General features: G+C 61.8%; 50 protein-coding genes and 2 riboswitches (1 of these 52 running past the window's edge). Of the genes, 17 read left to right on the top strand and 33 right to left on the bottom strand.

The window, feature by feature from the left end:
- On the top strand, positions 1-1989 hold the 3' portion of the coding sequence (locus B5E43_RS05805) for an efflux RND transporter permease subunit (RefSeq protein ID WP_087394546.1). Its footprint begins 1098 nt before the window's first position; 1989 of the gene's 3087 nt are visible here — the last part of the coding sequence; its start codon lies beyond the left edge, outside the window; the stop codon is at positions 1987-1989.
- A 61-nt stretch (positions 1990-2050) separates the two neighbouring features.
- Here B5E43_RS05805 and B5E43_RS05800 read toward each other — a convergent pair whose 3' ends face one another.
- On the bottom strand, positions 2051-4432 hold the full coding sequence (locus B5E43_RS05800) for a hypothetical protein (protein WP_087394544.1): 2382 nt from the start codon (positions 4430-4432) through the stop codon (positions 2051-2053).
- A 19-nt stretch (positions 4433-4451) separates the two neighbouring features.
- Positions 4452-6695, bottom strand: coding sequence for an MMPL family transporter (locus tag B5E43_RS05795; RefSeq protein ID WP_087394542.1), 2244 nt, complete (start codon positions 6693-6695; stop codon positions 4452-4454).
- A 229-nt stretch (positions 6696-6924) separates the two neighbouring features.
- Here B5E43_RS05795 and B5E43_RS05790 point away from each other — a divergent pair, with 229 nt between their 5' ends.
- Both B5E43_RS05790 and B5E43_RS05785 read left to right on the top strand, forming a co-directional pair.
- Positions 6925-7653 (top strand): response regulator transcription factor, encoded by a 729-nt coding sequence (locus B5E43_RS05790; RefSeq protein ID WP_087394540.1) that lies wholly within the window; start codon positions 6925-6927, stop codon positions 7651-7653.
- Complete coding sequence (locus B5E43_RS05785; protein WP_143382956.1) at positions 7643-8992, top strand: HAMP domain-containing sensor histidine kinase; 1350 nt, start codon at positions 7643-7645, stop codon at positions 8990-8992. The genes B5E43_RS05790 and B5E43_RS05785 overlap by 11 nt, the downstream gene beginning before the upstream one ends.
- Positions 8993-9055: 63 nt before the next feature.
- Here the strand turns inward: B5E43_RS05785 and B5E43_RS05780 are convergent, their stop codons facing one another.
- From B5E43_RS05780 to B5E43_RS05765, 4 genes are read right to left on the bottom strand one after another with little or no spacing between them, the layout of a single operon-like run.
- Positions 9056-9823, bottom strand: coding sequence for a peptidoglycan recognition family protein (locus B5E43_RS05780; protein ID WP_087394536.1), 768 nt, complete (start codon positions 9821-9823; stop codon positions 9056-9058).
- A 48-nt stretch (positions 9824-9871) separates the two neighbouring features.
- Positions 9872-10135, bottom strand: coding sequence for a hypothetical protein (locus B5E43_RS05775; RefSeq protein ID WP_087394534.1), 264 nt, complete (start codon positions 10133-10135; stop codon positions 9872-9874).
- Between the two features lie 27 nt (positions 10136-10162).
- Positions 10163-10426, bottom strand: coding sequence for a phage holin family protein (locus B5E43_RS05770; RefSeq protein ID WP_087394532.1), 264 nt, complete (start codon positions 10424-10426; stop codon positions 10163-10165).
- A gap of 35 nt (positions 10427-10461) precedes the next feature.
- A complete protein-coding gene (locus B5E43_RS05765; RefSeq protein WP_087394530.1) occupies positions 10462-10782 on the bottom strand; it encodes a hypothetical protein in 321 nt (106 codons plus the stop codon).
- 175 nt (positions 10783-10957) lie between these two features.
- Here B5E43_RS05765 and B5E43_RS05760 point away from each other — a divergent pair, with 175 nt between their 5' ends.
- Complete coding sequence (locus tag B5E43_RS05760) at positions 10958-15235, top strand: EAL domain-containing protein (protein ID WP_158098974.1); 4278 nt, start codon at positions 10958-10960, stop codon at positions 15233-15235.
- Positions 15236-15307: 72 nt separating this feature from the next.
- Here the strand turns inward: B5E43_RS05760 and pyk are convergent, their stop codons facing one another.
- Both pyk and B5E43_RS05750 read right to left on the bottom strand, forming a co-directional pair.
- Complete coding sequence (gene pyk / locus B5E43_RS05755; protein ID WP_242964728.1) at positions 15308-16738, bottom strand: pyruvate kinase; 1431 nt, start codon at positions 16736-16738, stop codon at positions 15308-15310.
- Positions 16739-16975: 237 nt separating this feature from the next.
- On the bottom strand, positions 16976-18157 hold the full coding sequence (locus B5E43_RS05750; RefSeq protein WP_087394523.1) for a pyridoxal phosphate-dependent aminotransferase: 1182 nt from the start codon (positions 18155-18157) through the stop codon (positions 16976-16978).
- 260 nt (positions 18158-18417) lie between these two features.
- Between B5E43_RS05750 and B5E43_RS05745 the strand changes: the two genes are divergently transcribed.
- Complete coding sequence (locus tag B5E43_RS05745) at positions 18418-19203, top strand: phosphoenolpyruvate-utilizing N-terminal domain-containing protein (protein WP_158098973.1); 786 nt, start codon at positions 18418-18420, stop codon at positions 19201-19203.
- Positions 19204-19222: 19 nt separating this feature from the next.
- On the opposite strand, the gene buk is transcribed toward B5E43_RS05745, so the two are convergent.
- The 7 genes from buk to B5E43_RS05710 all read right to left on the bottom strand — a co-directional run bounded on the left by buk (position 19223) and on the right by B5E43_RS05710 (position 25264).
- Positions 19223-20311 (bottom strand): butyrate kinase, encoded by a 1089-nt coding sequence (gene buk, locus B5E43_RS05740; RefSeq protein WP_087394519.1) that lies wholly within the window; start codon positions 20309-20311, stop codon positions 19223-19225.
- Positions 20312-20328: 17 nt separating this feature from the next.
- Positions 20329-21249 (bottom strand): bifunctional enoyl-CoA hydratase/phosphate acetyltransferase, encoded by a 921-nt coding sequence (locus B5E43_RS05735; RefSeq protein ID WP_087394517.1) that lies wholly within the window; start codon positions 21247-21249, stop codon positions 20329-20331.
- A 197-nt stretch (positions 21250-21446) separates the two neighbouring features.
- Complete coding sequence (locus tag B5E43_RS05730) at positions 21447-23174, bottom strand: phospho-sugar mutase (protein WP_087394514.1); 1728 nt, start codon at positions 23172-23174, stop codon at positions 21447-21449.
- A 130-nt stretch (positions 23175-23304) separates the two neighbouring features.
- Positions 23305-24213 (bottom strand): RluA family pseudouridine synthase, encoded by a 909-nt coding sequence (locus tag B5E43_RS05725; protein WP_087394512.1) that lies wholly within the window; start codon positions 24211-24213, stop codon positions 23305-23307.
- Positions 24210-24638: a hypothetical protein gene (locus tag B5E43_RS05720; RefSeq protein WP_087394510.1), complete on the bottom strand. Its 429-nt coding sequence runs from the start codon at positions 24636-24638 to the stop codon at positions 24210-24212. The genes B5E43_RS05725 and B5E43_RS05720 overlap by 4 nt, the downstream gene beginning before the upstream one ends.
- A 12-nt stretch (positions 24639-24650) precedes the next feature.
- The gene (locus B5E43_RS05715; protein WP_087394508.1) at positions 24651-25064 is read right to left on the bottom strand and encodes a hypothetical protein; all 414 of its coding nucleotides are present in this window, start codon (positions 25062-25064) and stop codon (positions 24651-24653) included.
- On the bottom strand, positions 25061-25264 hold the full coding sequence (locus B5E43_RS05710) for a helix-turn-helix transcriptional regulator (protein ID WP_087394506.1): 204 nt from the start codon (positions 25262-25264) through the stop codon (positions 25061-25063). Before B5E43_RS05710 ends, B5E43_RS05715 begins: the two co-directional genes overlap by 4 nt.
- A 185-nt stretch (positions 25265-25449) precedes the next feature.
- Here B5E43_RS05710 and hemW point away from each other — a divergent pair, with 185 nt between their 5' ends.
- The 4 genes from hemW to rlmH all read left to right on the top strand — a co-directional run bounded on the left by hemW (position 25450) and on the right by rlmH (position 29681).
- Positions 25450-26694, top strand: coding sequence for a radical SAM family heme chaperone HemW (hemW, locus tag B5E43_RS05705; RefSeq protein ID WP_087394504.1), 1245 nt, complete (start codon positions 25450-25452; stop codon positions 26692-26694).
- A gap of 277 nt (positions 26695-26971) precedes the next feature.
- Positions 26972-28267, top strand: coding sequence for a UDP-N-acetylglucosamine 1-carboxyvinyltransferase (locus tag B5E43_RS05700; protein ID WP_087394502.1), 1296 nt, complete (start codon positions 26972-26974; stop codon positions 28265-28267).
- A gap of 98 nt (positions 28268-28365) precedes the next feature.
- Positions 28366-29205, top strand: a complete 840-nt coding sequence (locus B5E43_RS05695) for an MBL fold metallo-hydrolase (RefSeq protein WP_087394501.1) — start codon at positions 28366-28368, stop codon at positions 29203-29205.
- On the top strand, positions 29199-29681 hold the full coding sequence (gene rlmH / locus B5E43_RS05690) for a 23S rRNA (pseudouridine(1915)-N(3))-methyltransferase RlmH (RefSeq protein WP_087394499.1): 483 nt from the start codon (positions 29199-29201) through the stop codon (positions 29679-29681). The genes B5E43_RS05695 and rlmH overlap by 7 nt, the downstream gene beginning before the upstream one ends.
- Before the next feature lie 49 nt (positions 29682-29730).
- Here rlmH and B5E43_RS05685 read toward each other — a convergent pair whose 3' ends face one another.
- The 4 genes from B5E43_RS05685 to recG all read right to left on the bottom strand — a co-directional run bounded on the left by B5E43_RS05685 (position 29731) and on the right by recG (position 34521).
- Positions 29731-30609 (bottom strand): 4Fe-4S cluster-binding domain-containing protein, encoded by an 879-nt coding sequence (locus B5E43_RS05685; protein WP_087394497.1) that lies wholly within the window; start codon positions 30607-30609, stop codon positions 29731-29733.
- Between the two features lie 23 nt (positions 30610-30632).
- Entirely contained in the window at positions 30633-31682 is a 1050-nt protein-coding gene (gene mutY / locus B5E43_RS05680; RefSeq protein WP_087394495.1) for an A/G-specific adenine glycosylase, read from the bottom strand.
- A gap of 304 nt (positions 31683-31986) precedes the next feature.
- A complete protein-coding gene (locus tag B5E43_RS05675; protein WP_087394492.1) occupies positions 31987-32376 on the bottom strand; it encodes a C-GCAxxG-C-C family protein in 390 nt (129 codons plus the stop codon).
- A gap of 48 nt (positions 32377-32424) precedes the next feature.
- Complete coding sequence (gene recG, locus B5E43_RS05670; protein WP_087394490.1) at positions 32425-34521, bottom strand: ATP-dependent DNA helicase RecG; 2097 nt, start codon at positions 34519-34521, stop codon at positions 32425-32427.
- Positions 34522-34628: 107 nt separating this feature from the next.
- Between recG and B5E43_RS05665 the strand changes: the two genes are divergently transcribed.
- The gene (locus tag B5E43_RS05665; RefSeq protein WP_087394488.1) at positions 34629-35603 is read left to right on the top strand and encodes a D-2-hydroxyacid dehydrogenase; all 975 of its coding nucleotides are present in this window, start codon (positions 34629-34631) and stop codon (positions 35601-35603) included.
- 71 nt (positions 35604-35674) lie between these two features.
- Positions 35675-36580: a hypothetical protein gene (locus B5E43_RS05660; protein ID WP_087394486.1), complete on the top strand. Its 906-nt coding sequence runs from the start codon at positions 35675-35677 to the stop codon at positions 36578-36580.
- A gap of 35 nt (positions 36581-36615) precedes the next feature.
- Here B5E43_RS05660 and B5E43_RS05655 read toward each other — a convergent pair whose 3' ends face one another.
- Complete coding sequence (locus B5E43_RS05655) at positions 36616-36792, bottom strand: helix-turn-helix transcriptional regulator (protein WP_343214273.1); 177 nt, start codon at positions 36790-36792, stop codon at positions 36616-36618.
- 124 nt (positions 36793-36916) lie between these two features.
- Between B5E43_RS05655 and B5E43_RS05650 the strand changes: the two genes are divergently transcribed.
- On the top strand, positions 36917-37165 hold the full coding sequence (locus B5E43_RS05650; protein WP_087394483.1) for a hypothetical protein: 249 nt from the start codon (positions 36917-36919) through the stop codon (positions 37163-37165).
- A gap of 50 nt (positions 37166-37215) precedes the next feature.
- On the opposite strand, the gene asnS is transcribed toward B5E43_RS05650, so the two are convergent.
- Positions 37216-38610, bottom strand: a complete 1395-nt coding sequence (gene asnS, locus B5E43_RS05645) for an asparagine--tRNA ligase (RefSeq protein WP_087394482.1) — start codon at positions 38608-38610, stop codon at positions 37216-37218.
- 139 nt (positions 38611-38749) lie between these two features.
- Positions 38750-39823 (bottom strand): hypothetical protein, encoded by a 1074-nt coding sequence (locus tag B5E43_RS05640; protein WP_143382955.1) that lies wholly within the window; start codon positions 39821-39823, stop codon positions 38750-38752.
- 234 nt (positions 39824-40057) lie between these two features.
- On the opposite strand from B5E43_RS05640, the gene ftsH reads away from it, so the two are divergent.
- From ftsH to B5E43_RS05625, 3 genes are all read left to right on the top strand, one after another.
- The gene (gene ftsH, locus B5E43_RS05635; RefSeq protein ID WP_087394478.1) at positions 40058-41899 is read left to right on the top strand and encodes an ATP-dependent zinc metalloprotease FtsH; all 1842 of its coding nucleotides are present in this window, start codon (positions 40058-40060) and stop codon (positions 41897-41899) included.
- A 28-nt stretch (positions 41900-41927) separates the two neighbouring features.
- Positions 41928-42037, top strand: a riboswitch (TPP riboswitch).
- A gap of 326 nt (positions 42038-42363) precedes the next feature.
- Positions 42364-42882, top strand: a complete 519-nt coding sequence (thiW, locus tag B5E43_RS05630) for an energy coupling factor transporter S component ThiW (protein ID WP_087394633.1) — start codon at positions 42364-42366, stop codon at positions 42880-42882.
- A 7-nt stretch (positions 42883-42889) separates the two neighbouring features.
- Positions 42890-44002, top strand: coding sequence for a 2-hydroxyacyl-CoA dehydratase family protein (locus B5E43_RS05625; RefSeq protein WP_087394476.1), 1113 nt, complete (start codon positions 42890-42892; stop codon positions 44000-44002).
- Positions 44003-44076: 74 nt separating this feature from the next.
- Here the strand turns inward: B5E43_RS05625 and rplT are convergent, their stop codons facing one another.
- From rplT to B5E43_RS05565, 11 genes are all read right to left on the bottom strand, one after another.
- Entirely contained in the window at positions 44077-44433 is a 357-nt protein-coding gene (gene rplT / locus B5E43_RS05620; protein WP_087394474.1) for a 50S ribosomal protein L20, read from the bottom strand.
- 20 nt (positions 44434-44453) lie between these two features.
- Positions 44454-44663, bottom strand: coding sequence for a 50S ribosomal protein L35 (gene rpmI, locus B5E43_RS05615; RefSeq protein ID WP_050625289.1), 210 nt, complete (start codon positions 44661-44663; stop codon positions 44454-44456).
- 19 nt (positions 44664-44682) lie between these two features.
- A complete protein-coding gene (gene infC / locus B5E43_RS05610) occupies positions 44683-45306 on the bottom strand; it encodes a translation initiation factor IF-3 (protein ID WP_343214272.1) in 624 nt (207 codons plus the stop codon).
- Between the two features lie 346 nt (positions 45307-45652).
- Positions 45653-46663: a tRNA (adenosine(37)-N6)-threonylcarbamoyltransferase complex transferase subunit TsaD gene (gene tsaD, locus B5E43_RS05600; RefSeq protein WP_087394470.1), complete on the bottom strand. Its 1011-nt coding sequence runs from the start codon at positions 46661-46663 to the stop codon at positions 45653-45655.
- Between the two features lie 43 nt (positions 46664-46706).
- Positions 46707-47162, bottom strand: coding sequence for a ribosomal protein S18-alanine N-acetyltransferase (gene rimI, locus B5E43_RS05595; RefSeq protein WP_087394468.1), 456 nt, complete (start codon positions 47160-47162; stop codon positions 46707-46709).
- A gap of 11 nt (positions 47163-47173) precedes the next feature.
- Positions 47174-48427, bottom strand: coding sequence for a radical SAM protein (locus B5E43_RS05590; protein WP_087394466.1), 1254 nt, complete (start codon positions 48425-48427; stop codon positions 47174-47176).
- A 238-nt stretch (positions 48428-48665) separates the two neighbouring features.
- Positions 48666-48914 (bottom strand): hypothetical protein, encoded by a 249-nt coding sequence (locus B5E43_RS05585; protein ID WP_087394465.1) that lies wholly within the window; start codon positions 48912-48914, stop codon positions 48666-48668.
- Between the two features lie 61 nt (positions 48915-48975).
- The gene (polA, locus tag B5E43_RS05580; protein ID WP_087394463.1) at positions 48976-51657 is read right to left on the bottom strand and encodes a DNA polymerase I; all 2682 of its coding nucleotides are present in this window, start codon (positions 51655-51657) and stop codon (positions 48976-48978) included.
- A gap of 164 nt (positions 51658-51821) precedes the next feature.
- Positions 51822-52814, bottom strand: coding sequence for a pyruvate kinase (locus B5E43_RS05575; RefSeq protein ID WP_087394460.1), 993 nt, complete (start codon positions 52812-52814; stop codon positions 51822-51824).
- Between the two features lie 129 nt (positions 52815-52943).
- Entirely contained in the window at positions 52944-54701 is a 1758-nt protein-coding gene (locus B5E43_RS05570; protein WP_087394458.1) for a Na+/H+ antiporter NhaC family protein, read from the bottom strand.
- A 117-nt stretch (positions 54702-54818) separates the two neighbouring features.
- Positions 54819-54988, bottom strand: a riboswitch (Lysine riboswitch).
- A 43-nt stretch (positions 54989-55031) separates the two neighbouring features.
- Positions 55032-55472: a PaaI family thioesterase gene (locus tag B5E43_RS05565; protein ID WP_087394456.1), complete on the bottom strand. Its 441-nt coding sequence runs from the start codon at positions 55470-55472 to the stop codon at positions 55032-55034.
- 134 nt (positions 55473-55606) lie between these two features.
- Here B5E43_RS05565 and B5E43_RS05560 point away from each other — a divergent pair, with 134 nt between their 5' ends.
- Together B5E43_RS05560 and B5E43_RS05555 are read left to right on the top strand one after the other, a co-directional pair.
- A complete protein-coding gene (locus B5E43_RS05560) occupies positions 55607-56221 on the top strand; it encodes a hypothetical protein (RefSeq protein ID WP_087394454.1) in 615 nt (204 codons plus the stop codon).
- An 88-nt stretch (positions 56222-56309) separates the two neighbouring features.
- The gene (locus B5E43_RS05555) at positions 56310-57248 is read left to right on the top strand and encodes an alpha/beta hydrolase (RefSeq protein WP_087394452.1); all 939 of its coding nucleotides are present in this window, start codon (positions 56310-56312) and stop codon (positions 57246-57248) included.
- Positions 57249-57380: the final 132 nt, after the last annotated feature.

Genomic DNA, 57380 nt, shown 5'->3' with positions numbered 1-57380 from the left:
TCCGTTTTCATCCTCATGCACGTGCTGGACCTGACATTGAACATGATGAGCCTGGGCGGCATCGCCATGGGCGTAGGCATGATCGTGGATAACTCCATCGTGGTGCTGGAAAACATCTTCCGCTTCTCCGCCGAGGGGAAGAACCGGATGGAGGCCTGCGTGGAGGGCACCAAGGAGGTCACCTCCTCGGTGGTGGCCTCCACCCTCACCACCCTGGCCGTCTTCGTCCCCCTGGGCCTGACCACCGGCCTGGCCGGCATGATGTTCCGGGACTTCTGTCTCACCATCGCCTCCCTCATCGGGGCCTCCCTCATCATTGCCCTGACCCTGGTGCCCCTGCTGTGCTACTTCATGATGGATGAGGAGAAGATCCGCCGCAAGGCCCTCAAACGCGCCCAGAAGCAGCCCGGTTCCCTGGCGCGGTCTGCAAGTGGACTGGTGCAGCGGATCTACCGGGGCTACATGGCTCTGCTCAATTACTTCATCCGCCACCTGAAGCTGGGCATGCTGGCCTCTCTGGCCCTGGTGGTCATTTTTGCCGCCACCCTGTTCTCCACCAAGATGGTCCTTATGCCCGACATGGACCAGGGGCAGGTGTCGGTGAGCATCTCCATGCCCATCGGCTCTGAGGTGGAGGAGACCTCCGCCATCGCCGACCGGGTGGCCCGCATCGTCCAAAGTGAGGTCCCCGAGCTGGAGGATATGTACTACATCGCCCAGGACGAGTCGGTGACCATGATGGTCAACCTGGTGGACAAGGGCGAGCGGGAGCGGAGCAGCTTTGACGTGGTCAACGACCTGCGCCCCGCCCTCCAGGACATCGCCGGCTGTGAGATCACCGTCAGCGCCTCCAGCTCCATGGGGATGGTGAGCGGAGACGACATCAGCGTGGAGATTACCGGCGACGACTACGACACCCTGGAGATGATCGCCAACGACCTGGTGGACCAGATCGCCGCCCTCCCCGACGCCGTGGATGTGGACACCTCCCTGTCCAAGAAGGTGGACCAGGTGAAGGTGGTCATGAACCGGGAGGCCGCCTCCCAGTACGGTCTCACCGCCGCCAGCGTGGGCGCCGCCGTTCGGGCGGAGCTCACCGGCACCACCGCCACCACCGTCACCATTGACAACAAGGAGATGGATGTCATCGTCCGGGGCGACGGAGCCGCCGCTACCAGCCTGGACGCCCTGAAGTCCATGTCCATCCCCTCCTCCTACGGCGGCAGCGTCCCCCTGTCCTCGGTGGCCGATGTGGTGGTGGAGAAGGCCCCCCAGAGCATCGCCCGCTCCAACCAGTCCCGCCAGGTCACCATCTCCGGCGACACCATCTCCGGCGATACCACCGCCATCACCCAGCAGATTACCACCATTTTGGACGGCTACGCCATGCCCGAGGGCTACACCGCCGAAATCTCCGGCAGCTACACCGACATGATGGACAGCTTCGGTGACCTGCTCCTGGCCCTGGCCGTGGCCCTGGGCCTGGTGTACTTCGTGCTGGCCGCCCAGTTTGAGTCCTTCGCCATGCCCGTCATCGTCATGCTCATCCTGCCCGTGGCCTTTACCGGCGCCCTCTTTGCCCTGCCTCTCACCGGGCGGGACCTGTCCATCATCTCTCTGGTTTCCATCATCATCCTGGCCGGTACGGTGGTCAACTCCTCCATCATCCTGGTGGAGTACATCAAGGTCCGCCGGCGCATGGGCGAGAGTCGGGAAGAGGCCATCCTCCACGCCTGCCCCCTCCGGGTGCGCCCCATCCTCATGACCACCCTTACCACCATCCTGGCCATGGTGCCCATGGCCCTGGCCATTGGAGACACCAACGAGATGATGTCCGACATGGGCGTCACCATGATCTCTGGTATGGTGATCTCCACCATCATCACCCTGGTCTTTACCCCCGTTTATTACTCCGTCATTGATAACCTCAGCCACTTCCGCTTCCGGAAAAAGAAGCAGCCCCAGTCTGAGCCCTCCCTCACGGATTAAGGCCGAACAGAGCAGAAAAAAGCGCCCTCCCATGGGAGGGCGCTTTTGTTATGATTTTTGATCAATGGAACCAGCCGGTGATGGTGTTCCAGATGTCCCGGAACATGTCGGCGATCCGGGTCCAGAGGGTGCCGTTGTCTCCCTGGTCGGCGGCGGGGAACTCCTGGGCCGGAGGGTCCTCCTCCTGGATCTCCTGGGTGCGCATCACATACTGGATGCTGGTGGTGTTCTCATTGCGGGAATCGGTAAGGGAGATGGGCTGGGCCGAGGCATCCATGAGCAGCAGATTGTCCCCCTCCCCGGTATGGCTGTCCCACTCATCCCGGATGAGGGCGTCAATGGTGTCCTTAGCGTTGCGGATGGTGCTGGTCTGCCCCAGCCCCTTGGCCGACTCGCGCAGGGCGGAGGATAGTCCCTCCAGAGCCTGCTTGGTCCCCGCATTCAGGTGGGGGCCGCTCTCCTTGGCCAGGTTTTCCGCGGCCTTGGCCGCGTCCACCAGGGCGGTGATGCTGGTGGAGGCAGAGGAGGCAAAGGTCTTGGCGTCCTCCAGGGCCTGCTGGGCCTGGGGCTCATAGGTGTTCATCAGGTCGGTGAGGGACTGCACCTGGTCTAGGGCGGTGTCCACATTCTCACTGACCCGGATGGCCAGGTCCCCTGCCCGGTCCAGGGAGGACAGGGTGGAGGAGAGGGCACCGCTGTGCTCGTCCAGGTCCTTCATCATGTCCTCCATCAGCTTGGACAGGTCCTCCAGGTCTCCGCTGAGCTTGCCGGAGCCCAGGCTGTTGCACAGGCTCTCCAGCTGCTTGAGGATGGGGGAGGCTCCGTCGTTGACGGCGCCCACCAGGCTCTTAAGCTGGCTGACGGTGAGGTCAAACTCCTTGAGCAGCTGGTTGATCTGCTTGGCCTGGCTCAGCTGTTCCTCAAATTCTGAGGTCTGGGCCTGGACCCACAGCTGGGCCAGAGCGGCGGCCTGGGCAGCGGCCTCCTCAGGGCCGGCTCCGGTGCTCTCCATCAGGTAACTGGTGATAAAGTCCTGGAAGGAGATCACATCCACATACTCCGAGGCCTCATAGGCCGCCCGGAGCTGATTGGCCTGGGACACCAGACGTTCAATCTCCTCCACCGTCTTGCCGTTGATGGTGATGTAGTTCTTGTTGCCCCCCTCCAGACCGGAGATCTGGCTGTCCAGGGAGGAAATTTGGGTGCGGAGGGATTTTAGGGTCTTCTCCAGGCTGCCCAGGCTGGAGCCCAGGGAGGAGAAGTCCTCCGCCAAGTATTTGGCGGTCCGTTTGGCCCGGGAGGGGTAGGACTCCAGCTCGTCCAGCAGTTCCCGCAGCTCCTTGGTGTCCTTTTGCAGCCTTTCCAGGATGTCCCGGGCGTTTTCCACCTCCGGCTTGAGGGAGGTGAGGTTGGCGCTCATCTCATTGAGCAGGGCGGTGGTGTCGGTGAGGGCCTGCTGGGCGGTGGTGAGGTGCTCCTCCATGGGCTGGAGGGACTCTGCCAGCGGTCCGGCGGCATCCAGGGCGATGTCCAGGCTGTCATAGACCTTCTGCTTTCCCGCCGAGACGGTGTCCCGGGCCTTGTCCAGCTCGTCCAGACCGTTGGCGGCGGTGTTGAAGCTGCCGCTCATCCCCTCCAGGGTGTTTAAAATCACATCCAGGCTGTCCTGAATGGCGTTGTAGGAGTCCTCCGTCTTTTCCTTGGCCTCTTTTAAGTCGGCGATCTTGTCCAGCTGGTCCAGCGTAGCGGGCATTGCCAGGAAGATCATGCCCGAGTAGGTAAAGGCGTTGCTGCCCACCGAGAGGGTGAAGTGCTGCTCCTCCCCTGGCAGGACCATGTACAGCACGCAGTACAGGTTGCCGATCATCTGTACCTGGGCGCCGGGAGCCTGGAGGGAGAGAATGTCGTCCCCGTTGAACATGGACACGGCGGTGAGAATCAGGTTGTTCCGGCTGTACTCCGAGGCGTTGGGGTTGGGCAGGGCGTTCAGGGTGATGTCCACCACCCCCTGCTGTCCCGCCAGCTCCTCCGCCTTGGCGGGCACCCCGTTGAGGGAGTAGGACAGGGACAGTGTCCAGGGAAACTCCTCCAAGGGCTTGGTGGTCTTCCCCTCAAAGTAGAAGCGGTTGGGGGCGTCCTCCCCCAGCTGGAAGGTCACCGAGTCCTCGCCCAGGGTGGCCTCCCGGTCGTCGGTGAGGTTGGTGACCTCCTGGTAGACCCCGTAGTCGGTGATGGAGGAGGCCCCGAAGGTTTGGTAGCTTTTGACCACGCTGCTGTCCATCACCCCGCCGTAGTAGTCCAGGGTGGCGTAGTAGGTCTCGTCGTGGGTGGGGGGGAGCTGGGCCTCATCGGCCAGAGCGGCGGGACACAGCCCCGTCAGCAGAGTGAGGGCCAAAGCGGCCGCCCCGCCCCGCCGCACAAGGGCAGAACAATGAAATTTCATGGCAATACACTCCTTTTTTTCAGGACATGGGGCCCACAGGGGTATCCTCCTCGTCCGAGGCCGGTTCCGTTCCCTCCTCCGGTTGGAGAGAGGGTTGGTCCCCGGCGGCAGTCAGGGCTTTTTCCTTCCTGCGCCAGGGCAGGGAGGTATGGGAGGGGGACTTGGGGAGCTTGGGGCGTTTGGAGGCCTTGGGCGCTTTGGGGGTCCGCCAGTGGAGGGTGGTCTTGGCAATGACAGGCTCAAACACCACCAGCACCGAGGGGAGGATGAACATGCACACCAGAGCGGAGATGATGGCCCCCCGGGAGAGCATGAGACATATGCTGCTGACGATCTCCATGGTGGAGATGGCGGCCACTCCCAGGGTGGAGCAGAAAAAGACCAGGGCGCTGGTGAGGATGGAGGTGTCCGCTGCAGTGGCGGCGGCCTGAATGGCCTGTTTGCGGTCCTTTCCCTTCTGCAATTCCTCCTGGAAGCGGGTGGTCATGAGGATAGCGTAGTCCACCGTGGCGCCCAGCTGAATACAGCCGATGACAGTGGGGGCAATGAAGGGAATCCGGGTGCCGGTGAAGTAGGGAATGCCCTGGTTGATGAAGATGGCCAGCTCAATGGTGGCCACCAGCAGGATGGGGATGGAGATGGACCGGAAGGCCAGGGCCACCAGGACCAAAATGGCCAGAATGGACAGGTAGTTGGTGACCTGGAAGTCCACCGCCGAGGTGGAGATGAGGTCGGCGGTCATGGCGGCCTCACCGGTAATGTAGGCTCCGGGGTCGTAGGACCTCACCAGGTCACTGAGTTGCTGCAACTGCTGCGCCACTTGATCGGAGGCGGTGACGTAGGAGGAGTTGACCATCAGCATCTGATAGCCGTCCTGTTTGCACAGGTCCTTGATGTCCTGGGGGATAAAGAAGTCAGGAATGGTGCTGGGGATGAGCTTGTCGTAGGCTACCACGCTGGTAATGCCGGGCAGCTGCTCTATGGACTCCTCCAGCTCCTTCATGGCGGCCCGGCTCAGGTCATCCCGCATGACAATAAAGTGGGAGGAGGCCATGTCAAACTCGTTTTTCAGCTTGTCGGTGGCCACGATGGAGGGCATATCCTGGGGCAGGGACTCATCCAGCTTGTAGTAGACCTGGGTGTGGTTGTTGGAGTAAATGGCGGGGACGAAGAGAAGGAGAAACAGCCCCACAAACCACCGCCGCCGGCGGACAATGAAGGAGTTGAGCCTTTCCATTTTCAGGGTGATGGCGGGATGGCGGTACTTGCGGATGGGGCCGTCCATCACCAGCAGGATGGAGGGGAGCACCAGCACCACGGTGGCGATGCCCAGCACCACTCCCTTGGCCATGACCAGGCCGATGTCCTTGCCCAGGGTCAGGCGCATAAAGCACAGGGCCAGGAAACCGGCGATGGTGGTCAGGGAGCTGCCCGACAGAGAGCGGAAGGCGGAGACGATGGCGGAGGCCATGGCGTCCCGCCGGTCCTCGTGGTGGGGAAGCTCCTCCTGGTAGCGGTCGTAGAGGAAGATGGAGTAGTCCATGGTCACTCCCAGCTGGAGCACCGCGGCGATGGCCTGGGTGACAAAGGAGATCTGACCCATAAAAATGTTGGTGCCAAAGTTATACAGCACCGCCAGACCGATGCTCACCATCAAAGCCACCGGCAGCAGCCAGGAGGACATGGTCAGGCACATGGCCAGAATGGACAGGGTGGCCGCCATGAGCACATACAGGGGCATCTCCTGAGAGATCAGGTCCTTGGTGTCCTTGATGAATACGGAGAACCCGGCCAGAAAGCAGTTTTTGTTGCACAGGTTCCGCACCTGCTGGATGGACTTCATGGTGGCGTTGGAGGCGCCGGGCTGGTCGTACTGCACGATCATCATGGTGGCGTCCCCGGAGAAAAAGATGTCCCGGATATCCTCAGGCAGCAATTCGTTAGGGACCTGGATGCCCACCAGACTGGACAGCCAGATGACGTTGCTCACCCCGGGCACCTGCTCCACCTGCTGCTGCAGCTGGTGGGTGTACTCGGGGGGCATGCCCTCCACAATGAGCATGGTGGTGGCCGCCATGTGGAAGGGCTCCTCCAGCAGGGCCTCCCCCTTGGCGGAATCCAGGTCCTGGGGCAGGTAGGACAGGATATCGTAATTGACCCGGGTAAAGGCCGCCCCCAGTATGCTTGGGATGAGCAGCACCAGGGCGATGGCGATGACCAGCTTGGGCCGGCGGGTCAGCTTATGGGCAATGGTTTCCAGCAAATGGTTCACCCTCTTTAATGGGATACTGACGGGGAGAGGCCCCGTTCCGTTGGTAAATTGTATGCTTCCCCCGGGAGGAAAGTCAACGCGCCGGGGCCATTCCTAATAATCCTTAATAAATGGCCCCGGTGGCTTAATAATTCTTCATGGTCACGGGGAAAGGGGTCTGCTATAATAAGGAAAACAGAACCATTGCGGCGCCAGGAACGCCGGGAGGAGGGGAACAGCTATGGCAGCACGGATCTTAGCGGTGGACGACGACGCGTCCATTTTGGAGCTGGTGAGCGACGTGCTGGGGGAGCGGGGCATGGAGGTGACCACCGCGGGCAGCGGCGAGCGGGCCCTGAAGCGGCTGGAGGAGGAGTCCTTTGACCTGATCCTGCTGGACATTATGATGAAGGGCATCAGCGGGCTGGAGGTATGCCGCCAGATCCGGGACCGGGTAAACTGCCCCATCCTCTTCCTCAGTGCCAAGGACAGCGTGGCGGACATTGTGGAGGGCCTCGGTCTGGGAGCGGACGACTACCTGACCAAGCCCTTTGCCCTGGAGGAGCTGGCCGCCCGAGTCCAGGCCCATCTGCGCACCAGCGCCCGGCTGGGCGGTGCCGCCCCCCGGCGGGAGGAGGCGCCCATCACCATCGGAGAGATCTGGCTGGACCCCGCCCAGCGCCTGGTGAAGCGGCAGGGGCGGAGGGTGGAGCTGTCCACCCGGGAATTTGACCTGCTGGCCTACCTGATGCGCAACGCCGGACGGACCCTGTCCCGGGAACAGATTTTCCGGGACGTGTGGGAGACCGACTACGGGGACGTGGGCACGGTAGCCATCAACATCAAGAACCTGCGCACCAAGCTGGACCCGGAGTGGGCCTACATCAAGACCATCTGGGGGTCGGGCTACCGGTTTGTCACCAAGAGCGGCTATGAGGAGCAGACGGGAGGAGAGGACCATGGAGGGTGAACGCCGCCGCTGGCGGTTTCCCGGGGCGGGCTGGCTGAGCGCCAAACTGTCCCGGAAGATGATCTTTGCCCTGCTGGCCCTGGCGGTGCTGGGCTGGGCGCTGACCTTCTCCTGGTTTCTCCGCTACCTCCGGGACTACGTGGGGGACACCTATGACGCCGCCATGGGGACGGCCCAGGAGCAGGCCCGGCAGGTGGCCTCCTTTTTGGAGGGGAGCCGGGGGGACTGCTCGGGGCTGGAGGAATTTCTCAGCCAGCGGGGGGTGGGATGCAGCGTCCAGGACAGCCAGGGGACGGTGCTGGCACAGGTATTCCCCCCGGACTGGACCGGCGCACAGCTGACCATGTCGGGCACAGCCACAGCCCAGGTGGACAGCGAAACGGAGCTGCAGGTGCTGGTGTGGAGCCGTACCCTCAGCCGACAGGATCTGATCGAGGCGGTGGGGCACCGGGCTTTCTGGGGGCTGGCGCTCTTCAACCTGATCATTTTGGTGGTTGCGGGAGTCATGCTCTACCTGCTGCTGGTCTCCCCCATTATGGGCCTGCGGCGCATCATACGGGAGTATTGGGAACAGGGCAGCCTGCCCCCCCGCAGTCCCAGGCAGGACGAGGTGGGCAAGCTGCAAAACACCTTTGCCGACCTGACTGAGGCCCTTCAGGCTAAGGAGCGCTCGGAGCGGCGGCTCATCGCCTCCATCTCCCACGACATCAAGACCCCCCTGACCTCGGTGCTGGGCTACTCCGAGCGGCTGCTCAATGCCTCCCTCACGCCGGAGAAGCGGGAGCGGTACCTCCATGGCATCCATGACAAAGGTGTGGCTATCCAATCCATTGTGGATGAGTTTGATACCTATCTGGATGCCGGCCTGCGGGACAAGGCCACTATGGAGGTGGTCACCGCCCAGCAGCTGTGCGACAATCTGCGGGAGGAGTACCAGGAGGAGCTGGGGGACGCGGGCGTGAGCCTGGAGGTGGAGTGCCGCTGTCCCAAGGCCCGGCTCATCTGTAATGCCCCCCACATGCGCCGGTACTTTGGAAACCTCATCAGCAACAGCATCCAGCACAGCGGCGCCAAGGAGCTGCGGCTGCTGGTGGTGTGCCGCCAGGAGGGGGCAGACCTGGTGCTGGAGTTTGGGGACAACGGCCAGGGGGTGCCCCCCGAGCAGCTGCGCCAGATTTTTGAGCCCCTGTACACCTCAGACCGGGGGCGGAAGGTGTCCGGCCTGGGGCTGTCCATCTGCCGGAGCATCATCCGGGCCCACGGAGGGACCATTACCGCTTACAACCGCCCCCAGGGGGGACTGGTGGTCAAGGCGGTGCTGCCCTGTGCGGGCGGCTGAGCATATAAAAACGCCCCGGGCGATTGCCCGGGGCGTTTTGCTGTTCATGGGACCAGGCCCATATCAACTTTTGCTGGCCAGCACCATGGCCGCCACCTCCTGCCGGGTGGCAAAGGCCTGGGGTCGGGTGCCGTCGGTGAGGCCGGCAGCGGCCGCCTGCTTTAAAATGGGGGTGGCCCAGGAAGAGGCGGACTGCTGGGCCTGACGTTTGAGCCAGTTGTCCATCAGCTGGTCAAATTGCTCCTGTGTCACTTGCTCGTCTCCTTCCAGCTCCCGGGCCACATCAGCCCGGAAGGTGTCCATGGTTTTCCCAAATTTGGGGAACCAGTGCATCACGTCGGCGTGGTTGCTGGCGATGCCCCGGCTGTGGCCCTCGCTGTGGCAGATAACCACGCCGTCCGCCAGAGGATCCAGGTCAAATTCCTTGCACAGATAGGCGGTCAGCTCCACGGCCTGGCGGTACACTGCCTGAAAATAGCCCTCGTCCCCCAGGTTATCCTCACAGATCTCAAAGGAGATGTGGGTGTCGTTGGCGCTGCCCTTGTCCCCACTGGCCGCGTGCCAGCCCCGCATGGTCCAGGGCAGGGTCTGGTAGGCGGCGATGCTGCCGTCAGCCAGCTTGCCGATAAAGGCGTGGACGCAGGCCCCGGTGCCCGGCTGGTTCCAGTGGCGCAGGGAGGGCTGGCCCAACAGACCGTCGTTGGGGGCCACATAGCGGCACAGATTGGGGTTGTTGGCCCCCGTGGAGTGGACCATTACCCCCTTGGGACGAAGGGAGCGGCCAGAGCGGTAGCAATCATTTTCGGTCAAAAGCTGCTTGCGCAGATTCATGGGCTCACCTCCGATTCCATTCTATGCCGGGCACATGGAGATGGTTCCTCAAGCCTGCTCTTTGCCGTCCGTCTGCTCCAGGGCGGCGTCGGCGGCCAGACCGGCCTCCACGGCTGCGTCAAAGGCGGCGCGGTCGGGGAAGGCCTCAGAGAGCTCCTGGCCGTGGCGGCCCATAAACTCCCGGATGGCCCGGTCCTCCTCCTGAGTGAGCAGGCCGGGGTGCTGGTCACGGTACAGGGCCAGACCGATGGTCAGATCGGGGGCCTGGTTGTCCCGGGTCAGGGTGTAAATTTCATACAGGTGCTGCTTCATGGTTGCTTCTCCTTTCCAGTGTGAGCGTCAATGGTTGAGCTGCTTTTTCGCCTGGTCCAGGCCGGTGGCGGCCAGACCGGATACAATGCCCACCGCTGTGGCGGTGAGGGGGTCCCCCGCGGGAAAATCCGGCAGGGGGAGGTACAGGGCTGCCAGGCCCAGCAGGCCCCCCGCCGCCCCGCAGACGATGGGGATAAAGGAGTCATTGTTCCAGGGGGTGGCCTTCACCACCAGTCCGGCCAGGTAACAGATGACGGTAATGGCCGCCACCGATGCCACTCCAAATTCCACGGCTTACACTTCACCTCCTCCCGTCTCAGGGACGGTCATTGGTCGCGGACCTCCAGAGTGCGTAAATCCTCCACCAGCTTGGTCACCGGACCGTTGCCGCCCAGGGCGTGGTACTCCCGATACAGGGCCTCCACATTTTCCAGGCCGTGGAGCGTGATCCAGCCCCGCTCGGAATAGTGGTAGTAGGCCTGGACGATCCGGTCCCGGAGCAGGGCCCGAATCCCACGTTCTGCGGCCTGCTGCCGCTGGTCGGTTTGGCGCAGCCGGCGCCGCACAAGCCGCAGCCAGGCGCACAATCCCGCCCCGCAGCAGGCGCACAGCCACTGCAGCCAGTAGTTGGTAATGACCTGTCGCATCTGGATAATCCCCTCCTACCTATGGAGCGAGAGCTGGGAAAAGATGCTCAAAGCCGTACATCCAGGCGGCAGAAAGCCCTAGGGCCTTGCGGAAGGGAAACGGGCAGGTTATAATGACGATGTATACATGTGCCGCAGCAGGTATGTATAAGAGCGGAAACAGGAGAGAAGAATGATGGAATTTGAACTGGGAAGGGAAAAGGGAATTGGATTGTGGCGGAATGTCCTGAATTTTCTCAGTGAGAGCTCAGACGAATATTTCTTTTTCTGGGACTTTGGTTCCGGGACCCTCTATTTTTCTGGGGATATCCAGGCTCGTTACCCGATTTTACAGGGAGGGAAAAAATTCTGCACGATTGCAGACTGGTGCGACATGGTCTATCCCCGGGATTTGCCGGCGCTGGAGCAGGATTTGGACCAGGTAATGCGGGGCGAGAAGCTGATCCATAACATGGAGTATCGGGTCATCGACCGGGCGGGAGATGTGACCTGGATTAGCTGCCGGGGCAAGACCCATGTGGATGAACAGGGCCGGCCCATGTGGATGATGGGGCGGGTATCCGACTCGGCCAGCACCATCAAGGCCGATCGCCTGACCGGAGCCTTTACCATGGAGGTATTGAAGCGGGAGCTGGAGGCGGTTCTGGAAGGGGAACTGGACGGCTTTTTACTGCTGGTTGGCGTAGATAATCTAAAAGCTATCAATCTGAAAAACGGCCGGGAATATGGAGACCAGGTGCTCAAGCGGGTGGTTGCCTCCCTGGAGGACGCCACAGACGGGACTCAGCGGATCTACCGGGTCAACGGAGATTGCTTTGCCGTTGTTCTGCCCCAGCGGGACGCCGATGCGGTGGACGCACTGTTTTCCCAGGTGCAGCGCCGGCTGGAGGGACAGTGTACCTTGTCCGGCGGCTGTGTTCCCTTTCGGGAGTATTTGGTTCCGGATGGGGGAACTCTGTACCAGTATGCGGAAAACTCCCTGGACTACGCCAAGGCCCAGGGAAAGAATCTGCTATGGTTTTTCTCTGCGGAGGACTATGAAAAGGACCTGGCGGCCCTGGAGCTGAAGGAAGACCTGCAAAAAAGTGTACAGGATGGCTTCTCCGGCTTCTCCCTGTGTTACCAGCCCCAGATCGCCCTTCACGGCTTCCGTCTCCACGGGGCGGAGGCGCTGCTGCGCTACCGCTCTCCCCGGAGAGGAGATGTCTCCCCGGGAGAATTTGTCCCCATTTTGGAGCAGAGCAAGCTGATTTGCCCTGTAGGCGTGTGGGTGTTAAATACGGCACTGGAACAGTGTAAGCAGTGGCGGCAGAAGATTCCGGACATGCGAGTGAGCATCAACATGTCCTATATCCAGTTCTGCCAATCGGACGTCACCGAGTCGGTGCTCAAGGCGGTGCGGGACAGCGGCCTGCCGGGCAGCGCCCTCATTGTGGAAGTGACCGAGAGCATGGAGATGCTGGACTACCCCTACCTCAACGAGATCTTCCGCCAGTGGAAGCAGGTGGGGATCGAGATCTCCGTGGATGACTTTGGCACGGGCTACTCCAGCTTGGGGCGGCTGAAGCAGCTGGAAATCGATGAGATCAAAATTGACCGCTGCTTTATCAGCAATATCCAGCACAGCGCCTATAACTACCGGCTGCTGAGCAACATGCTGGAGCTGGCGGAGAGCTCTCAAATCCGGGTGTGCTGCGAAGGTGTGGAGACCACGGAAGAGCTGGCCGTGCTGGAGGAACTGCGGCCCAATTTGGTCCAGGGCTTTCTGTTCTCGCGGCCAGTGCCCCCTGGGGAGTTTCAGAGGCTGTATATGGAAGAGGACAGCGAAGCGTTTCAGCAGCGGTTGCTTCGGGAACGCGCCTATCCCCACAGTCTGGATCTGGAACAGGTCCCCATGGAGCAGTGGCCGGAGGAGGAGCTTGTCCAGGCCATCATGGAGACGGAAAACGACATCTTCTATGTCAGCGATCTGGAGACCTATGAGCTGTACTACTTAAATCCGGCGGGACAGCGGCTGTTTGGCCTGAGAGATTATAAGGGCAAAAAGTGCTATAAAGTTCTCCAAGGCAGAGATGAGCCCTGCCCCTTCTGTACCAATCAGTGCCTGAAACCCGACGATTTCTATATCTGGGATCGGAAAAATGAATATTGCGGGCGCCATTTTATTCTCAAAGACAAAATGATGACCTATCGGGGAAAGCGGGTGCGTCTGGAGGTAGCTCTGGATGTGACCAAGCACGAGATCATTAGCCAAAATGTAAAGGAACGACTGGCATTTGGGGAAAAAGTGGTGGAGTACAGCCGTATCCTGGCCCGCAATCTTGATTGCGCAAAGGCAATCGAGAACGTACTGGCCTCGGTGGGGGAATTTTATCAGGCAGACCGGGCCTACCTCTTTGCGCCGGATTCTCTCCAGTCAGACCATTGGAAGAATACTGTTGAGTGGTGTGCCTCCAACGTGGTGCCCCAAAAGGAGAATTTACAACAAGTGCCTCCCAAGGCCATGGAGCGCTGGGTGAAGCGCTTTGAACGGGACCAGTCGGTGATTATTCTGAATCTGGATACCCTGCGAAAAACCAGCCCCTATGAGTGGCAGGTCCTCCAGTCCCAGCACATCAGCCGTCTGATTGCGGTGCCCATCCGGATTAACGAACAGGTCATTGGATTTGTAGGGGTGGACAACCCCCGCTACTCCATCCAGGATGATTCCCAGATCCGGGTGCTGTCCTACTTCCTCACCAACCGCATCCGTCAGAACCGCAACGAGCAGCGCTACCACGCTTTGCTCAACACGCCCTATTGCGATATCCTGAACAATATCGGCGTGGGGCTTTGGGTCATTCGCTTCGATCCTGAAAACGGCCAGTGGGAGATGATAGCGGATGACACCATGTATCAGGTGATGGGAGTAACCGACACGCTAGACGCTCAGGAGTGCTACCAATTCTGGTACAGCCGGGTCAATGACGGGTACTACCACTATGTCAATCAATCGGTCAGCCAGATGATTAACAGTGGGCGGGTGGTCCAGCTGGAATACACCTGGAAGCATCCCCAGCTCGGGGAGGTGGTGGTCCGCTGTACGGGAGTCCGGGGACGGGATGAGGACGGGAAAATCTGTCTGAGGGGATATCACCGGATCATCAGCGACATCGAACGGCCTAAATTTATGACGGACGTCAACGAGCAGGATGTGTTTGAGTATAACGAACTGAACAAAACCATCTTCTTTCATACCGAGCGCACCCTGCTGGCGGGAGGCGAGCGGCATGAATCCAATTTCCCTCTTTGCTGGTTGGAGCAGGAAATTGTCCACCCCCATTTCTACGACGTATTCCTTTCGCTGTTTTCCCGTATCCGCCTCAAGGAGGATACCCAAGTGCCTGAAATCCTTCTGAAAGGGAAGGATGGGCGTTACCAGTGGTTTCGGCTTTCCGTGCGGCATCTGGGCCGGGAGGAGCAGGATTTGGACACTGTGGTGGCGGTGGCTGAGCCTACGGAGTCCCGGCGCGTAATGGAGCTGGAGAGTACGCGGGTGAAGGGATTCTACCAGGCGCTGCTGTCTGAGACGGTGGCCTATGCGGAAGTGGACCTGGAGAGCGGACAGCTAAAGGCCCAGGGTGGATTGTGGCAGGACTATGCCCAGGACTACCGCCAGGGAAGCCAGCCCCACTTTATTCAGGTGTTAGAGGAGCGGTTGACCCAGTATCTGCCGGCAGAGGAGCTGAAGGAACTCAAGAGTTACCGGAGCCGGGAAGGGTGGAGCCGTTTGCTGGGCCAGGGTGAGAACACCAGACGCCTATATTACCGCCGCCCCATTGGAGAAGAACTGCGGTGGGTGGAGCTGGTGATCCACATTTTCCGGGAGGACACCACCCAAAATGCCTTTGCATTGATCTATCTCAAGGACATCAACGCCCAGAAGGAGCGGGAGTTTGCCCAGGTGGAGGCGGCCAACCGGGACCCCTTGACCGGGAAATATAACCGGGCGGCCTTTGAACGAGAAATGTCAGCCTATGTCCACCGGTTTGATAAGGAAGCTGGTCCCTGTGGCATTTTGATGCTGCTGGATGTGGACAATTTTAAGGAAATCAACGATCAGATGGGCCATTTGGAGGGAGACCGGGCCCTGAAGCAGGTATCCAAGATCCTCACCTATACCTTCCGTCAGGAGGACCTGATTGGCAGAATGGGAGGAGATGAGTTCCTGGTTTTCGTCAAAGGCCATCTGGAGCGGGCTCAATTGGAAGAACGGCTGCAGCAGCTGCTGCAGCGCATGCAGACCGATCACACCTATAGTCTCACCTGCAGCATCGGTGTCACCATGGTGTATAACCGGGGTTACTACTATAATGCGGTGCTTCAGCAGGCGGATATCGCCCTGTACGAGAGCAAGAAAAATGGTAAAAACAGCTTCTGTTTTTATCAGGACCTGAATCATGTGCCTCAGTAAAGCAAGAAGACCGGCCGGCCCTTTTGGGGCCGGCCGGTCTTTCCTATGGGTGATGTTTGGGAAAGGAAACCGTTACATGGCGTCCTGATCAATGACCTGGGCCTTGATGAGGTTGGTGGAGCCGCTCTTGCCCAAGGGGACTCCGGCGGTGATGACCACGGTGTCGCCGTTTTGCACCAGACCCTCCTTCACGCCCACCTCGGCGGACAGAGAGAAGATCCGGTCGGTGGAGTTGACCTCTCCGGTGAGGAAGGGGATGACGCCCCAGCAGATAGCCAGCTGGCGGCGGACCTTTTCACTCATGGTCAGGGCGGCCACCGGACAGGCGGGGCGGAACCGGCAGATCATACGGGCGGTGCGGCCGGAGCTGGTGGCGGCCAGAATGGCCTTGGCGTCCAGGTCCTTGGCGGTCAGACAGCAGGTGTGGGTGATGGCGTCGTTGATGTTGGAGGCGGGAACCACCCGCTGCTTCTGGAACTGGCGCCAGTAGTTGATGGAGCTCTCCGCCTCGTTGATGATGCCCACCATGGTGGTCAGGGCCTCCACCGGGTACTTGCCGCCGGCGGTCTCCCCGGAGAGCATCACGCAGCTGGTGCCGTCAAAGACGGCGTTGGCCACGTCGGACACCTCCGCTCGGGTGGGACGGGGGTTGCGCATCATGGAGTCCAGCATCTGGGTGGCGGTGATTACCGGCTTGCCCGCCTGAAGACCCTTGCGGATGATCTGCTTTTGCAGGATGGGTACCCGGGCGGCGGGAATCTCCACGCCCAGGTCACCCCGGGCCACCATGATGCCGTCGGCAGCGGCCAAGATCTCGTCGATGTTGTCCACGCCCTCCTGGTTTTCGATCTTGGCGATGATCTTTACGCTGTCCCCGCCGCAGTCATGGAGGACCTGGCGCACCGCCTCCACGTCCGCCGCCCGGCGGACAAAGGAGGCCGCCACAAAGTCAAAGTCGTTCTCTACGCCGAATTGGATGTCGGATACGTCCTTCTCGGTGAGGGCGGGGAGATGGATGTGGACGCCGGGGATGTTGATGGACTTGTTGGCCGAGAGGGTGCCGCCATTTTCCACGGTGCAGTGGATCCGGGTACCCTCGATCTCCTTGACCCGAATGGCCACCAGACCGTCGTCAATAAGGATCTCCTGCCCCACGGTCAGCTCCTTGTGCAGCTCGGGGTAGGTCACCGACACCTGGGTCTGATCCCCGGTGATGTCGTCGGTGGTCAGGGTGAAGGAGTCCCCCGCCTCCAGGGTGATGGCCTTGGTGTCAAAGCCCTTGATGCGGATTTCCGGACCCTTCGTGTCCAAAATGGTAGCCACCGGCCAGCCCATGGAGTCCCGGACGGATTTGAGCAGATTCAGCCGGGCCAGGTGTTCGGGATGGCTGCCGTGGGAAAAGTTAAACCGGGCCGCGTTCATGCCGGTGCGGATGAGAGCGCGGATCATTTCCTCGTTGTCCACCGCGGGGCCCAGAGTACAAATCACTTTGGTTTTTCTCATGCTTGATTTCCTCCTGTTGGGAATCATTATTTTATAGTCTTTTCTTTTTTTGCTCTTTTATCATACAGGAAAAAGTAGGCTTTGGAAAGGTGAGATTTCCATAAAAATAGAGGAGGAAAGCAGGGAGGAATCGGGCAAAAAAGGGGGACGATTTTAAGAAAGAGGGACAATTTTAACTGAATTTTAACAAAAAACAGAAAAAATGTCCGCCCCGAAAAAACGGGACGGACAGAAAAATCAGCGGTAGGAATCGGCCAGGGCCTTGAACTTGGGCAGGGAGCGCTCGATCATCTCGGTCTGCACGCAGTAAGCGATGCGTACGTGGCCGGGGGCGCCGAAGCCGGAGCCGGGGACCAGGAGCAGATCAAACTGCTTGGCCCGCTCACTGAAGGCCAAGTCGTCGGGCTCCAGGGACCGGGGGAAGAGGTAGAAGGCGCCGCCGGGCTGGGCCACATGGTAGCCCATCTCCCGCAGAGAGGACACCAGCAGCTGACAGTTGCGCTCGTAGACGGCAAGGTCGGAGGTCAGGTCACAGCACAGGGAGGTGACCTGCTGGAACAGGCTGGGGGCATTGACGTAGCCCAGGGACCGGCCGGCTCCGGCCACCGCGGCATAGACCTGCTGGGCATCGGTCACCTGGCCGGGGACCAGAACATAACCCAGACGCTCGCCGGGCAGGGACAGGGACTTGGAGAAGGAGTAGCACACAATGGTGTCCCGGTACAGGTGGGGGATCCAGGGGGCCTTGACTCCGGAGAAGACGATCTCCCGGTAGGGCTCGTCGGAAATGAGGTAGATGGGGTGTCCGTACTCCCGGCTCTTGGCGGTGAGGATGGCGGCCAGCTGCTCCAGGGTTTCCTGGGAGTAGACCACGCCAGAGGGGTTGTTGGGGGTGTTGACCACCACGCCCTTGGTGTGGGGGGTGATGGCGGCCTGGAAGGCGTCAAAGTCAATTTGGAAGTGCTCGATTTCCGGGGGAATGAGCACCATCTTGGCACCGGCCCCTTCGATGAACACCTTGTACTCCGGGAAGTAGGGGGCAAAGACGATGAACTCGTCCCCGGGGCAGGTCAGGCCGTTGAACACGCAGCACAAAGAGGCGGCCGCGCCCACGGTGAGGTAGAACTGGTCGGCGGTGTAGTCCCCGCCGAAGCGCCGGTTCAGGGAGTCGGCAAAGCGCTGCCGGGCAGCGGCGTCGCCCTGGGCGCTGGTGTAGCAGTGGATGAGGTCGGGCTGCTCCTGGAGAATGCGGATGGCCGTCTCGTTGACCTGGGGAGGGGCGGGGACACTGGGGTTGCCCAGAGAGAAATCGAACACATTCTCCGCACCTACTACAGCGGCGCGCTGCTTGCCATATTCAAACAGCTCCCGAATCACGGACCGGGCGGTGCCCAGTCCCAACATACGTTCCGAAACCATGGGAAAAACCTCCTCTTGCTTGTCAGTTCTATAACCGTCCCTGGGGACATAGAATGAAAATGGGACAAGTTCTTAGCTTTCCTATTATACCACGGTACTTTTTTGAAGTAAAGAAGCATTCTCTGTACCAAGACAAGTAGGACGGAAGGGTCAGGAATGCCTGCCGGGGCAGGGGAAAAATTGGGCTGAATCCCAATTTACAAAGGATGGCCGGAACGGCTATAATCAAACAAAAGTCCGAGCCGGCGGGAGGTGTGCGCATGGAGACAGCCATGGGAAAATCCATTCTGGGACAGATCGCCTTTGGCCGGCTGCGGTTTCTTCGCAGACCGGAACAGGATGTGACGGAATTTTCCCAGTTGAACTGGGAAGAGGAGATACACCGCTTTCACACCGCCCAGAGCCTGGCGGTGGGCCAGCTGACCACCCTGTATGAGCAGGCGGTGCGGTGGATCGGAGAGGGGCTGGCCTCCATATTCGCCATCCACGCCATCCTGCTCCAGGACGAGGAACTGGAGAGCGCCGTCCGCTCCATGATCCGGGAGCGGGGCGTGACGGCGGAGTACGCCGTCCAGGCGGCGGGGGAGCGGTTCAGCCAGGCCTTTGATGAGATGGACAGCACCTATATGCAGGCCCGGGCCATGGACATCCGGGACATCTGCCACCGGATGATCCGCCTGCTGCTGGGCCACCGGCGCTATGACCCTCTGCGGGAGGGACCGGCCATTTTGGTGGCGGACAAGTTTTTCCCCAGCGAGGTGTTGGACCTGGATCACCGCAGGCTGCTGGGGCTGATCGCCCGGCAGGGGAGCGTGGACAGCCACACCGCCATGCTTCTGCGGGCCTACGGTATCCCGGCCATGGCCGAGGTGGAGCTGGGCAGGGAGTGGGACGGACGTCTGGCTTTGCTGGACGGCTTTGACCACCGGCTGTATCTGGAGCCGGACGGAGCCACCCTGGAACGGCTGCGGCTGCGCTATCAGGCGGGAGGAATGCCCCCTTCCGAGAAGGACAAACAGAAGGAAAAACAGCCCCAGACCGTGTAGGTCCGGGGCTGTTTTTTGATTATCGGGCGGGAAGGGGACAGACGGGGTGGAAGGTGTGGACGGGCTCCTCCCCCCGCAGGATGCGCAGGGTGCCCAGGGCCAGGGCCTCCATCTCATTTTCCCCGGGGATGATCACCACCCGGCACAGGTTGTGCAGGTAACCGATGACCATGTCGGTGAGCAGTTTGGAGTTGGCCAGGCCGCCGGTGAGGATGACCGCGTCGATCAGCTCGGTAAAGCAGCCCAGCATGATGCCTACCCCCTTGGCGATCTGAAGGGCCTGGGCCTTGTAGACCAGGGCGGCCCACTCGTCTCCATTCTGGATGCGCCGCTCCACCTCCTGACAGTCGTGGGTGCCCAGCAGGGCGGAGATGCCCCCCTCTCCCCGGAGCTTTTTCAGCATGTCCGCCTTGGTGTACTTGCCGGAGTAGCACAGGTCCACCACGTAGAGCATGTTGAGGCTGCCTCCCCGGTCGGGGGAGAAGGGACCGGCGTCGTCGGAGACGGAGTCGATGATCCGGCCGTGGGCGTGGGCGGAGATGGAGATGCCTCCTCCCAGATGGGCGATGACCAGATTCATGTCCTCGTAGCTGCGCCCCATGGCCTGGGCATATTTGTGGCCGGTGGCCCGGGCATTGAGGACGTGGCAGAAGCTGGTGCGGGTGACCTCCTTAAAGCCGGTGACCCGGGCCTCCGGGAGCAGCTCGTCGCTGGTGACGGCGTCGTAGATGTAAGCGGGGATGCCCAGGGGCTGGGCAAAGGAGCGGGCCATTAGTCCACCCAGGTTGGAGGCGTGGTCAAAGACGGTGTGGTGGAGCAGGCAGTCAGACAAAGCGTCATCCACCAGGTAGCCTCCGGAGACGATATTGGGGATAATACCGCCCCGCCCTACCACCGCCGACAGGGTGGACAGGTCGAAGCCCTCCTGGGCCAGCCAGCCCCGCACCAGCGCCACCCGGTAGTCCAGCTGGTCGTTGAGGGCGGGATAGGGGGCCAGGTCCTGGTTGGTGTGGACAATACTGTGGGTCATTAGGGGGCGGTCGTCCTGATACACCGCCGCCTTGGTACTGGTGGAGCCGGGGTTGAGCACTAAGATCCGTTCAGACATAGGAAATCCTCCTGTGGTCAGACATGGGATGGGGTGTTCTGGGCCATGGCGGCGCAGATGAGAATGGAGCTGTACTTCTCCTCCGGGGTGGCCCCCCGGGAGTTGATGGTGATGGGAACGGTAGCCCCCAGCACCACGCCGGCCATCTGGCCCCCCGCCAGGCCGTACAGGGCCTTGCCCAGCAGGTTGCCCGCGGCGATGGAGGGACACAGCAAGATGTCCGCGTCCCCGGCCACCGGACTGTGGTAGCCCTTCACCCGGACGGCTTCGGGGTCGGTGGCCAGGTCCAGGGAGATGGGGCCCTCCACCTCACAGGGCCCGAAGTCCCCCCGGGCCCCCTCCTCCTTCAAAGCGGCGGCGTCCAGGGTCTCGGGCATGTGGGGGTTGACCGTCTCCACGGCGCACAGCACCGCCGCCTTGGGCCGGTCGTAGCCTAAAAAGCGGCAGAAATCCAGGGCGTTTTTTAAGATGTGCCGCTTCTGCTCCAGGTCGGGGGCGATGCACATCCCTCCGTCCGTGTCAAAGAGGAGCTTGGGGTAGCGGGGCACGTCCAAAATGGCCACGTGGGACATCACCTGGCTGGCCCGGATGCCCGTCTCCTTCTGGACCACCGCCTTGAGCAGAGAGCCGGTCTGGAGCATGCCTTTGATCAGCATCTGTCCCGCACCCTCCCGGATGAGGGCCACGGCGCGCTGGGCACAGTCCGCCTCGCCGTGGGCGGGGACCACTTGGTCGGGGGAGAGGGGATGGCCCAGCTTCCCGGCCAGGGAACGGATCTCCTCCGGCTCTCCCACCAGCAACGGATGGATCAGGCCGTCCGCCTGGGCGGCAAAGACCGCCTGGAGGGTGTGCTCGTCGTGGGCGGCGGCCACCACCGCTTGGCAGGGGGGCAGGCCGTGAAGACGCCCCTTTAGTTCCTGAAATCCAGAGATCACCATGGAAGATTCAAACTCCTTTGTTGGGCTGATTTGGTAAAATCATTGTACCATTGTATGGGGAAAAAGTACACATAAAATTCAATTTGACGCATTAAAGCGACAGAAAAACAAACTTTTTCAACCAAAACAGAGAAAAAAGGGGCATCCGCGCCAGCGGATGCCCCGGAATGGAACAGCTTTTAACTTGTCAGCCGGCCTCAGCCCTTTAAGCTCTCCGCCCAGGCGGCGTACTTGGCCACTTTGGCGTCGCAGTCGGCCTTGCTGGCGCCGTTGGCCAGGATATAGACCTTCACCTTGGGCTCGGTGCCCGAGGGACGGACGATGAGGCTGGTGCCGTCGGCCATCTCGTAGCGCAGCACGTTGGAGCCGGACAGCTCCATGGTGGTCTTGCTGCCGTCGGCCACGCACACCACGCTGCCGTCCTGGTAGTCCTTCTGCTCCTTCACGGCCACTCCGGCGATCTCCACCGGGGGCTTCTCCCGCAGGCCGGCCATCAGGTCGGCCATCTTCTTCAGGCCGTCCAGGCCGGGCATGACCAGGTTCATGGTCTTCTCTCCGTAGTAGCCGTACTTCTCAAACAGGGCCTGGAGGGCGTCGTAGAGGGTCATGCCCTGGGAGGCGTACCAGGCGGCCATTTCGCTCAGCTCCACGCTGGCGGACACCGCGTCCTTGTCCCGGACATAGTCCCCCAGCATGTAGCCGTAGGACTCCTCGTAGGAGAAGATGACCTTCCCCTCGCCGCTCTCCTCCAGCTGGTCCTTCTTCTGGGCCAGGAACTTAAAGCCGGTGAAGGTGTCGTAGCACTGCAGGCCGTTGACCTCGGCCACCTTCCGGGCCATCTCAGTGGTGACGATGGTCTTCAGGGCCACCGGCTTGTCGGGCATCTTGCCCGTGCGGCGCTTGGCCCCGATGAGGTAGTCCAGCAGCAGCACGCCGGTCTGGTTGCCCGAGATGACCACAAAGTCGTCCTCTTTGGTGCGCACCATGATGCCCACCCGGTCGGCGTCGGGGTCGGAGCCCAGGATGAAGTCGGCCCCCTCCTTCTTGGCGATGTCCACCGCCAGATAGAAGCCCTCGGGGTTCTCCGGGTTGGGAGAGACCACAGTGGGGAAGTTACCGTCAATGACCATCTGCTCGGGGACGCAGATGACCTGCTTCATGCCCAGACGCTTGAGGGCCTCGGGGATGAGCTTGTAGCCGGTGCCGTGGAAGGGGGTGTACACCATCTTGAAGGTGTCCGCCATCTTCTCCACCACAGCCTTGTCGTTGACCTGCTCCATCACATTGGCCAGGAATTTCTCGTCGGTCTCCGCCCCCATGAGGACGATCTTGCCCTCCGAGATGGCCTGGTCGTAGTCCATGGTCTTAACGCAGGCGAAGACGTCCAGCTCCTTCATCTTCTTGGCCACTTCGTCGGCGTGCTTGGGGGGCAGCTGGGCGCCGTCCTCCCAGTAGACCTTGTAGCCGTTATATTCCTTGGGGTTGTGGCTGGCGGTGACGTTGATGCCCGCAATGCACCCGTACTCCCGCACAGCAAAGCTCAGCTCCGGGGTGGGACGCAGCGACTCAAACAGCCGCACCGGAATGCCGTTGCCCGCCATGACGCAGGCAGCCTCCCGGGCGAAGGTGTCGGAGTTGTTCCGGCAGTCAAAGCAGATGGCCACGCCCCGGGCCACAGCCTGGGGGCCCTCCTCCAGAATGACCTGGGCAAAGGCCTGGGTGGCGTGGCGGATGACGTGGACGTTCATCCGGTACAGGCCCACACCCATGGTGCCCCGCAGCCCGGCGGTGCCGAAGGACAGCTGGTCAAAGAATCGGGACTCGATCTCCTTCTCATCCCCCCGGATGGCCTCCAGCTCGGCCTTTTCCTCCGGGGACAGGGCGGGGCTGGCCAGCCACTTATCATAGGTATCACGATAGGACATACACATGACCTCCTAAGTATAGTGTGACGGAATTATTCTGCCCAAAGTATATCATACCAGCCCCTGGATTTCCAGAGACTTTTGACGGAAATGAAGTTGGGACAGTAAAATCCTGGAAGGAGTCAGTTGGTCAAATGTCCCCGGGAGGGCAGGCCAAAAGACGGGCCATGTCCTGGGGAAGGGGGGCGGTGAAGGACAGTGCCTTTCGGGTGACGGGGTGGACTAGGGACAGGCGCCAGGAGTGGAGGGCCGGCCGGGAAATGAGGCGGGGGTCCTCGGTGCCGTAGAGAAAGTCCCCCACCAGCGGGTGCCCCAGGTGAGCCATGTGGACCCGGATCTGGTGGGTGCGGCCGGTGTCCAGGACCAGATGGAGAAGGGAGAAGTCCCCGTGGGTCTGCACCAAGCGGTACCCGGTGCGGGCTGGCTTGCCGTCAGGGCGGACCATCTGCTCCACCAGAGAGTCCGGTTTTGGCCCCAGGGGGGCATCCACCACTCCGGTCCGGGGCTCCGGTATGCCCACACACACCGCCAGATACTCCCGGCGGAACTGGTCGGTGTGGAGCTGGTTCTTCAATACCTCCTGGGCGTGGGGGTGCTTGGCCACCGCCAGCAGGCCGGAGGTCCCCCGGTCCAGCCGGTGTACCGGGTGGAAGTCGTCCTCCACCCCCGTTTGATCGTAATAATGGAGAAGAAAATTACCAATTGTATCGGAAAAGTGGCCCGGTCCGGGGTGGACGGGGACCCCCGGGGCCTTGTTGAGCACCAGCAGGTCCTGGTCCTCGTAGACAATATTCAGGGGACCGGGGGCCGGTACAATGCCACTGCGCCGCTCGGGGTCGGACAGCCGCACCGACAGCACCTGGCCCTCCCGGGGACAAAACCGGGTGTTCACCCGTTCCCCATCCACCCAAATCCCATCGGGGAGCCACTTCACCCGCCGCACCACCGTCCCCGACAGGCCCAGGTGCTTTTTCAGCAGGGTGTCTACCCGAGTGCCCGCCAGCTCCGCTGTGACGGGCAGCTCCAGCCGGCGGGTCATAGCCGTTTGGTCCAGCGGTTCATGTTCACCATGTAGAATACACAGTGGAGCACGATGACCACCGACACCAGGGCGGTGGGAAAGCCGCTGCCCAAAATCAACGTGAGGAAAAAGACACCCCACAGCAGATATAAGGTCCAGTACCAGCTGGAATAGGCCGCTTTTTCCCGGATGGCTATATTCCGTTCGTCCCGTTCCGCCCGCTCAAGCTCCTTGCGCTGCTCCTCCGTCCAGGTACGGTCGAAGTGGGCCATAGCCAGTCGGCTGCCCGACAGGCCGCCCACCGCCCCTGCCAGGCCAAAGCACAGCCCGCTGATGGAGGAGGCCAGTTGGTCCCCCAGAATCATAGCTGCCACTCCCAGTCCCACAGCTGCCACCAGACCAAAGGCGGGCAGATAGGTGTTGCCAATGCGAGTTCCCTTCATGGTGCTCCCTCCTTACATCCTGTGCCGGAACCAGGCCATGGCTCCAAGATTTGCTCCCACGCCCAATACGATCAGGGCAAAGCACAACGAGGCACTACTGATCTGGATTTCCATGCATAGTACGGCGGCCCCGAGTAGGGCAAAGAGCAGCACACGCCAGCTAAATGTGGCGGCTTTTTCCTGAATGGCCCGGTTTCGCTCATCCCGCTCCATCCGATCCTGCTCCCGCTTCTCTTCTGGGGAGAGTCTGTGGTAGCGGTACCGGCTCCAGGAAAGGCCGATCAGCGCGCCTACCCCTCCTCCCAGACCTATACTGGAAAGTGTCTGACTGTAATGCCGGAGATCAGTAAAATAAATTCCAACCGGGATCAGCAGCAGACAAAAGATCCACTCAAATTTGCTGGGTTTTCGACACCCTATTTTCATGGCGTATCCTCCTCAAACAGGAATACTTCCTCAATGGTCAGGCCAAAATACCGGGCGATGCGGTGGGCCAGCAGCAGGGAGGCATTGTACCGCCCGCTCTCCAGGGAGATGATGGTCTGCCGGGTCACATCCACGGCGTCGGCCAGCTCCGCCTGGGAGATGCGTCGCCCCTTTCGAAGCTCTGCAATTCGATTGGTCACCCAAGTCCCTCCCCTCAATAAGTAAAGCTTACTTTACAATATAAGTATAGCGAACTTTACATTTCCTGTCAAGGTAGCTTTACAATTTGAAGAAAAAATTGGTTTTCCATGGAGAAAGCCGGGGAATAGTTGCAAAATTCGGCAAATTGGATATAATATCGGAGAAAACAAAGGAGGGCGGCCCCATGTTCGGACGGAAAAAAGCCCCCACAGCCCAGCTGGGCAAGGGGGACAAGCTGGGAATTTACATCCACATCCCCTTTTGCCGCAGCAAGTGCGACTACTGCGACTTCTACTCTCTGGCTGGGCGGGAGAAGGAGATGGACCGGTATCAGAAGGCCCTCCTGGCCCACTTGAATGAGACCGCCCCTCTGGCCCAGGGGATTTTGGTGGATACCATTTACTTTGGCGGCGGCACTCCCAGCTATTATGGGGAAAAGCGGCTGCGGGAGCTGCTGGGGGCGGTACAGAAGCTGTTTCAGGTTGAGAAGGGGGCGGAGATCACCCTGGAGGCCAACCCGGACAGCGTCACCCTGAAGGGGCTCAAGGCCCTTCGGAAGGCGGGATTTAACCGCCTGTCCATGGGGATGCAGTCGGCCAGCCAGGAGGAACTGAATGCCATCCACCGGCCCCACACCGCCCGCCAGGTGGACGAGGCGGTGGCGGCGGCCAAGAAGGCCCGGTTTAAAAATTTGTCTCTGGATCTCATTTACGGCCTGCCCGGCCAGACCATGGACAGCTGGAAGGCCACGGTGGAGCACGCCCTCTCCCTCATCCCCCAGCATCTGTCCTGTTACGGCTTGAAGGTGGAGGAGGGCACTCCCCTCTGCGCCCGGGTGGCGGCGGGGGAACAGCTGCCCGACGACGACCTCCAGGCCGACGAGTACCTGTGGACGGTGGGCCGGCTGGCCCGGGCGGGCTACCCCCAGTATGAGATCTCCAACTTCGCCAAGCCCGGCTACGAGTCCCGACACAACCTGCGCTACTGGCTCACCCAGCCCTACATCGGCTTTGGACCCGGGGCCCACTCCGACTTCGGCGGCCGGCGCTACTCCTTTGTCCGGGACCTGGACGCCTATATCGATGGAGTACTCAACGGGGGGAGCATCATCGACAACGAGGAGTTGATCCCACGCCGGGAGCGGTGCGGGGAGTACCTGATGCTCCGCCTGCGTACCGCCCGGGGCATCGAGGAGTGGGAATACCGCAGCGACTACTTTATGGACTTTGCCCCCCTGGAGCAGCGCCTGATGGAGTTCCAGGTCCAGGGCTGGGCTCAGAAGACCCCTGAGGGCCGCTGGCGGCTGACGCCCAAGGGCTTTTTGGTGTCCAACCAGCTCATTGGTGACCTGCTGGAGCGGCAGCGCCAGGGAGACCTGGCCGACCTGTTGCCCAAGGCCCGGGAACAGTATGCACGGCAAAAGAACTGACAGTCTGGAAAGAAGGTACGATTTTTGACAAAAAATTTTCCCAGAAATGGACAGAGACCCCCCATTTTTTTGTGCCCCTCCCATTCAACTTGACGATTTGCAGCAGAACGTGCAAAATAATTTGCCAAGTGGACATAATAATGATATACTATATAAGGTTAGGGACCCGTTGCCCCAAGGGTTAGCGGTCCGGACCAGATGAACAAACGATTACATATGGCTGCTTGCCATATTTTCATACGATGCCGCCTGTTGCGGCTCAAAGAGGGTGCATGATTTGACCAAGTATCAGATCCGGGGAGGGAATCCTCTCCACGGGACCATTGAGATCAGCGGCGCGAAAAATGCCGCTGTGGCCATCATCCCCGCCGCCCTGATGGTGGACGGGACTTGCCGCATTGAAAATATTCCCCAAATCAGCGATGTGACTTTGATCCTCCAGATCCTTCGGGAGCTGGGGGCGGACGTGCGTACCGTCAACCGGACTACGGTGGACGTGGACTGCACCCATATCCGGAACCGTCAGGTTCCCTACGAGCTGGCCCGGAAGATCCGTGCCAGCTATTATCTGGTGGGGGCCCTATTGGGCCGCTTTGGCTGGGCCGAGGTGCCGCTGCCCGGTGGCTGTGACCTGGGTGGACGGCCCATTGACCAGCACATCAAGGGCTTTGTGGCCATGGGGGCCGAGGTGGATGTACGCAACGGCCTCATCTGCGCCCAGGTCCCCGGCGGCGGACGGCTGTCCGGGGGGCAGGTCTATTTGGATATGGTATCCGTGGGGGCCACTATGAACATCATGCTGGCCGCCGCCCTGGCCAAGGGCATGACCGTCATTGAAAACGCCGCCAAGGAGCCCCACATCGTGGACCTGGCCAACTTCTTAAACTCCATGGGGGCCGACATCATGGGCGCCGGCACCGATGTGATCAAGATCCGGGGTGTGGACCGCCTGCGCGGAGGCACCTACTCCATCATCCCCGATCAGATCGAGGCGGGCACCTATATGGCCGCTGTGGCCGCCGCCGGGGGCGAGGTGCTCATCAAAAACGTGATCCCCAAGCACCTGGACTGCATCACCGCCAAGCTGGTGGAGATGGGAGTGGACGTGGAGGAGCAGGATGACGCCGTCCTGGTCCGCCGCACCGGCCCCATCAGCCGGGTGAATGTGAAGACCATGCCCTACCCCGGCTTCCCCACTGACATGCAGCCCCAGATCGCCGCGGTGCTGTGTCTGGCCCGGGGGACCAGTGTGCTCACCGAGGGCGTCTGGGAGAACCGCTACCGCTACGTGGACGAGTTCCGCCGTATGGGGGCCCGCATCCAGGTGGACGGCAAGGTGGCCGTCATCGAGGGGGTGGACAAGCTCACCGGAGCCCCCGTCCACGCCTGCGACCTGCGGGCAGGGGCCGCCATGGTCATCGCCGGGCTGTCTGCCCAGGGCGTGACGGAGATTGACGCCATCCACCATATTGAGCGGGGCTACGAGACTTTGGTGGAAAAGCTCTCCCGGGTGGGGGCGGATATCCGCACCATTACCGTATCCGACGAGGAGACCCAGGCCCAGGTGGGCTGAGAAACAGCAAATGGATGGGCGGCCCAGTCGCGGCCGTCCATTTTTTATGGAATCCGGCCGCCCGGGTCTGCCCGTGGGGGAACAAAGGAGGGGCAAATGTGCTGACATTTACTACCCTGGCCAGTGGGTCCAGCGGCAACGCCGCCCTGGTCTCCTGGGGGGACACCCATATCCTGCTGGACGCGGGTATCTCCGCCCGGCGCATCACCACCGGTCTAAAGGCCCTGGGGGTGGACCCGGTCCGGATCTCCGCCGTCCTCATCACCCATGAGCACCACGACCATATCTCCGGCCTGCCGGTGCTGACCAAAAAGCTCCGCGTTCCCATTTACGCCTCCGCTCCCACCTGCGGGGAGATCAACCGTCGGGTGCCCTTTGTGGAGGACCTGCTCCGCCGTCAGGAGCCGGGCACGGGGGTGCAGATCGGAGGGCTGTGGGTGGAGTCCTTCCCCACCCCCCACGACGCGGCGGGGAGCGTAGGCTACTCCATCTCCGCGGAGGGGAGCCGCATGGTGCTGTGTACCGACCTGGGCCACATCACCCCGGAGGTGCGCCGGGCGGCGGAGGGCTGCGATTTGCTGGCCTGTGAGGCCAACCACGACGAGGACTGGGTCCGGTCCGGCCCCTACCCCTACCCCCTGAAGCGGCGGGTACTGGGGGACTACGGACATCTGTCCAACGAGGCGGGGGCGGAGCTGGCCGCCCTGGCCGTCCAGTCCGGCACCCGAACCCTGGTGCTGGCCCACCTGTCGGCGGAAAACAACACCCCTGCCCACGCCCGGGAGGTAGTGTGCCGCCGTCTACAGGCCATGGGCTGTGACCCGGAGCGGGATGTGTCCCTGGCGGTGGCCCCCCGGGGCGATCTGGGGCCGGTGTACCGCCTGGAGCGGGGAAGGGACACCGTGGCCTTCCGGCTGAGGGAGGCGGCGCTGTGCTGAGTGTACATCTGATCTGTGTGGGCAAGCTGAAGGAGAAATTTTACCTCCAGGCCTGCCAGGAATATGAAAAGCGGCTGTCCGCCTACTGCAAGCTGACGGTGACGGAGCTGCCCGAGGAGAAGCTGCCTGCCAACCCCTCCCAGGGACAGATCGACGCCGCCCTGGAGAAGGAGGGGGCCGCCATCCGGAGCAAGCTCCCCCCCAGCGCCAGTCTGGTTTGCCTGTGCGTGGAGGGGAAGGAGTATTCCAGTCCCCAGCTGGCCCGGCTGATGGGACAGTGGGCCCAGGGGTCGGGAAAGCACCTGGTGTTCGTCATTGGAGGCTCCTACGGCCTGTCGGAGGGGCTGAAGCGGGAGGCCTGGGTGCGGTTGTCCATGTCCCCCATGACCTTCCCCCACCACCTGGCCCGGGTGATGGTACTGGAACAGATCTACCGCGCCTTTAAAATCAACGAGGGCTCCTCCTACCACAAATAAAATAACAAAAACCGGACCGGAAGGTAACAAACCTCCCGGTCCGGTTTCCTTATACCCCCGTGAGATCGAAGGGGGGCGTGTACTCCTCCTTGGCGGAGGTGCGCTCCTGGGTGAACCCCTCCAGCCCCAGGTTTGCCATGTACTCCTGGGCCGACCGGATCTCTCCCGGCCGCAGCCGCCGGTTGACCTCCGGGCAGGCAGACAGGTCCCCCCAGGGGGTGTACTGGCTCATGAGGGAAAAGAGGACGGTTTTCGGGGGAAAGCTCTCCGCCACCCAGTCCATCACCGCCTTGGCCTGGTGGACCTGTCCAGGGAGGATCAAGTGGCGAATGATGACTCCACGGCGCATGAGCCCCCCCTCTTCCAGCTCATAGGGGCCCGTCTGGCGCACCATCTCCCGGATGGCTTCGGTAGCCCGCTGGGGGTAGTCGGAGACGGCGGAGTAGCGGGCGGCGGTGGTCCCGTCCAGATATTTCAGGTCGGGCAGGTAGATGTCCACCTTCCCCTCCAGGGAGCGGAGGGTGTCCACGCTGTCGTAGCCCCCGGTGTTCCACACCACCGGAACCGGCAGGGGGTGGGCGTCCAGCAGGGCGGAGACCACGTGGGCGTAGTGGGTGGGGTTGACGAAGTTGATGTTGTGGGCGCCCTGGGCGATGAGCTCATCACAGATCTGCCCCAGCCGCTCCAGGGTGATGGGTTTTCCGAAGTCCTGGTGGCTAATTTTCTCGTTCTGACAGAAGACGCAGCCCAGGGAGCAGCCGGAAAAGAAGATGGTTCCTGACCCCCGTTCCCCCGAAATGGGGGGCTCCTCCCACAGATGGAGGGCGGCCCGGGCCACCACCGGAGCCTGGGGCATCCGGCACAGGCCCAGCCCCCTCTCCGGGGTGCGCTCCGCCCCACAGGCGCGGGGACATTGACGGCAGATCACAGAAAGGTCCCTCCTGTTTACAGTTAGAATGGGCCCAGGCGGGCGGCCACCTGGGGGGCAAAGGCCTGGAAGGCGTTGGGGATGGCGTAGACCTGGCGCAGCTCCTCCCGGCTGGCCCACACCCAGCCCTGGGGAAGGGGAGTACCCTCCTCCAGTTCCCCCGCCAGGGCGGACATGCGCCACTCGATGTGGGAAAAGATGTGCTTGCCCGTCCCGGCCCGTTCCAGATGTCCGGGAGACAGCCCCCAGACCTGAGGATAGTGGGTTCCGTCGGCAAGCTCATTGGGGTATTCCCATAGCCCCGCCAGTAGCCCCTTGTTCCCCCGGCGGCGCAGGGCCACCCGGTCCCCGGAGAAAAAGAGGTAGACCGTCCGCTCCTCCACCCGGCGCTCCTTCTTGGCCACCTTCACCGGCAGCTCCCCCGTCCGTCCCTCCTGAAAGGCACGGCAGAAGCCGGACACCGGGCATCGGTCACACAGGGGGGCGCCGTTGGGCAGGCAGACGGTGGCACCCAGCTCCATCATGGCCTGATTAAACGCCCCGGGGGCATCCAGGGGAATTACCTGGGATAGGTCCCTCGTCACCCGCTTCTTGGTGGCCTGGGCGGAGATGTCGGCGTCGTCCCCCCGCACACGGGCGCACACCCGCAGCACGTTGCCGTCCACCGCCGGAACCGGCAGGCCAAAGGCGATGGAGGAGATGGCTCCGGCGGTGTAGTCCCCCACCCCCGCCAGGGAGCGGATGGCCTCATAAGTATTTGGAAATACTCCGCCCCACTCCTCCATAATCTGCCGGGCCGCCTTCTGCAGGTTCCGGGCCCGGCTGTAGTAGCCAAGGCCCTGCCACAGCTTCATCAGCCGTTCCTCCGGAAGCTGGGCCAGGTCCTTCACCGTGGGAGCTTCCTCCAAAAAGCGCCGGTAGTAGTCCAGTACCGCCGCCACCCGGGTCTGTTGGAGCATAATTTCGGAAATCCAAACCCGGTAAGGGGTGGGGTGGGTCCGCCAGGGCAGGACCCGGGCGTGTTCCCGGTACCACAGCAAAAGAGGGATGGGCAGCTGTTCCAATTGGGTCAAAGGGGTTCCTCCTGTCCGGCCAAACCCAACCCTGTAAGGGGAGAAAAGCGGGGTTTGGACACTAAAATAATAATATAACAATTTGGCTATATCGTTTATAATGAAATTGGGGATGGTATTTCCATGCCCCGGGTGGTAAAGTCATTACCAGAGCAAGGGTTAAAAATTTAACGATATTCCGGCTGCCGCTCTTACCGGAGTACCGAAGAAGGAAGAGCTCTTGTTCGTGATCATTCCTTTTTCATCCATCCTTCCAGATCAAACCACGTAAGGGTGCCCATTCGGGCACCCTTACGTGGTTTTTTCAGCTCTTTTGCTCCAAAAGAGCATCCAGGGCCTGAACCATCTCATAGACCAACCCGTCACAGTGGGCCTTTTTCACCTCACCCCGATCGTGAGAGGCCTTCAGGAGGGTGGCGCAGTCGGTGGCACCGTGGGACTCCCGGAAGTCCCGAATGAACTGGGCGGCCTGGTGCTCGTCGTAGCCAAGTCCGCCCAGCACCAGAAGAGCGCCGGACAGAGCACCGCAGGTGGCTCCGTGGCGCATACCGGAGCCGAAGTGGGCGCCCAGGGCGTAGGCCTGCTCCTGAGTGAGGCCCAGCTCTTTAGCAAAGGGAACGACAACAGACTGAAAGCAGTTAAAGTGAACCTGGGTGTTGGCCCGGAGGGCCTGGGTGTGTTCCATATGGGACATGGGAAAATTCCTCCTTTGTTGATTGGCATGGCAATGGAATGAGGGTGCTCAGTTGAAAATATCCGGGGTATCGGCAAATAGCCGCCGCACCCGCTCCCGCACGGGGGCGTTTTCCACGCGGGACAGGGTGGGGTCCTCCTCTAGCAGCTCCCGGGCGGCCTGCTGGGCCTGCCGGAGCAGGCGCATGTCCCCCGTCAGGTCGGCCAGCTTCATCTGGGGCAGGCCGTGCTGGCGGTTGCCGAAAAAGTCGCCGGGGCCCCGCAGCTTCAAGTCCTCCTCGGAGATCCGGAAGCCGTCGGTGGTGGAGGCCAGGGTGCGCAGCCGGCCCATGGCCTCCACATTTCGGGTGGCGGTGATGAGGACGCAGTAGGACTGGTGCTTGCCCCGGCCCACCCGGCCCCGGAGCTGATGGAGCTGGCTGAGACCGAAGCGGTCGGCATTTTCCACGATCATCAGGGAGGCGTTGGGCACGTCCACCCCCACCTCAATGACCGTGGTGGATACCAGCACCTGGATGTCTCCCCGGCCAAAGGCGGCCATCACCGCCTCCTTTTCCCGGGGGCGCATCTTGCCGTGGAGCACGCCCACGGTCAGCTCCGGAAACACCTGGGTCTGGAGCTGTTGGGCGTAGGTCTTCACCGCTTTCAGATTGAGAGCGGGGGATTCCTCCCCAGGCAGGGCGGCGTCGGGGTTCTCCTCCACGGCGGGGCAGACGATATACACCTGCCGCCCCTCCGCTACCTGGCGGCGGACGAAATTGTACATCCGCTGCCGTTTGTCCTCCCGGACCACGTAGGTCTCCACCGGGGTACGGCCGGGGGGCAGCTGGTCGATGACGGAGACGTCCAAATCCCCGTAGATGATGAGGGCCAGGGTGCGGGGGATGGGAGTGGCGGACATGACCAGCACATGGGGGGGCGGCATGCCTCCGGTCTCCGATTTCCCCGCCAGAGCGGCCCGCTGGGCCACTCCGAAGCGGTGTTGCTCGTCGGCCACGATGAGGGCCAGACGGTGGAAGGAGACGCCCTGGGATAGAAGAGCCTGGGTCCCCACGGCCAGGTCGATGGTCCCCTCCGCCAGGGCCTGATGGAGCCCCCGCTTCTCCTTGGGGGTGAGGGCGCCGGTGAGCAGGCCCACCCGTATCCCGGCAGGGGCGAGGAGGGCGGACAGGGAGCGGTAGTGCTGCTCGGCCAACACCTCGGTGGGGGCCATGAGGGCGGTTTGATATCCCGCCCGGGCGGAAAGAAAGGCGGCGTAGGCGGCCACGGCGGTTTTACCGGAGCCCACGTCTCCCTGGACCAGGCGGTTCATGGGTCGGCCCGAGGCCATATCAAAGGCCACCTCCTTCATCACCCGGCGCTGGGCGTCGGTGGGCTGGAAGGGGAGCAGGGCGGCAAAGTCATCCCAGGGTGGTGTGGGAATGGCGCAGCCCGCCCCTAAGGTCTCCCGGCGTCCCTTTAAAAAGGTCAGGCCGGCCGACAGATAGAACAGCTCCTCAAAGGCCAGCCTCCGCCGGGCCAGATCCAAAGACTCCTCGTCGGGGGGAAAGTGGATGGCTTGCAGGGCAAATTCCGACGAGGCCAGGCGGTAGCGCTGCCGCACCGATGGGGGCAGGCTGTCCGCCATCTGGGCGGCGCAGGGCAGACACTGGCGGGTGAGGGAGGCCAGCAGGTGGTTGCTGATCCCCGCCGTCAGGCGGTAGATGGGCATGATGCAGACGGTGAAGTCCTGCTTCCCTACCCGCTCGAAGATGGGGTTGACCATGGAGCGGCGGCGGCCCTGCTCCTCCACGGTGCCGAAGAAGATGTACTCCTCCCCCGCCCGGAGGGCCTTTTCCACATACCCCTGGTTAAAGAAGGTGAGGTGGAGGGCGCCGGTGTGGTCCACCACCTTCAGCTGCACTAGTTCCAGTCCCTTTCGGATGCGGGCTTTGCGGGGGTGCTCGGCGGCCATGGCCCGGATGCACACCCGCCCCTCCAGAGGAGCCTGGCGGATGGTGTACATCTGCCGCCGGTCCTCATAGTCCCGGGGGTAGTAGGCCAGCAGATCGCCGCAGCGGGTCAGGCCCAGCTTCTCCAGCTTTTTGGACCGGGCCTCCCCCACGCCGGGGAGCTGGATGACCGGGGTATCCAGAGAAATGGACATGGGAGCACCTCCTCGTCTGACCGATCTAAACCAATATTTTAGCATAAATCTGGGGGCGAGTAAAGGCGAAGGACAGAGCCTTGCCAGCAGGCGGAGAGGGAAGTATAATGGAGACAATTCAAACGAAAGTGAGGGAACGCCCCATGTCCGACTACATTCTGAACATGCTCCCGGTGAACGAGGAGGAAAAACAGGAATTTGAAGCCATCGCTCCCCAGGCCACCCACGTCTATGCCGGGCGGCGCACGGTTACTCCCGAACAGCTGGCCGCTGCCACAATTATCTTCGGCTGGCCCCGGCCCCGGGACTTGGCCACGGCCAAAAATCTGAAGTGGTTTCAGACCATGTGGGCGGGGACCGATGAGTACATGGGGGATGGAATTTTGCCCCAGGGGGCGCTGTTTACCTCCTCCAGCGGCTCCAACAGCCTGAGTGTGGCCGAGCATATGCTGGCCAGTCTTCTGGCCCTGTGCCGCCGCCTGCCCACCTACCGGGATAACCAGCGCGCCCACCTGTGGAAGGATGAGGGGGCCATGAAGGCGGTATTTGGCAGTACGGTGTTGGTAGTGGGGGCCGGCCACATCGGCTCCGACTTTGCCGCCCGATGCCGAAGCCTGGGCGCTAAGACCATGGGAGTGAAGCGGAAGGTAACGGGAGACGTGGAGGGCTTTGACCAGGTCTTTCCCATGGAGGAGCTGGATACCCTGCTGCCCCAGGCCGATGTGGTGGCTCTGGTGCTGCCCCACTCCCCCCAGACGGTCCACCTGATGAATGAGGAACGCATCGCGTTGATGAAGGACGACGCCATCCTGCTCAGCGATGGCCGGGGCACCGTGCTGGACCAGGAGGCCCTGGTCCGGGCCATGGAGGGAGGCAAGCTGTGGGGAGCCGCCCTGGACGTGGTGGAGACCGAGCCCCTGCCCGAGGACAGCCCTCTGTGGGACATCCCCAACCTGCTGATCACCCCCCACGTGGCCGGCGGGATGCGTCTGGAGATCACCCGTAAGACCTGCATCCGCATGGCCCAGGATAACCTGCGCCGCTACCTGGCGGGGGAACCCCTGGTCAACCGGGTGAAATAAGTTCTTTCGCCGGCGCAACCGCTGCCCTCGTTTTCCGTCTTAGAGGGAAAGAGAGAAAGGAGGGCGCTTCCATGAAGAAACGAGTGGTGCTCCTGGCACTGGCCGCCCTGGTGCTGCTGGGGGCGGCGTGGTGGTGGACCGGGCCTCGGTACGCCCTGGACGGTCCGCCTGCCCTCACCGTATCCGCAGGGAGAGAGGGGACCTCTGTGGGCTGTTGGAGCGTCCATTGGACCAGCCCCACCGCCACCTTCAACGCCGACGGCGACGTCCCCACCGCCCCCTATGTCCGCTCCCGTCAGCCGGTGGTGTATGTCCGGGCGGGAGTGGAGACCCTTACCCTGTCCTACCCCGTGGCTCCCGGCCATGTGAGGGTGTCCTGCACCCCGGACAGCGGAGGGGAGCCGGTGTCCCTCTATGAGGGGGGAGGAAAGCGTGAACTGACCATCCCCCTGCCGGAGGATTTTCGGGGGATCTATGAGGTGAGCGAGACATGGAACACGGTCCCGCCCGCTACAGGAAACGCCGCCCGGGGCTTTTTGGTGGTGGGAGAGGGAGAGCCGGTGGGCGACCCCAAGCTGAATGAGCCCCCCGCCCTCACGGTAGCCATCCCCGGAGGCAAAGAGGTGACTGCCCGTCTGGGCTCCTACTCCTGGTTTGTATGGCTGGGCGGGGAGGAGATGGAGGGTACCATTGCCGACGCCGCCCATCCTCTGGCGAGGTCCGATCTGCCTGTTCTTCCGGTCCAGCCGGGGGAAGGGCTTGAGCTGCGGTTTGCCGTCCCGCCCGATGAGCTGTCGGTGTGGGTCTGGTCTCCCTCCCAGGAAACCCAGGAGGAGCCAGTGCAGGTGGACAGCCTGTCCGGCTACGACCTGTTGGTGCCGGAGAATGGGGACGGGAAGGTATATGAGGTGAGGGCAAGCTGGCACCTGGTGGAAGAGACCTGGAGCCAGGTGAGCTACCTGTTCCAAATTCCTTAAAGAAAAGGGCGGACGCCATTTGGCGTCCGCCCTTGTTATGGTTCTTTTGGGAGATAAACCAAGATATCCTCTACACGACAGTCCAAAATCCGACACAGGTCATCCAAAGTGGCCGTTGAGATGTTCCGACCCTGCTTGAGAGAATCTAAGGTTCCCCGACTGAAATGATAATCCTTGATGAGAGTATAAGTCGTTATCTGTTTCCGCCGCATGGTCTCCCACAGCGGGGCATAGGAAATCACAAGAAGCACCTCCTTGCAATTTCCATTATATTTTGAGAAAGATATCTTGAATATTCCCGATATATCGGGTATAACGGCCATAAGGAGGGTTCGGATGGAGTATTCGGTGCGTGATGAACTGTATGCGCGGGCCATTGGCTGGAAGGTGTTAGAGTATTTGAAGGATGAATCCTGGGAAGCAACCAGAAATGAGGCAGAACAGGATGCGCTGCGTGTATTAGAAAAGATCAAAGGGATTTTAAATGACCCCGCCTTAAATGACAGGGAATGTTATCAAAAAATTGAGCGGATTGTAGCTGCTTTTTATGCCAACGGAATGGACACAGCGCGCCACGATTGGTGAGAAAATGGCCCCCGGCGGATTCTCCGCCGGGGGCCATTCCATAATTAAATTTAAAACTCCGCGTTGCCCACCGTTCTGGGGTGGAGCTCCACATCACGGATGTTGCTGATACCGGTGAGGTACATCACCATACGCTCAAAGCCCAGACCGTAGCCGGCGTGGCGGCAGGAGCCATAGCGCCGCAGGTCGCAGTACCACCAGTAGTCGTCGGGGTTCATGCCCAGCTCCTTGATGCGGCCCTCCAGCACGTCGATGCGCTCCTCACGCTGGGACCCGCCGATGATCTCCCCGATGCCGGGGACCAGGCAGTCGGCGGCAGCCACCGTCTTGCCGTCGTCGTTGAGGCGCATGTAGAAGGCCTTGATCTCCTTGGGGTAGTCGGTGACGAAGACAGGACGCTTGTAGACCTGCTCGGTGAGGTAACGCTCGTGCTCAGTTTGCAGGTCACAGCCCCACTCCACCTTGTAGTCAAACTGGTCGTTGTGCTTTTTGAGGATCTCCACCGCCTCGGTGTAGCTCACCCGGCCAAACTCAGAGTTGGCCACATGCTCCAGCCGCTCCTTCAGGCCCTTGTCCACGAAGGAGTTGAAGAAGTTCATCTCGTCGGGGCAGCGCTCCATGACGAACTTGATGATATACTTGATCATGTCCTCAGCCACGTCCATGTAGTCGGTGAGGTCGGCAAAGGCCATTTCAGGCTCGATCATCCAGAACTCGGCGGCATGGCGGGCGGTGTTGGAGTTTTCAGCCCGGAAGGTGGGGCCGAAGGTGTACACGTTGCCGAAGGCCATGGCGAAGTTCTCACAGTTGAGCTGGCCGGACACGGTGAGGTTGGCCCGCTTGCCGAAGAAGTCCTGGGTGTAGTCCACAGAGCCGTCTTCGTTCTTGGGCACGTTCTGTAGGTCCAGAGTGGTCACCTGGAACATCTCGCCGGCGCCCTCACAGTCGGAGGCGGTGATGATGGGGGTGTGGACGTAGACAAAGCCCCGGTCCTGGAAGAAGCAGTGGATGGCGTGGGCGGCCACGGAACGCACCCGGAAGGCGGCGGAGAAGAGGTTGGTGCGGGGGCGCAGGTGCTGGATGGTGCGCAAAAACTCCACGCTGTGGCGCTTCTTTTGCAGGGGGTAGTCGGGGGCGGAAGGACCCTCCACGGCGATGGTGGCGGCCTTTACCTCCAGGGGCTGTTTGGCCTCGGGAGTGAGGATCACCTGGCCGGTGACGATGAGGGCGGCCCCCACGTTCTGGCCGGCGATCTCCTTGTAGTTGGACAGGACGTTTGCGTCCATGACCACCTGGAGGTTTTTAAAGCAGGAGCCGTCGTTGAGCTCGATAAAGCCGAAGGTCTTCATGTCCCGGATGGTCCGGGCCCAGCCGCAGACGGTGACGGTCTGGCCGCCCAGGGTCTGCTGGTCGGCAAAAATGGCGGCGATGGTGGTGCGTTCCATAGGATATATCCTCTCCATATCTTGAAGTATTTCTGATGTGACAAAGGAGCCCGGAAAACCGAGCTCCTTTTATTATACTGCCTTTTGGAAGGGTTTACAAGGGCTGGGACGGATTTCTAGCGAAAATACAGGGAAATTATTACCCCGCGTTATCGCCCCAGCGGATGTAGAAGTAGTTCTCCGGCCCCACCTGGCCCTGGAGATCGGAGGTGAGGCAGACGGCGTACTGGTCCAGATAGAACCAGTAGCCCACCAGATTGAAGGATCCCCAGTAGTAGGGAGTGTCCAGGGTTTGCAGCACCTGGTCCGCGTCCATGGGCAGAGAGGTGCCCAATACCAGGGAGGCAGGGACCACCACGCTGTCCCAGGGGTCCCCCTCCACGCCCGAGGACAGGTACTGTACCCCGGTGCTGGGGTCCTTCACCCCACGCAGGGCATAAAAGAGGTCAAAATAGGTCCCGTCCGCCTGTTCCGTGGCTCCCGAGGGGGTGTTGCCGGTGGAGAGAGCCTGGGCATAGGTGAGAAGGCTGTCCCACTGGGAGCCGGGCTGCTCCACCCAGTAGCTGCTCCAGGTCCGGGCCGGGATGAGCCAGTCGGCACTGGGCCGCTGGGGCACCAGGTCGTCCCGGGACAGCACCAGATTGCCGCCCGAGCCCGCCGCAGTCAAGGACATCCCCGTGGCGTCGGTGCGGAAGCGGTAGGTCATCTCCCCGTCGGTCACCTTCCAGCAGGGACCGGCCACCAGGTCGGTTTCCGAGAACACCAGGCTCTCCCCCCACTCCTCCTGCAACTGGGTCACTGTGGTCTCCTGATGCAGGTCCAGGGCCACCGCCGCGCACACCGACCCGCTCTGAGGGGCGGGACCGGAGAAGAGCAGACAGGTGTCCTCGGTCCCCACATACTCCCGCCCATCCGGCCAGCGGCCCAGGACGGTCATGTCGTTGTTCTGTGCCAGCTGAGCCAGACTCTGGCCCAGCACCTGGGCGTCATAGCGGTACTCCCCCCGCCACCGGGCGCTCACCTCCACATCGGGAGGGGGGACCTCCTCCTCAGCAGAACTGGAGGAGGAGCTTTCATCCGGTGGGGTAAGTAGCTCCCCAGCCGTAGGAGGGCGGGTGCCCGTGCTGGACACGTCCGCAGGCTTGCCGATCAGTCCACAGGAGGTGCACAGCGCCACACCCAAGATTATAGCTGCCAGAATCCATCGCTTCATTTCCTTCACTCCCCCAGCCCGGTCGGCCTTCGCCCCCTGAGCCTTTTGCCCCATTTTATCCGCCCGGAGGTAGGGCTGTCAATGCTGGGGTTGAGGCGTTCACAAAATGGCTACAATTTATTCATATACTCTCGTAGACTTTTTTCCCCCTTGCCGATATGATTGGAATAATGATTAACCCCTTAACAAATCTGAGGCCGCTGCCTCAGTTTTAGAAGAAAAGGATGAGACGAGATGCAAGAAGTAAAAAAGCCCTCCAAGCGACCGCTGATATTCTACTATCTCATTGGCATGCTCCTTTTAATGGTACTGAACATGACATTTTTTCCCGCCGTATTGGAAAAGCCGGTGCAGGAGGTGAGCTACTCCACCTTTATGGCCATGACCTATGACGACAACATCGGTCTGGTTCAGATCGAAGGGGAAGAGATTACCTTTACCGACAAGGCCAAGGAGAACATCTACAAGACGGTGGCCATTGAAAGCGACAGCGATATGGTCCAACGGGTCTACGACCACGGCGGCGACATCAACCGCATTGACACTCAGCCCGGACTGCTCACCTCCATCCTGGTGGGGTGGGTGCTGCCTCTGGTGCCCTTCCTCCTCATCGGCTACTTCATCCGCAAGCGGATGCAGAAGGCTATGGGCGGCAGCGACGGCATGATGTTCGGCATGGGAGGCGGCTCGGGAGCCAAGGTCTACGTTCCCTCCTCCACCGGTATCCGCTTCTCCGATGTGGCCGGCGAGGAGGAGGCCAAGGATCTGCTGCGGGAGATCGTGGATTTCCTCCACGACCCAGAAAAGTATCGCCAGATCGGAGCCAAGCTGCCCAAGGGTGCCCTGCTGGTGGGCCCTCCGGGCACCGGCAAGACGCTGTTGGCCAAGGCGGTGGCCGGAGAGGCCAACGTCCCCTTCTTCTCCATCGCGGGCAGCGAGTTTGTGGAGATGTTCGTGGGCCGGGGGGCGGCCAAGGTCCGGGACCTGTTCAAGCAGGCCAACGAAAAGGCCCCCTGCATTGTGTTCATTGACGAGATCGACACCATCGGCAAAAAACGGGACGGCCAGATGATGGGCAACGACGAGCGGGAGCAGACCCTGAACCAACTGCTCACTGAGATGGACGGCTTCGACGGCTCTAAGGGTGTGGTGGTGCTGGCCGCCACCAACCGCCCCGAGTCGCTGGACCCCGCCCTGCTCCGCCCCGGCCGTTTTGACCGGCGCATCCCCGTGGAGCTGCCCGATCTCCAGGGCCGCATTGACATTTTAAAGGTCCACGCCCGGAAGATCCGTCTGGCAGAGGATGTGGACTTTGAGCCCATCGCCAAGACCGCCGCCGGTGCCTCGGGCGCAGAGCTGGCCAACATCGTCAACGAGGCCGCCCTGCGGGCGGTACGCTCCGGCCGGCAGTTTGCCACCCAGGAGGATTTGCAGGAGAGCGTAGAGGTGGTCATCGCCGGCTACCAAAAGAAGAGCCGGGTCCTCTCCGACCAAGAGAAGAAGATTGTGGCCTACCACGAGATCGGCCACGCCCTGGTGGCGGCCATGCAGAGCCACTCCGCCCCTGTGCAGAAGATCACCATTATCCCCCGCACCTCTGGCGCTCTGGGTTACACCCTCCAGGTGGACGACGGGGACCACTTCCTCATGTCCAAGGAGGAACTGCTCAACAAGATCTGCACCTACACCGGCGGCCGGGCTGCCGAGGAGCTCATCTTCCACTCCATTACCACCGGCGCCTCCAACGACATTGAACAGGCCACCAAGCTGGCCCGGTCCATGGTGTCCCGGTTTGGTATGAGCCAGGAGTTCGGTATGGTGGCCCTGGAGACCGTGTCCAACCAGTATCTGGGGGGCGACGCCTCTCTAGCCTGCTCCCCCGAGACCCAGAGCAAGGTGGACCAGAAGGTGATGGAGCTGGTGGAGGAGCAGCGACAGAAGGCCCTGTCCATTCTGAAGGTTAACGAGGCCAAGCTCCACCAGCTGGCTCAATACCTCTACGACCACGAGACCATCACCGGCAAGGAGTTTATGGATATCCTGGAGGAGAGCAAGGCTCTCCCCGAAGGGGATTGACAACGGGCCGGGAAAGGCGTATGATAACAGCGAAAAACAGGGGAGCACGCAGGGAGCGGGCTGAGAGGAAGCTAACGCGCTTCGACCCTCCAACCTGATGTGGGTAATGCCACCGTAGGTAGTTAGAAAGCTGTGTGTACTACGGGGCTGCCCATGGGGGCAGCCCCGTTTTTTTCATTGACCACACTTCTTCGAAAGGATGTGAGGGACACCGCAGGCAGCCCGGACGTTGAGCCGGGAGCAGGCCGAGGGGGAGCGCCCTGGGCTCTGTGCCAGAATAAGCAGCGATGGGAAGCCGTGTTCCGGCGTGAGAGGAGGCCAGTAAGCCTCGACCGAACTGGGGGAGTTCCCCCAGACCCTGGTTTGTCTGTCCGGACCACGGTATGGGTGCCGGACCGATGAGGGGAGATCGCTGTGCTTTTTTGCGGTGTTCCCCCATGGATGCTTTTGGAGAGGTGTTTTTTATGAAAATAGACCACAATCAAGTAAAACGGCTGGCTCTGGCGGGGATTCTCACCGCCGTAGGGGTGCTGGGCGGCTCGCTGTCCATCCCGGTGGGCTTTACCCGCTGCTGCCCCACTCAGAGCGTCATCAATGTGATCGCCGGCGTGTTTCTGGGCCCCTGGTACTCCCTTGGCATGGCCTTCTGCGTCAGCCTCATCCGGAATTTGATGGGCACTGGCACCATTATGGCCTTCCCGGGTAGCCTGTGCGGAGCCCTGCTGGCGGGCCTTCTCTACCAGCGCTTCGGCAAGATCTGGACCGCATGCCTGGGTGAGATGGTGGGCACCGGGGTGCTGGCCGTCCTCATGGCCTACCCCATTGCCAACTACTTCCTGGGCAAGGCCTGCGGCCCATTTACCTACTTTGTTCCCTTTATGACGGTGGCGGTCACCGGGTCGGCCATCGCCTGTGTGCTGGTGTATATCCTCAAGAAGAACGGGGCCATGGCGGAGCTGAGCCGGGTGGCCAACCGGAGCTGAAGGCAAGATGGCAGAGCGGGACTGGGTGGTATGGATGTCCACCAAATTCCCCCTGGAGATCCCGGCGACCCTGGGGCTGACGGTATACTGCCCGGAGAGCGGGGCTGCGGCTGCCGCTGGCCGGGGCCAGGGGGAGGAGCTGTGCTGGGCGGCGGAGGGGCTGGGCTACGCCAGAGACCTGTGCTCCTATGTGCGCATGGGGATGGCCATGGCCCACAGCTCCCGGTCAGGAGGGTTGCCCAGGCCGGACGCCCTGCTGTGCTGTAGCAACATCTGCTCCGGGATGGTGCAGTGGTATGAGGCTATGGCACGGACCCTGGATATCCCCCTCTTTCTGGTAGACTTCCCCTACGCCCAGGAGGGCGGGGAGGAGGTGACCGCCTACGTGGGGGGACAGCTGAGGGCGGCCATCCGGGGGCTGGAGGAGCTCACCGGGCGGCGCTGGGAGGAGGATACCTTCGACCAGGTGTGCCGCCAAGCCAACCGGTGCGCAGATGCCTGGCAGCAGGTGCTGGACACCGCCCGGCGCCGTCCCGCCCCACTGGGGAGCATGGAGGTCTTTGACTACATGCCCCAGATGGTCACCGGGCGCTGCCGCCGGGAGACGGAGGAACAGCTGTTGGCCCTGGCCCGGCGCCTGGAGCAGCGTGCCCCTCTCCCTCTGGAGCGGGCCCGGTTCCGGGTCTACTGGGAGGGCACCCCCTGCTGGCCGGTGCTGGGGGAGGTGCTGCCCATGCTGGAGGAGCGGGGCATCCAGGTGGTGGCCGACACCATCAGCCAGTCCCTGAGCTTTCGCTACGAAAATCTGGACGGCCTCATCCAGGCCTACTGCTCCACCATCAACGGGGTGTCCCTGGAGACGGGGCTGGAGCAGCGCCTGGCGGTGTGCCGCCGGTACGGGGTGGACGGGGTGCTGGTCCACTATAACCGCTCCTGCCGCCCCTGGTGCGGCTCCCTCCAGGAGGTGGAGCGCCGTCTGGGTCAGGCGCTGGGGGTGCCTGTGGCGGCCTTTTCCGGGGACCAGGGGGAGGCGGCTGCCTTTGTCCGGGCCCAGTTTGCCACCCGTCTGGACGCTCTGGTGGAGCAGATGGAGGGACGGCGGGAGACCACACTTGGCTAAAACGAGAACAAGAAAACGCCCGTCCTCCGCATACGCGGGGGACGGGCGCTTTTTATCCTGAATGATGGAAAAACTTAGGCCAGAGCCTTCTTGGCGGTCTCGGTGAGCTGAGTGAAGGCAGCCTTGTCGTTGACAGCCAGCTCGGAGAGCATCTTGCGGTTGATGACGATGCCGGACTTCTTCAGACCGTTCATGAAGGTGGAGTAGTTCATACCGTTGAGCTTGCAGGCGGCATTGATCCGGGTGATCCACAGCTGACGGAAGTCGCGCTTCTTCAGCTTGCGGCCGGTATAGGCGTAAACGCCGGACTTCATGACGGCCTGGTTGGCCATCTTGTAGTGCTTGGACTTGGAACCCCAGTAGCCCTTGGCCAGCTTGAGGATCTTATTTCTTCTCTTGCGCGTCATCATCGCGCCTTTCACACGTGCCATTGTTCGTTCCTCCCTCTATCTTACTTGTACAGGATCATGCGCTTGATGGCGGCCTCATTGGTCTTGTCGGCATAGGTGGTGCCGCGCAGAGCCCGCTTGAGCTTGGTGGTCTTGCCGTGGCCGTTGAGCAGGTGACGCTTCTTGGTCATGGCGCGCTTGACCTTACCGGTCTTGGTGAGAGAAAAACGCTTCTTGGCGCCGCTGTGAGTCTTGATCTTGATCTTCGGCATAACAGATAAACTCCTTTACTTACTTTTTCGCGTCCTTCGCGGGCTTGGGGGAGAGGAAGATGGACATGTGCCGGCCTTCCAGCTTGGGGCTCTTGTCCATCACGGCGACCTCGCCGCACTCCTCGGCAAACTTCAGCAGCAGATCCTGGCCGATGTTGGTGTGGGCCATCTCGCGCCCACGGAACCGGACCGTGACCTTGCAGCGGTTGCCATCCGACAAAAACTTTTGCGCGTTGCGCAGCTTGACGTTAAAGTCGTTGACGTCAATGCTGGGGGACATCCGGACCTCTTTGATCTCCACCACGCGCTGATTCTTGCGGGCTTCCTTCTCGCGCTTGGTCTGTTCGAACCGATACTTGCCGTAGTCCATGAGCTTGCACACGGGGGGGACGGCATTGGGGGAGATTTTCACCAGATCCAATCCCTGCTCCTCAGCCAGCTGCAACGCCTGCTGGGAGGACATGATGCCAAGCTGTTCGCCGGAGTCGGAGATCAGGCGGACCTCCTTGTCCCGGATTTCCTCGTTGGTTTGATGACCTGTGTTAGCGATGGGAAAGCACCTCCAGACATAAATAAAAAATACGGGTAGCCGGCAAGGCTCCCGTATCACGGCAAAACAACGCCGGTATTCCGGCGGCTGCATCTCCATGTTGACCCGTTGGCTCTGGCCTGGGGTGAGGACGGGGAACCGTACCTGCTTTGTTGTACCGAAGAATCTTACCACTCCCGGAGACGTTTGTCAAGAGAATTTTACGGAAAATCCAGTCGCCTCAAAGAGGAAAAAAGGAGGGGGTGATTAACATAATTGCGTTCAGAAACAGTACCTTCCAAAAGTTATACACATTTTCCACCAAGTTTTCCACAGGAAGTGTGGAAAACTTGGATGTGTAGGGGATTTTGGGAACCCTTGCCCCCTGGAAAATAAAATACATGTAAAAGGGAAGAAAAATCCAGGAGACATAATGCAAAAACAGGGAGGGTAGATAGGTTTATCCCAAGGCAATGTCCCGGGTGGCATAGGCGTTCAAATCGGCCCCGGCGGTGTGGCCGGCCAGAAATTCATAGTAGCCCTGGCAGCCGATCATGGCCCCGTTGTCCCCGCAGTAGCGCAGTTCGGGCAGGTACAGCCGGAACCCCTCGGAGCGGCAGGCTGCCTCCAGGTCGGAGCGGATGCGCCGGTTGGCGGCCACGCCCCCCGCCACCGCCACCTTGCCGTAGCCCAGCATCCGGGCGGCGTGGATGGTCCGGGGCACCAGGGACTCGCTCACCGCGCGGCCAAAGCTGGCGGCAAAGGAGGGCAGGTCCAGCGCCTCCCCCTTCTGTTGGGCGTTGTGAATGAGGTTCAGGCTGGCAGTTTTCAGTCCGGAGAAGGACATGTCCAGCTCGTGGCCGCTGACATGGGCCCGGGGCAGCTCGTACTTGCTATCGTCCCCGCCGTCGGCCAGCCGGTCCATAGGGCCGCCTCCGGGGTAGCCAATGCCCAGCACCCGGGCTACCTTGTCAAAGCACTCCCCCGCCGCGTCGTCCCGGGTGCCCCCCAGAACGGCCATGTGGGTGTAGTCCTGAACATCCACAATGGCGGTGGTTCCCCCGGAGACGCACAGGCACACAAAGGGGGGCTCCAGGTCGGGGTGGGTGATGTAGTTGGCGGCAATGTGGCCCCGCACGTGGTGGACGGGGATGAGGGGGAGGTCCAGGGCCATGGCCGCCCCCTTGGCAAAGTTTACCCCCACCAGCACCGCGCCGATGAGGCCGGGGGCATAGGTCACCGCCAGGGCGTCCAGGTCGGCGGTGGTGAGACCCGCATGCTCCACCGCCTGCTGGGCCAGGCCGGACACCGCCTCCACATGCTTCCGGGAAGCGATCTCCGGCACCACCCCTCCGTAGATGGTGTGCATCTCGATCTGGGAGGAGACGCAGTTGGACAGCACCTGCCGGCCGTCCCGCACCACGGCGGCGGCGGTCTCGTCGCAGGAGGATTCAATGGCCAGAATATTCATATGGTAACACCTGCCTTGTGGATTTCAAAGAGAACGGGAGCCCTCACTCCTCCGCCCGGGCAAACTCCCGGGTCATGATCACCGCATCCTCCCGGGGATGCTGGTAGTAGCCCGGCCGAAGGCCGGCCCGCTGGAAGCCATGCTTCTCATACAGGGCGATGGCCGGGGCGTTGGAGGAGCGGACCTCCAAGGTGAGAAAGGCCAGATTGGCCCCTCCAAACCGGCAGTACACATCCAGCAGGGCGGAGGCCACCCCGTGACGCCGGGCGTCGGGCTCCACGGCGATGTTGTCGATATACCCCTCATCCACCACCACATGGAGTCCGGCGTAGCCCAGCACGTTTCCCTCCTCGTCCTCAGCCACAATGAAGCTGGCCTGGGGGTCAAAGAGGGCGTCGGTGAGCATGGTCGCCGTCCAAGGGGTGGAGAAGCAGGCCTGCTCCAGGGTCAGGATCTGGGGGATATGGCTGCGGTCCATGGGGACGATCTCGTAATACATAAAAACAACTCCTAAAGGTCCATTCCGGCGGGAAAGGCCTCCCGGCCCATAAGGCCCCACATCCGGTCGATGTAGGATAGGGTATAGTACCCCTCAAAGACATGGAAGCGGAAGGCTCCCTGGTCGGTGAGCACCCAGTCCTCCCCCTCCCGGCGCAGCCAGCCCATGGCCTGAGCCAGGCGCAGCTCCAGGCCGTAGGCCCCGTCCAGGGAGCGGCCGAAGCAGGATTCAAACTCCGAAGGGGAGATACGGGTGGTGTAGGCCCGCCAAAACAAATCATACACCATCCGCTGCCTGGGTGTAAAGCGGCAAGTGAGGGCGGTAGGCAGTTTTCCTTGGGAAAGGCGCTCCAAATAGGCGGAAATGGAGAAGGTGTTCACCTTAAACTGCCCCTGGAGGAGGGTAGTGGCGGAGCAGCCGAAGCCTAAAAAGTGGGTGCGGGTCATGGAGGAGTAGCCCTTGCCCGGCTGCCGGGCAAAGGTCCAGATGGAGTCCCGCACATAGCCCCGCTCCCGAAGAAAGGCGGTGAGCTGGTCCAGAAGGGCCCGTTTCTCCCCGTTGGACAGGGCTTGGCTGGGGCCGGGGGTGAAGGAGAAGTCAATGAAGGGGTAGAAAGCCAGGTGGTTGGCCCCCATCTCCTCGGCCAGGAGAATGTCCCGGCGCAGGTGGTCAAAGGTTTGCCCCGGTAGGGCAAAGATGAAGTCGGCGGACACGGTGTGGAAGGGAACAGCGGCCAAAGTCTGACCCAAAATCTGGGGGTCGGGCCGCTCCCGGCAAAGGCTCTGGAGGGACAGGGGCTGGAAGGACTGTACGCCGATGCAGATGCGGGTCACTCCGGCCCCTTGGAGGAGGGACAGGGTGTCCGGGGTGACGTCCCGTGGGTGGAACTCCACCCCGATGCCGTCGGTGATGATGAAGTGCTCCTCCAAGGCGGCGATCACCTCCCCCAGACGGGAGGCCAAAAGGGCGGGGGAGCCGCCCCCAAAGTAGAGGCTGGTCACCTCCCGCCGCCCCGCCCACTGGCTGCCCACCAGGTGGATTTCGTTTAAAAGGCCGTTCAGGTAGGCCTGGGCCAGCTCCTCCTCAAAGACCACCTTGCAGTAGGGGCAGAAGGGGCACAGGGTGCGGCAGAAGGGAATGTGGACGTAGAGTCCCAGGGGCCGGGCACCCTCCAGGGGAAGGGGCTGGTCGTAGTGGGGGGTGAAGCGGAAGGGGGAGGTTCCCCGGGTGAGCCACATCCGGGCGGCGGTGATGGGGATGGACATGGAGCGGCCTCCTCTCAGGTATATTTTAATCGGTGGTGAGTCTCCACCAGATGGCGGGTACCTTGCCCTGAAAAACCAGGGGGGGTTCCTTCCAGCGGGGACAGATTTGTACATCCTGAGCTTACCATGGGGAGTGGGTGAGGGCAAGGACAGGGAGACAGGTGGTCGCCTGGGAAGGACAGACGGCAAAAAGAAGGGCCCCGGACCACGGTCCGGGGCCAGAGAGGGAATCGGGATGTCAGTCCTCCGGCTCCTCCGTCCCCGCCCAGAGGAGGAGGGGGAGGTAGCGGGCCAGAAGGAGCAGGTAGGTGGGGACAAAGACCAGTCCCGCCGCCAGGGTGGCGGGCTTTTTCTTCCGGGGAGAGACGGCCAGCCCCAGCAGCATGCCCAAGGCTGCCAGACACAGCTTGATAAGGGCCAGGTCCTTCCAGGTGGATTGGCGGACGCAGTGGTCCGCCCGGCGCAGCAGGGTCTTCACAACGGACATGGGACAGCCTCCTTTTCACGATTCTCCACAGGTGGGTAGGAACGAAACAAAGGGGAGGGGATCAGTGGGCGTCCGCCCAGCTCTGCCCGGCGGAGGTGTCCGCCACCAGAGCCACCGGGAGGGAAACCGTGCCCTCCATCTCCTCCTTCACCAGCCGCTGCACCAGCTCCGACTCCTCCCGGGGGCACTCCACGATGAGCTCGTCGTGGACCTGGAGGACCAGCCTGCCCCGGAGTCCCTCGGCCTTCAGGCGGTTTCGCACCCGGATCATGGCCAGCTTGATGATGTCGGCGGCGGTGCCCTGAATGGGGGCGTTGAGGGCCACCCGCTCCCCGAAGGAGCGGGTATTGAAGTTGGAAGATTTCAGCTCGGGCACCCAGCGGCGGCGGGAGAAGAGGGTGGAGACGTAGCCATCCTTTTTGGCCTGCTCCACCACGGCGTCCATATAGGAGCGGACCCCAGCGTAGTGGGCAAAATATTTGTCCATATACTCCTTGGCCTGGGCCACGGTGACCCCAATGTCCTGGGACAGGGAGAAGGGGGAGATGCCGTATACGATGCCAAAGTTCACCGCCTTGGCGCTGCGGCGCATGAGGGGGGTGACCTCCTCCTGGGGCACCCCGAAGACCTGGGAAGCGGTAATGGTGTGGATGTCTGCCCCGGAGTTGAAGCCGTCGATCATGGCCTGGTCCCCCGCCATGCAGGAGAGCAGCCGAAGCTCAATCTGGGAGTAGTCGGCATCCACCAGCACATTGCCCTCCTCGGCCACAAACATCTTCCGCAGCTCCGCCCCCAGCTCGGTACGCACCGGAATGTTTTGCAGGTTGGGCTCGGTGGAGCTCAGCCGTCCGGTGGCGGTGACGGTGTTCTGGAAGGAGGTGTGGATGCGGCCGTCGGGGGGGATGACCTTGTCCAGGCCGTCCACGTAGGTGGATTTCAGCTTGGTCAGCTGGCGGTACTCCAAAATTTCCTCAATGATGGGATGGCGGCCCCGGAGCTTGTCCAGCACGTCGGCGTTGGTGGAGTAGCCCGTTTTGGTCTTCTTCACCGGGGGCAGGCCCAGCTGGTCAAAGAGGATGCGGCCCAGCTGTTGGGTGGAGTTGATGTTGAACTCCTCCCCCGCCAGGCGGTAGATCTCGCCCTGGCAGCGGTCAATGCGCCCGGAGAGCATCTCCCCAAAGGCGGCCAGGGCCCCCCGGTCAATGCGGAAGCCCGCCTGTTCCATCTCCGCCAGCACCGGGCACAGGGGGAGCTCCACCTCGCGGTAGAGCTTATCCATTCCCAGCTCCTCCAGGCGCTGGGACAGGGTGGCGTAGAGACGGCCGATGAGGCCGGTGTGGGAGACCAGGGCGGCGGTGGGAGCGGCGGGGTCGGCCAGAGGGCCGAAGGCCCCGTCGGTGAGGTAGGCGGCGGCCTTGGGGAACTCCTGGTTATAGTAGGTCAGGCCCAGCTTTTCCAGGTCATAGCTGCCGTCGGTGGGGGCCAGCAGGTAGGCGGCCACCTCGGTGTCAAAGAGAATGCCCGCCGGGTCAATACCCTCAGAGAGCAGGGCGCGGCACAGCTCCTTGGAGCCGTGGACCACCTTGGGGATATCGGGCGCAAAGAGGGATTCCAAAGCATGGGAATAATCCTCCAACTGGCTGGACATCAGGAGGGCGGCGTGGCTGTGGCCCTTCTTCGGGGTGTATTCTACACACACCACGTCCAGCGAGGGGAGGGGAAGAACCGCCACACAGGGCTGCTCCCGCCACAGTGCCAGCAGCTCCTCCAGCCGCTGGGTGGACTCCACCACCTCGCTGGTGCAGGTGTCCTCCGCCGCCTGCTCCTGGGGTGCGCCCTCCCCCTGGGGGGCGGTGAGGTGGTAGCGGTCGATGAGCTTGGCAAATTCCAGGTCCAAAAACAGCTGGTAGAGTCGGGCATTGTCCACCTCCCGGCGCAGGTTGTCCTGGGGGTGGAAGGAGATGGGGGCGTCGGTATGGATGGTGGCCAGGTCGTAGGACATCCGGGCCTGGTCCTCCCCCTCCGTGAGCTTCTTGACCACTCCTGGCTTGGCGGGGGTGCCGGGGGCCATCTCAATGTCCGGCATGGCGGCATATAAATTGTCGATGGAGCCGTACCGGCCCACCAGGGCCATGGCCGTCTTTTCCCCCACCCCCTTCACACCGGGGATGTTGTCACTGGCGTCCCCCATGAGGGCTTTTAGGTCGATGATGTGGATGGGGTCGAAGCCGTACTCCTCCCGGAAGGCCTCGGGGGTCATATCCTTAGTGGTGGTGCGACCCATGCGGGTGGACACCAGCTTGACGGTGGTGGCATCGGTGACCAGTTGGAGGGAGTCCTTGTCTCCGGTAACCACCACCGTGTTCCAGCCCTCCTGGGTGTCCAGCCGGGCGATGGTGCCGATGAGGTCGTCGGCCTCCCAGCCGTCCAGCTCGTACATGGGGATGTTCATGGCCGAGAGGACATCCTTTAATAAAGGCATCTGGCTGGCCAGCTCGTCGGGCATCCCCTTTCGGGTGGCCTTGTAGCCCTCGTAGGCCAGGTGGCGGAAGGTGGGGGCCTTCCGGTCAAAAGTGACGCACAGAGCCTGGGGGTTCTCCTCCTCCAGGAGTTTATTTAAAATGTTCAGAAAACCAAAAATAGCGTTGGTAGGCTGGCCGGAGCGGGTGGTCAAGTTCTGGCTGACGCCGTAAAAGGCGCGGTTGACCAGAGAGTTGCCGTCCAGGACCATGAGTTTGTTCATCTGGGTGTCCTCCCGTTGTCCGCCCTCCGGGCGGCGTTCTTTCCTTTAGTATACCAGTCTTCCCCCTGGGGGACAAGAAAAACCCTCCCATCCGGCCGGCGGCAGGGAAGGGCCGGACCGGAGGACGGGAGTGCCCATACAGAGGCGGACAGAGGCAGCAGCGGTCACTCCTCTGCCCCGTCCTCCATGGCCTGGCGGGCGGTGTTCACCAGGTACTCCATGGCCTGGACGGGATATTTGCCCACGGCGGTCTCCCCCGTGAGCATGAGAGAGGAGGCCCCGTCCAGTACACCATTATAAATATCACTCACCTCTGCCCGGGTCGGCACGGGGCGCTGCTCCATGGACCACAGCAGCTGGGTGACCAGGCAGAAGGGGACCCCCGCCTTGCGGCACCGGCGGGAGATGTCCTTCTGGACCCGGGGCAGGTGAGACAGAGGCATGGAGTTGCCCAGATCCCCCCGGGCAATGCAGATCTGGTCCGCGGCGGCCATGATCTCGTCCAGGTGCTCCACCCCGGCGCGGTTTTCGATCTTCGCCATGATCTGAACGTGGTCCAGCCCCCGCTGGTTCAGGGCCTGACGCAGAGTGTCCACATCCTCCTTGCCCCGGACAAAGGGCTGCAAAATATGGGTAACTCCAAGCTCGCCGGCCAGATCCAGATTTTCCAGGTCCTCCGGGGTGAGGGCGGGGGTGTCCAGAGAACAGCCCAGCAGAGCCAGACTCTTCCGGCTGCGGAGAATGCCCCCCCGAATCACCCGGCATAACAGCACCGAAGGGCTGTTTTTGCGCACCTGTAACAGAAGGGCACTGTCGTCGATGGCGATTTTTTGCCCCGGCTTGGAGGCAGACACCACGGCAGCAGGGACGGGAACGCCGCCGTCTCCCAGCAAAATATCCTCTCCCTCCTCCAGGGAGATGGTGCCGGGCAGCTGGCCAATTCGCAGCTCCGGCCCCTGGAGGTCAATGATCAGGTGGGGATCCGACACACCTCCTTGGCGGGCGGCGGGGTGGAGAACTTCCTGGAGTAGAGGAGTGCAGGCCTGCAAATTGGTGTGGGACAGGTTCAGCCGCACACCGGTCATACCGGCCTGGAACAGGGAGACCAGCATATCCCGGCTGCTGCAGGCATGACCTATGGTGCCGTAAAATTCCATGATGCAATCATCCTTCCAAATCGGGGTGGGTAATTTTATTATGACGAGGCTGGGCAGGGAAGTCAACGGGAAAGAGAAAAACAGGTACCGGCCCTGAAAAGGGCCGGTACCGGGGACGAAGAGAAAAAATCAGGTGGTCTGGTGGTTCTTCATGACCACCAGGAAGCCCAGCAAAGCCACAATGCCCACCGGCAGGGCAATAATGCCGGGCAGGCCCTGGCTGGCCAGAATGCCGGCTAATAGGTAGGCACATCCAGCGATGGCCGCACAGGAGATGGCGTAGGGCAGCTGGGTGGAGACATGGTTGACATGGTCGCACTGGGCGCCCGCAGAGGCCATAATGGTGGTGTCGGAGATGGGGGAGCAGTGGTCGCCGCACACCGCGCCGGCCATGCAGGCGGAGATGCAGATGATGGCCAGAGGGTCATCCATGGAGAATACGTTTTGCACAATGGGGATCAGAATACCGAAGGTGCCCCAGGAGGTGCCGGTGGCGAAGGCCAGCAGGCAGCCGATGACAAAGACGATGACGGGCAGGAACATTTGCAGGTGCTCGGCGCTGCGGACGAAGTCCCGTACAAAGTACTTGGCGCCCAGGGAGTCGGTCATGGCCTTCAGGCTCCAGGCAAAGGTGAGGATGAGAATGGCGGGGACCATGGCCTTGAAGCCGTCGGGGATGCTGGCCATCATGTCCTTAAAGGCCATGGAGCGGCGGGCGGTGTAGTAGATCAGGGCAAAGACCAGGCCGAAGGCGGAGCCCAGCATCAGGCCCACCGAGGCGTCGGAGTTGGAGAAGGCGGTGACGAAATTTTCCCCGGAGAAGAAGCCGCCGGAGTAGATCATGCCGATGACGCAGCACACCACCAGCACCAGGATGGGCAGCACCAGGTCGATGACCTTGCCCTTGCTCTCGTCGATCTCCTCGTCCAGCATGGCGTAGGGGTTGGAGCCGGAGAAGAGATCGCCCTTTTCCACAGCGTTGCGTTCAAACTTGGCCATGGGGCCGAAGTCCACCTTCATCAGGACCAGCCCAAACATCATCACGATGGTGAACAGGGCATAGAAGTTGTAGGGGATGGCCCGGATGAACAGGTTCAGGCCCTGGCCCTCCTCGGCGAAGCTGGCCACAGCGGCGGCCCAGGAGGAGATGGGGGCGATGATGCACACCGGGGCGGCGGTGGCATCGATGATGTAGGCCAGCTTGGCCCGGGAGACCTGGTGCTGATCGGTAATGGGCCGCATCACCGAGCCTACCGTCAGGCAGTTGAAGTAGTCGTCGATGAAAATGAGGCAGCCCAGCACAATGGAGGCCAGCTGGGCTCCCGCCCGGGTCTTGATGTTGGTCTGGGCCCAACGGCCAAAGGCAGCGGAGGCGCCGGCCTTGTTCATCAGGGACACCAGGGTACCCAGCACTACCAGGAAGATGAGAATGCCCACGTTGTAGCTGTCGGACAGCACCGAGACAATGCCGTCGTTGAACACGTGAAGCAGGGTGCCCTCAAAGGAGAAGTTGGAGTAGAGCAGGCCACCCACCACGATACCGATAAACAGGGAGGAGTAAACCTCCTTAGTGATCAGGGCCAGGGCAATGGCGATGACAGGGGGCAGCAGGGACAAGGGGGTGTTGAAAAAGTGGCTGGGAGAGGGGACATAGCCCGTTCCCTCACAGGTGGCGCAGACGTTGGCTCCACCGCAGACGGCGCACTCCGGATCAAGACCGTAGCACTCCATGCAGGCCCCAACTCCGCCGCAGTCCGGGCAGGTGATCATCTTGGTACCCGTCTCCTCGGTGGGGTCGGCACCGGCGGCAAAGGCGGGGACGGACAGGGCCAGCAGCATCATCAAAATCAGGATGAGCCGCGCCGGCCAGGATCGATTTGCTCTCATAACATTTCCCTCCATACATTCTTTGGGGAAGCAGATCCCCGGCAGCGCGCAAAAAAGCCATGAACGCGAAGCGCCCATGGCAGACCAGATACTCCTCCCCCACGGATATGGGGGGAAGTTCAGGATAGCGCTCCACAAAGTTGTGACAGTCCGCAGGATATTCTCCTACGACCCAGGAACCCAGACCCAGGCAGGCCGGGGAACCTTCGGCGGTAGACCCTCTCCCGACGGACGGCTGCCTGGCCTTGTCCATCGGTACGCATGTACACCGCGCCTCTATCCAATATTCACTTGGAAGTGCATGTATCTTATCACGCACGAATGGCCTTGTCAAGGCCGTTTTGGGGGAAAAGAGGGGTTTCCTTCGGTTTGAAACATAAAAAACGTATAGGTGGCAGTGGCGACCACTTTCTGCTCCTCGTTGGTCATCACCACCTGGATGACCGACAGAGTACGTCCCAGCTTCTTGGGGGTGGCTTCACAATAAATCCGCGCACCGCTGGCCGGACGCAAAAATTCCATGGAGCAGTTGGCGGTGACACAGGAGCCGCCTTCTGAGCAGGCACAGCAGCCGCCTACCGTATCGGCCAGCGTGGCAAGAGCGCCGCCGTGGACGTTGCCGTGGGGATTGATGCTGTTAGGACCTACTTCCAACACGCCTTTGGCATAGCTCGGCTCCACTTCCAGAACCCGGATGCCGCTCTCGTAGGCGAATTGATGGGGGGTGTTGATGGTACGGATGATATATTCGTTATGATCTTCGGGGGCCATGATCAGTTGCTCCTTTTTTCAAAAATACCTGAGAATTTTAGCATAACCGGGGGACAAAGGCAAGGGTTTGGGACATTTTTCCCCAAAGCGCATAGAATGAAGGGAACTGAAATCCAGGAAAAGGGGGAACAATTATGCAGGAACAGCCGGATTGGAGCATGGAACAGCTGGACCCGGAGGTATTTCGCCGGGTGTGGGAGCGGGTCATGGAGGGGCGGACGGACAGCCCCATTCAGGTGGCACCGTCCCAAGAGGGGGTATCCGGGGAGAAAAAGGCACAGGGTGAAAAGCAGGGGGGGCCTCAGCAGTCCCCCCAGGAGCAGTCTAGCCAGGAGCAGGAGAACGGGGACGGGACACAGACCCAACAAATCCTCAAGAAGCTGTTGGCACTGGCCTGGGAGGGGGCGGCAGCAGGAGGGCAGCTGGTCCGGCGCACAGGGGGAAGATACCGGATGCTGGCCCAGATGACCGCCGATCACCGCACCGCCTTGCGTAGACTGTCGGCGGCCTATTTTCTGGAGACAGGGGAGCACTGCACTCTGCCCACAGGGCGGGGCCAGGGAGGAAAGAGCGGACCTTTGGACCGGGTGCTGCGGGAGCAGTATTTGTGGGAGGAGGGGTGGCAGAAGGCCTGCCGGACCGCCGCGGAGGCCCTGGAGGAGGAGACCCTCCGGGAGCTTTGTCAGGAGCTAGCCCAGGACGCCGCCCTCCACACCCGTGCCATTCGCAGTGTGCTGGAGCGAATGTAATGGCCCTCTTGACCGGAGGATGACACAAGGGTAAACTGGGCATAAGAATAGCGATGGGGAAAATTCATCTGGCAAGGGAGGAACGACCATGGGCCAGGCTAGAGAGCTGAACTATCCGTCTGAAGACGGTATCCACACCATCCACGCCGTGGAGTGGCTGCCCCAGGGAGAGATCCGGGGGGTGGTGCAGATTGTCCACGGGGTGGCCGAGCATATCGGCCGGTATAGCCATGTGGCGGACTTCTTGCTCCAGCACGGGTTTGTGGTGTGCGGCGAGGACCATCTGGGCCACGGCCGGACGGTGGACGACGGGAAATATGGCTACTTTGCCCCCAAGGGCGGCTGGAACCTCCTGGTGCGGGACATCCACCGCCTGCGGGAGCTGGAGGGGGAGAGACACCCCGGAGTGCCCTATGTGATGCTGGGCCATTCCATGGGTTCCTTCCTCACCCGGACCTACCTGATCCAATACCCCGGCACTCTGGATGGGGTGGTGCTGTCTGGCACCGGACAGGAGAAGGCACCCCTGGTGGCCGGAGGCAAAGCCCTGGCGGAGCTGCTGTGTGCCCTTCGGGGACCGGAGTACGTCAGTGATCTGGTATACAATCTCTCTCTTGGGGGCTACAACCGCTTTTTCCGGGGAGATCCCCACACTGGAAGCTGGCTGGGCCGGGACCGGGAGATGGTGCAGGCGGCAGGAAAGGACCCCCTGTGCTCCTTCCACCCCACAGTGTCCATGTTCCGGGATATGCTGGGGGGCATTCAGTTCATTGGGAAGCTCGACAATCTGAGACGAATGGACCGGGACACCCCCGTCTACTTCTTCTCTGGCGACCACGACCCGGTGGGGAGCATGGGCAAGGGGGTGGAGCGAGTGGTGAAGCTGTTCCGTCAGGCCGGCTGTCGGGACGTGACCATGAAGCTCTATCCCGAGGGACGCCACGAGATGCTCAACGAGGTGAACCGTCAGGAGGTAATGGAGGACCTGCTTGCCTGGCTGGAGGAAAAGGTGGTCCCCAGGAACTGAAACAATGGAGAGGAAAAAGGGCCCCGGAGGGAGACCAGGTGGTGCTCCACTCGCCCCTATTTCCGAAAATGTGCGCGGTGATCTGAGTGGGAGCCCCGCTGTACTCCAAACGGGAGATAAACTCCCCCTCCT

The sequence above is a fragment of the Flavonifractor sp. An100 genome (genome assembly GCF_002161175.1).
In the GTDB taxonomy this organism is placed as follows: Bacteria; Bacillota; Clostridia; order Oscillospirales; family Oscillospiraceae; genus Lawsonibacter.
Note: the sequence above shows the minus strand (reverse complement) of the source record. Positions and strands in the feature narration are given on the sequence as shown.

Excerpts from the sequence above, each read along its gene's own strand:
- B5E43_RS05800 (WP_087394544.1), bottom strand. The coding sequence starts at position 4,432 with ATGAAATTTCATTGTTCTGCCCTTGTGCGGCGGGGCGGGGCGGCCGCT.
- B5E43_RS05765 (WP_087394530.1), bottom strand. The coding sequence starts at position 10,782 with ATGCGACAGGTCATTACCAACTACTGGCTGCAGTGGCTGTGCGCCTGC.
- B5E43_RS05660 (WP_087394486.1), top strand. The coding sequence starts at position 35,675 with ATGAAGAAACGAGTGGTGCTCCTGGCACTGGCCGCCCTGGTGCTGCTG.
- B5E43_RS05585 (WP_087394465.1), bottom strand. The coding sequence starts at position 48,914 with ATGTCCGTTGTGAAGACCCTGCTGCGCCGGGCGGACCACTGCGTCCGC.
- B5E43_RS05575 (WP_087394460.1), bottom strand. The coding sequence starts at position 52,814 with ATGGAATTTTACGGCACCATAGGTCATGCCTGCAGCAGCCGGGATATG.
- B5E43_RS05745 (WP_158098973.1), top strand. The coding sequence starts at position 18,418 with ATGGAGACAGCCATGGGAAAATCCATTCTGGGACAGATCGCCTTTGGC.
- ftsH (WP_087394478.1), top strand. The coding sequence starts at position 40,058 with ATGCAAGAAGTAAAAAAGCCCTCCAAGCGACCGCTGATATTCTACTAT.
- B5E43_RS05790 (WP_087394540.1), top strand. The coding sequence starts at position 6,925 with ATGGCAGCACGGATCTTAGCGGTGGACGACGACGCGTCCATTTTGGAG.
- B5E43_RS05640 (WP_143382955.1), bottom strand. The coding sequence starts at position 39,823 with ATGAAGCGATGGATTCTGGCAGCTATAATCTTGGGTGTGGCGCTGTGC.
- B5E43_RS05730 (WP_087394514.1), bottom strand. The coding sequence starts at position 23,174 with ATGTCCTATCGTGATACCTATGATAAGTGGCTGGCCAGCCCCGCCCTG.
- B5E43_RS05555 (WP_087394452.1), top strand. The coding sequence starts at position 56,310 with ATGGGCCAGGCTAGAGAGCTGAACTATCCGTCTGAAGACGGTATCCAC.
- B5E43_RS05560 (WP_087394454.1), top strand. The coding sequence starts at position 55,607 with ATGCAGGAACAGCCGGATTGGAGCATGGAACAGCTGGACCCGGAGGTA.
- asnS (WP_087394482.1), bottom strand. The coding sequence starts at position 38,610 with ATGGAACGCACCACCATCGCCGCCATTTTTGCCGACCAGCAGACCCTG.
- infC (WP_343214272.1), bottom strand. The coding sequence starts at position 45,306 with ATGCAGCCGCCGGAATACCGGCGTTGTTTTGCCGTGATACGGGAGCCT.
- rplT (WP_087394474.1), bottom strand. The coding sequence starts at position 44,433 with ATGGCACGTGTGAAAGGCGCGATGATGACGCGCAAGAGAAGAAATAAG.
- buk (WP_087394519.1), bottom strand. The coding sequence starts at position 20,311 with ATGTCTGAACGGATCTTAGTGCTCAACCCCGGCTCCACCAGTACCAAG.
- B5E43_RS05590 (WP_087394466.1), bottom strand. The coding sequence starts at position 48,427 with ATGTCCATCCCCATCACCGCCGCCCGGATGTGGCTCACCCGGGGAACC.
- rpmI (WP_050625289.1), bottom strand. The coding sequence starts at position 44,663 with ATGCCGAAGATCAAGATCAAGACTCACAGCGGCGCCAAGAAGCGTTTT.
- B5E43_RS05570 (WP_087394458.1), bottom strand. The coding sequence starts at position 54,701 with ATGAGAGCAAATCGATCCTGGCCGGCGCGGCTCATCCTGATTTTGATG.
- B5E43_RS05735 (WP_087394517.1), bottom strand. The coding sequence starts at position 21,249 with ATGGTGATCTCTGGATTTCAGGAACTAAAGGGGCGTCTTCACGGCCTG.
- B5E43_RS05625 (WP_087394476.1), top strand. The coding sequence starts at position 42,890 with ATGGCAGAGCGGGACTGGGTGGTATGGATGTCCACCAAATTCCCCCTG.
- B5E43_RS05715 (WP_087394508.1), bottom strand. The coding sequence starts at position 25,064 with ATGAAAATAGGGTGTCGAAAACCCAGCAAATTTGAGTGGATCTTTTGT.
- thiW (WP_087394633.1), top strand. The coding sequence starts at position 42,364 with ATGAAAATAGACCACAATCAAGTAAAACGGCTGGCTCTGGCGGGGATT.
- B5E43_RS05780 (WP_087394536.1), bottom strand. The coding sequence starts at position 9,823 with ATGAATCTGCGCAAGCAGCTTTTGACCGAAAATGATTGCTACCGCTCT.
- pyk (WP_242964728.1), bottom strand. The coding sequence starts at position 16,738 with ATGAGAAAAACCAAAGTGATTTGTACTCTGGGCCCCGCGGTGGACAAC.
- rimI (WP_087394468.1), bottom strand. The coding sequence starts at position 47,162 with ATGTATTACGAGATCGTCCCCATGGACCGCAGCCATATCCCCCAGATC.
- B5E43_RS05785 (WP_143382956.1), top strand. The coding sequence starts at position 7,643 with ATGGAGGGTGAACGCCGCCGCTGGCGGTTTCCCGGGGCGGGCTGGCTG.
- B5E43_RS05665 (WP_087394488.1), top strand. The coding sequence starts at position 34,629 with ATGGAGACAATTCAAACGAAAGTGAGGGAACGCCCCATGTCCGACTAC.
- B5E43_RS05655 (WP_343214273.1), bottom strand. The coding sequence starts at position 36,792 with ATGCGGCGGAAACAGATAACGACTTATACTCTCATCAAGGATTATCAT.
- hemW (WP_087394504.1), top strand. The coding sequence starts at position 25,450 with ATGTTCGGACGGAAAAAAGCCCCCACAGCCCAGCTGGGCAAGGGGGAC.
- B5E43_RS05720 (WP_087394510.1), bottom strand. The coding sequence starts at position 24,638 with ATGAAGGGAACTCGCATTGGCAACACCTATCTGCCCGCCTTTGGTCTG.
- B5E43_RS05725 (WP_087394512.1), bottom strand. The coding sequence starts at position 24,213 with ATGACCCGCCGGCTGGAGCTGCCCGTCACAGCGGAGCTGGCGGGCACT.
- B5E43_RS05675 (WP_087394492.1), bottom strand. The coding sequence starts at position 32,376 with ATGTCCCATATGGAACACACCCAGGCCCTCCGGGCCAACACCCAGGTT.
- B5E43_RS05775 (WP_087394534.1), bottom strand. The coding sequence starts at position 10,135 with ATGAAGCAGCACCTGTATGAAATTTACACCCTGACCCGGGACAACCAG.
- B5E43_RS05750 (WP_087394523.1), bottom strand. The coding sequence starts at position 18,157 with ATGGTTTCGGAACGTATGTTGGGACTGGGCACCGCCCGGTCCGTGATT.
- tsaD (WP_087394470.1), bottom strand. The coding sequence starts at position 46,663 with ATGAATATTCTGGCCATTGAATCCTCCTGCGACGAGACCGCCGCCGCC.
- polA (WP_087394463.1), bottom strand. The coding sequence starts at position 51,657 with ATGAACAAACTCATGGTCCTGGACGGCAACTCTCTGGTCAACCGCGCC.
- recG (WP_087394490.1), bottom strand. The coding sequence starts at position 34,521 with ATGTCCATTTCTCTGGATACCCCGGTCATCCAGCTCCCCGGCGTGGGG.
- B5E43_RS05565 (WP_087394456.1), bottom strand. The coding sequence starts at position 55,472 with ATGGCCCCCGAAGATCATAACGAATATATCATCCGTACCATCAACACC.
- B5E43_RS05650 (WP_087394483.1), top strand. The coding sequence starts at position 36,917 with ATGGAGTATTCGGTGCGTGATGAACTGTATGCGCGGGCCATTGGCTGG.
- B5E43_RS05760 (WP_158098974.1), top strand. The coding sequence starts at position 10,958 with ATGGAATTTGAACTGGGAAGGGAAAAGGGAATTGGATTGTGGCGGAAT.